The following is a 57,671-nucleotide window of genomic DNA, read 5'->3' on the forward strand; positions in this document are numbered from 1 at the left end:
TAGACCCCGACCGCTAACCCCGGAACCTGGCACCTTGGCACTAACCCCGCCCGTAAACCTAACGCCCTGCCACCCAAACCCAGCCCACCCAGAACCCCGAGTGCGAACGAAAATCCATGGCGCATCAGGTCGACCGGCGCGCCGACCGATGCGCCGCATGGCATTACTTCTTGACGACAACTGCGCCAGCAGCCGGCTTAGCACCGGCAACCGCCACCGGCGTCCCACCCGGCCCAATGGTCAACCCTTCGGCCTGCAAGCGCTCAACCGTCTTGCCACCCATGCCCTTGACGCGTTTGCTCAACTCGGCCGCGTCTTTAAACGGACCATGTGCCTCACGCTCGTCGAGAATGGCTTTCGCCTTGGCCGGCCCAATACCCTTGATGCCACGTAACGCATCGGAATTGGCGTTGTTGATATCCACGGCGGCGAACGCCGAACCAATCGATACAGCCAGCGTGAACGCCGCGAGAAGTTTCTTGATCATGTGAGTCTCCCTTGAAAACCGGTCCGCGATGATCGCTGACCGAGAGACCCAGTGTAAGAAAACGGCTGGTGCTTTTACAGCTGACCGAACAGCCAACGCACGTATCTGTTGACACCTTCCTGAACCGTCAGGAACGCTGCGTCATACCCAGCCTCGCGCAACTTCGACTGATCGGCCTGAGTGAAGCACTGGTACTTGCCGCGCAACGCGTCAGGGAACGGAATGTACTCAATCAAGCCACGCTGCACCAACTCCGACAGAGACAACGGCGCTTCGCCGTCAATTGCGCGCAACGAGTTCACCACCGTCGACGCAATGTCGTTGAACGGCTGCGCGCGCCCCGTCCCAAGGTTGAAAATACCCGACGTCTCCGGATGATCGAAGAAGTGCAGATTGACCTTCGTCACATCTTCAACGGACACGAAATCGCGCGTCTGCTCGCCCGCGCCATACCCGTTGTATTCGCCGAACAGCTTGACCTTGCCCTCGGCGCGGAACTGGTTGAAGTTATGGAACGCAACAGACGCCATGCGTCCCTTGTGATCCTCGCGCTGCCCGTACACGTTGAAATAGCGGAACCCAGCAATCTGGGTACGCGCTTTCGGCAAGATCTGGCGCACGATCTGATCGAAGAGGAATTTCGAATAGCCGTACACGTTCAACGGCTTTTCGACATCCCGACGTTCCACGAATTCGCTCGATCCGCCATACACCGCCGCCGACGATGCATACAGGAACTGCACGCCCTGCTCCAGGCACGTGTCCAGCACGTCACGGCTATAGCGGAAGTTGTTGTCCATCATGTAGCGGCCGTCGGTTTCCATCGTGTCCGAACACGCGCCTTCATGGAAAATCGCCCTGACCTTGCCGAAATCGCCACGCTTAAAGCGCGCGACGAATTCGGTCTTGTCGAGGTAATCGTCGACTTCGCAATCGACCAGGTTCTTGAACTTGTCGGCGCGCGTGAGGTTGTCGACGGCGATCACACGCTGTTCGCCACGCTCATTGAGCGCCTTCACGATGTTGCTGCCGATAAACCCGGCCGCGCCGGTAACAATAATTGTCATGGTGATGTCAGGGCGAAAAGTTCGTTGTAGTCAACGGTCGCCGTACCCAGCTTCCCGACGACAATTCCCGCCGCACGGTTGGCGTAAGCGATACAGTCGACCAGCGGCACACCCGCACCCAGCATAGTTGCAACGGTTGCAATGACCGTGTCGCCGGCACCCGAAACATCATACACTTCGCGCGCATCGGCCTGCGTGTGGACCACTTGGCCGGCGGTGAAAAGCGTCATGCCCTCCTCCGATCGCGTCAGCAGCAACGCACCGAGATCAAGCGATTCGCGCAGCGCCGTGACACGTGCAAGCAAATCTTCTTCCGAGCTCCAGCGCCCAATCACTTTGCGCAACTCCGCGCGGTTCGGCGTGATCAGCGTGGCGCCGCGATACCGATCCCAATCGTCGCCCTTCGGATCGACCAGCACCGGTTTGCCAGCCCGCTTCGCGTCCGCGATCATTTGCGTCACATGCGTCAGGCCGCCCTTCGCGTAATCCGACATCAGGATCACATCATGTTGCGGCAAGAGCGTCCCAAACCGGGCCAGGCATGCGCTCAGGACTTCGTGAGTCGGCGTATTTTCGAAGTCGACCCGCAACAGTTGTTGCTGCCGCGACAACACGCGAAGCTTGATGGTGGTGAGCAATTCGGGGTCGCGCTCGAGGAACGCAGTGACCCGGCTCTCGCCCAGCAATTCCACAATGCGTTCGCCCGGCTCATCATGCCCGACCACGCACAGCAGGCCCGCCTGCGCGCCCAGCGCGGCCGCATTGCGCGCCACGTTCGCCGCGCCGCCAAGCCGGTCTTCCTGGCGCTGCACATGCACGACGGGCACGGGCGCTTCCGGGGAGATGCGGTTCACATCGCCGAACCAGTAGCGGTCGAGCATCACGTCGCCAACCACCAGCACACGTGCCGCCGCAATGCGCGCACGCGGAACCGGTGGAACAGGAGCGTGTGCAGCGATTGCAGGCACCGCTGCGTCAGGCGACAGGGAGTTCGACATGGGGACGTCCTATTGCAAAATAGTCGATGCCGAGTTCCGCCATCGCTTCGGGTTCGTACAGGTTGCGGCCATCGAAAATGACCGGCATTTTGAGCTCGCTCTTCAAATGCGCGAAATCCGGGCTCTTGAATTCCTTCCACTCGGTCACGATCACGAGGGCGTCCGCGCCGGGCAATGCGTCCTTTTGTGAATCGACGAAATGCAGGCGTTCGAGTTGCTGCGGTTTATCGGCGAGATCGAGCGCAAATACGCGCCGGCTTTCATCCAACGCCACGGGGTCATAAGCGCGAACCGTCGCTCCGCGTTCGAGCAGCGCGCCAATCAGCCGGCGGCTCGACGCTTCGCGCATGTCGTCGGTATTCGGCTTGAACGCCAGGCCCCACACGGCAAACGTGCGGCCGCGCAAGTCTTCACCCATGCGCTTCGTGATCTTGCCGACAAGCACTTCCTTTTGCAGATCGTTCACTTCTTCCACGGCTTCCAGAATCCGCAACCGATGCCCGTTCTCACGCGCCGTCTGCGCCAACGCCTGCACGTCCTTCGGGAAACACGAACCGCCGTAGCCACAACCGGCATACAGGAAGTGGTACCCGATACGCGGGTCCGAGCCAATACCGCGACGCACCGCTTCGATATCCGCACCCACGGCATCGGCGAGATTCGACAAATCGTTCATGAACGAGATACGCGTGGCGAGCATGGCGTTCGCCGCGTACTTCGTGAATTCGGCCGAACGCACGTCCATATAGAGCGTGCGATCGTGGTTGCGGTTGAACGGCCCATAGAGGCGCTTGATCTTCTCGCGGGCGATCTGGCCGGCTTCGTCGTCATCTACGCCAAGTACGATGCGGTCGGGACGCATGAAGTCGTCAACAGCCGCCCCTTCCTTCAGGAACTCCGGATTCGATAGAACCGAAAAGCCGTTCTTCCCCGTCGGCTGAATTCCGCGCGCCTTCAGTTCCTGCTCGACTACGTTGCGCACGTGCTGGGCTGTGCCGACCGGGACCGTCGATTTATCGACGATCACCTTGAAGCCGTTTGCATAACGCCCGATGTTGCGCGCGGCCTCGAGCACGTACTGCAAGTCGGCGGAACCATCCTCGTCCGGCGGCGTTCCCACCGCGATGAACTGGATCTCGCCGTGCTCGACGCTTTCCTGGATATTCGTGGAAAAACGGATGCGGCCGGCAGCACGCGTACGTTTCAGTATCTCGTGCAAACCCGGTTCGTGAATCGGCACGCCGCCGTTATTGAGGATGTCGATCTTGCGTGCATCGACGTCCAGGCACAGCACGTCGTTGCCAATTTCAGCGAGGCACGCGCCGGTCACTAGTCCGACGTAGCCCGTCCCGATGATGGATATTTTCATAAGCGTTCCGGAGAGACCGGTAATTGTCGAAGGATCAGGCTAAAACAGCCGCGGAGTCCAATCGTGTCAAAGGTTGTGCGTCCTGAGCGAGCCGGGCCACGCGGGCCGCGGTCAGTCCGTGGATTGCGCAATCCGCGTTCAGACGGATGCGGTGATCGGCTCGACGCGGCGTGGCGCATAGGTTTCCCAGCCGCTACAGCCAGGACATTGCCAGTAAAAAAGACGCGCGCGGAAACCGCAATTCTGGCACGTGTAGCGCGGCAGGTTCTTGGTCCGCTGCTTCACGAGCGTGCGCATCAGTTCGAGTTCGCTGCGACGCGGTTCCTCGGCCGTAGCGACTTGCGCTTCCAGCAGCCGCGTCATGCCGGCGACATTCGGCGATGTCTGCATCTGGTGCCGCGCCAGCGCGTGGGCCGCGTCCATTCCGCGCAATTGCGCGACGTGCTTGAACGCCACGTCCAGCAGATCGTTCGACGGATAACGATTCACGTAGTCGACCAGCAAATCGACGCCTTCAGCCGTACGGCCGAGTTGTTCGTAAGCCTGGACCAGTTTCTCGGCCACCAGGGGCAGATAAGCCGCATTCTGCTCTTCCACGCGACGCCAGCACACGATGGCCGCTTCCAGATCGCCACCGGCGGCATCCACGTCGCCCACCAGAATGGTCGCGCGCACATTCTCGGGATTGGCCGCGAGCGCGAGCTTCAGTTCCGCGCGGGCGTCTGCCGGATTCTTGCGCTGCAGCGCTTCTTGCGCGAGCTCGCAATGGAACTGGGCGACTTCCTTTTCAAGGGTCGCCGCGCCCATTTCCTGGATCCGGCCGGCGGTTGCAATCGACTTGTTCCAGTCTTTCTCGATCTCGTAGATGGTCAGCAACGCCCGTTGCGCACCGAGCGCATATTCGCCCGCTTCGAGCGACCGGAACGTTTCCTCGGCGCGATCCAGCAGACCCGCCTTCAGGAAATCCTGGCCGAGTTCGAACAGCGCGTGATCGCGTTCGGCGACTGGCAGATCAGCACGGCTCAGCAGGTTTTGATGCACGCGAATGGCCCGGTCCGTCTCACCGCGGCGGCGAAACAGGTTACCGAGCGCAAAGTGCAATTCGATGGTTTCAGGATCGAGCTTCGCAACTTCGATAAAGGCGTCGATGGCCTTGTCGTGTTGTTCGTTCAGCAGGAAATTGAGGCCGCGAAAATACGAGCGCGGCAGATTCGCGTTTTCGGACAGCAGGGTTTTCAGGTCATAGCGTGATGCCATCCAGCCGAGAGCGAACGCGACCGGAATGACAAGCAGCCACCAGAAGTCTAGATCCATGCGAATTCTTGGAAAGGGTTAAGGACCAGTGCAGAGTGCCGGAAGCGGGCACCCGCCGCAGGGCCAGGCAACGCGCGACCCGTCAAATCAGCGGCGGCATAGGCGGTTCCATCGGTACGACGGGGGCATCGCGCGCCACGCGCAGTTCGCGTTTGAGCCGGGCATTTTCCATCCGCAGGCGAAACAACGACGGCAGCGACGAGAGCAGTCCAGCAACCAGGCCGACGACAAAAAACGCCAGGCCGATCAGGATCAGCGGCGCCTGCCAGAAGTAGCCGGCGAGAAAATTGAGCGTCGCGCTTTGCGTATTGGCCAAGGCCAGCACGAGCAGGAGCACGAAAACCAGTACACGGATCAGCCAAACAAAAAATTTCATAAGGGTCTCTTTGGCGGCAATAGCGGAACGACGCAGGACGCAACGCGGGCGGCGGGTACAACACCGATATCCACGAGGGACGCAAAGCGCGGGCCACGCTGTCCTTGATCATTGGCGTCCGGTATTGTAATTGAAGCGTATGAGGCAATGCGCAACGGCTTGGACGATAGGCCGATCAGCAGGACGTTTGCGGGGGTTTACTGTCTTATGATGACGCGAAAAGAGACAGTGACGAACGAGCGTGCAGAAAGGTAACGCCGTTGGCGTGCGTCCGGCCAGGGCATAAAAAAAGCACCCTCGCGGGTGCTTTTTTCGGTCATTTGCCTCTGGCTGACAGCGGCTCGATACGGGATGAACTCGGACGCCGCTTAAACATCGTCGTCTTCGTCACTATCCGGTCCGTTCAACTGTTTCAGCGGCTCGCCCGCGCGACCGTCTACCCGTTCGCGCAACTCCTTGCCGGGCTTGAAGTGTGGTACGAATTTCTCCGGTACCTCCACCTTCTCCCCCGACTTGGGATTGCGTCCAACGCGTGATGGACGACGATTGAGGCCGAAACTGCCGAAGCCGCGAATTTCGATGCGATGGCCATTGGCCAAAGCGTCCGACATCGCATCGAGCATCGTCTTCACCGCGAAATCCGCATCTTTAAGAACAAGTTGCGGAAATCGCAGCGCCAGTTGGGCGACCAATTCCGATTTGGTCATGCTGCAGCAATACCTTGCGGCTTAGCCGTTCTGGCCGTCGAGCTTGGCTTTCAACAGCGCGCCAAGGTTCGTCGTGCCGGTTGCAGCCGTGCTCGAGTCAGCCGAAGCCAGACCACGGATTGCTTCCTGCTGTTCAGCCGAATCCTTGGCCTTGATCGACAGGTTGATGCCACGCGATTTGCGATCGATGTTGATGATCATTGCGTTGACCTTGTCGCCTTCCTTCAGCACGTTGCGAGCATCTTCCACGCGGTCCTGAGCGATTTCCGACGCGCGCAGATAACCTTCCACGTCCGCCGTCAACGTCACGACTGCACCCTTCGCGTCAACCGACTTGACCACGCCGTCAACCGTCGCGCCCTTGTCGTTCATTGCCACGAAGTTGCTGAACGGATCGCCTTCGAGTTGCTTGATACCCAGCGAAATGCGTTCCTTCTCGACATCGATGCCCAGAACGATAGCCTGGACTTCGTCGCCCTTCTTGTACTTGCGAACAGCTTCTTCGCCCGTTTCGCTCCACGACAGGTCCGAGAGGTGAACCAGACCGTCGATGCCGCCCGGCAGACCGATGAACACGCCGAAGTCAGTGATCGACTTGATGGCGCCTTCCAGCTTGTCGCCCTTCTTGAAGTTGCGGCTGAAGTCGTCCCACGGGTTCGGCTTGCACTGCTTCATGCCGAGGCTGATACGGCGGCGGTCTTCGTCGATTTCGAGAACCATGACTTCGACTTCGTCGCCGAGTTGCACAACCTTCGACGGTGCAACGTTCTTGTTCGTCCAGTCCATTTCCGACACGTGAACCAGGCCTTCGATGCCCGATTCCACTTCCACGAATGCGCCGTAGTCGGTGATGTTGGTAACCTTACCGAACAGGCGCGTGCCTGACGGGTAACGGCGGGAAATGCCTTCCCACGGATCGTCGCCGAGTTGCTTGATACCCAGCGAAACGCGGTTCTTCTCTTGGTCGAACTTGAGGATCTTTGCAGTCACTTCCTGGCCAACCGACAGCACTTCGCTCGGGTGACGCACACGACGCCATGCGATGTCCGTGATGTGCAGCAGGCCGTCGATACCGCCGAGGTCCACGAATGCGCCGTAGTCCGTGATGTTCTTGACCACGCCTTCCACGATCGCGCCTTCCTTCAGCGTTTCGAGCAGCTTTGCGCGCTCTTCACCTTGGGTAGCTTCGATCACAGCGCGGCGCGACAACACGACGTTGTTACGCTTGCGGTCAAGCTTGATCACGCGGAATTCGAGGGTCTTGCCTTCGTACGGGGTCGTGTCCTTGACCGGACGCGTGTCAACCAGCGAACCCGGCAGGAACGCGCGGATGCCGTTGACCATCACGGTCATGCCGCCCTTGACCTTGCCCGTGATAGTGCCGGTCACGAGTTCGTTGTTGTCCAGCGCTTTTTCCAGCGACAGCCACGAAGCCAGACGCTTCGCCTTGTCGCGCGACAGGATTGTGTCGCCATAACCATTTTCCAGGGCGTCGATAGCCACGGAAACAAAGTCGCCCGCCTGCACTTCTACCTCGCCCGCGTCGTTCAGGAATTCTTCGAGCGGGATGTAGGCTTCGGACTTGAGACCAGCGTTGACGACCACGAAATTGTGGTCGACGCGCACGACTTCGGCGGAAATAACTTCACCCGCACGCATGTCCTGCTTGGTCAACGACTCTTCGAACAGAGCCGCAAAAGATTCGGTAATCGGGGTAGATGTTTGCAGGTCGGACATAAAAATCTATAGTTGCGCAGCTGCTTCGCGATGCCTGCCCGAACTGTTCGGACCGATGGCAAAAAAGGCGAACGCCACACGGGGTTGAGGGGTTAAAACACGCTCCATGTTTCTCATGGAGCTCCAAAGCAAAGCCTTCGACATGTCGGCTTTTTCCAACAATTGCAACGAACTACACGTGAATCGCATTAAACCAACCGATGATCTGATCGACCGCCTGGTCGATGGATAGCCCGGAGGTGTCCAGCGTCTTCGCGTCCACTGCAGGCTTGAGCGGCGCGGCTACACGATTGCTGTCCCGTGCGTCCCGCTCGCGCAAATCTCGCAGCAAGTCTTCCATATTAGCAGAAAAGCCTTTTTGTATCAATTGCTTATGCCGCCGCGCGGCCCGCGCTTCAACGCTGGCCGTGAGAAACACCTTGAGCGTTGCATCGGGAAAAATGACGGTGCCCATGTCGCGGCCGTCGGCCACCAGCCCCGGAAGCTTGCGGAACGCCCGCTGGCGCGCAATCAGCGCTGTCCTAACCTGGCCGTGGACGGCAATCGCTGACGCGCGGTTGCCGATTTCCTCGGCACGAATTTCCGTCGATACATCCACGCCGTCGAGCTGCGCACAACCTTCCCGAAACGTGATGTGGAGTTCCGCGACGAGTTCAGCGAGCGCGTCGCCGTCCTCGGGATCGATGTTGTAGCGCGCGCTCGCAAGCGCGGTGAGCCGGTACAGCGCGCCGCTATCGAGTAAATGGAAGCCTAGCGTGGCTGCGACCAGCGCGGCGACCGTGCCTTTGCCCGAAGCCGTCGGGCCGTCGATGGTGATAACCGGAGTCTGGTGAAACGGACGAATGTGTTTCATCGGAGACGTCCGGATCGGCGGGCGGCTGCGCGCGGGGTCGGGGCTTGCACCGCTGTGTTTATATTAGTCATGGTCATCAGGCCTTCGCGAGCTTGGCGAATTGCTCGAAGTAATCCGGGAAGGTCTTGCCGACGCATTTCGGGTCATTGATGCACACCGGCACGCCTCCAAGGCTCACGAGCGAAAAACACATGGCCATGCGGTGGTCATCGTAGGTATCGATAGCGGCATTCGGCGTCAACGCGGCCGGCGGCGTGACGACCAGGTAATCCGTGCCCTCCTCGACCGTCGCGCCGACCTTGCGCAACTCGGTCGCCATCGCGGCAATCCGGTCCGTTTCCTTCACGCGCCAGCTCGCGATGTTACGCAGCGTGGTCGTGCCGGTGGCGAACAGCGCGGCGACGGCAATGGTCATGGCGGCATCGGGGATCAGGTTGAAATCCATGTCGATGGCCATCAGCTTGCCGTCGTCGGATTCCACGCCGCGCACTTCGATCCAGTCGTCGCCCAGCATCACGTTCGCGCCCATGCGGATCAGCGCATCGGCGAAATTCACGTCGCCCTGAATGCTCGAGCGGCCCACGCCTTCCACGCGCAGTGGACCACCGCCCAGCGCGCCGGCCGCGAGGAAATACGACGCCGACGACGCATCGCCTTCCACTGCAATGGTTCCCGGCGACGCGTAGCGCGCGCCAGCCAGCAGCGTAAAACTCTTCCAGCCGTCGCGTTCGACGGTCAGGCCGAAACGCTCCATCAGCTTGATCGTGATATCGATATACGGCTTCGAAATCAGCTCACCGTCCACTTCCACGACAATCGGACCGCGCGTGTTCTGCGCCAACGGCAAGCTCATCAGCAACGCGGTCAGGAACTGGCTGGAGACGTCGCCACGCACGCGGATCGGTTGATCGACGGCAATGTCGGCCGGATGAATCCGCAGCGGCGGAAAACCATCGTTCGCTTCGTAATCGATCTTCGCGCCAATCTGACGCAAGCCATTGACGAGATCGCCGATCGGCCGTTCGTGCATGCGCGGCACGCCATGCACGCGATATTCACCGCCGTTCAACGCTAACGCGGCGGTGAGCGGACGCACCGCGGTGCCCGCGTTGCCAAGAAAAAGCTCCGCCGATTTCACCGGAAAACGGCCGCCGGTGCCTTTCACGACACAGCGTTCGCCATCGTTTTGCACCTCGACGCCCAATGTATTGAGCGCCGCGAGCATCACGCGGGTGTCATCGGAATCGAGCAGGTTCGTGATCACCGTTTCGCCCTCAGCCAGCGCGGCGAGCAGCAGGACGCGGTTTGAAATGCTCTTCGATCCGGGCAGCCGGACCGTGCCGGACGCACGCGAAAAAGGTCCGAGATCGAGGTGTTCCATGGTTAAGTCCAGTTAGTCAGGTCCAGCTAGCTATTGTGCGGATTATTGTGCGGAATCGTCGGCGGCTTTGATCGCGCCGCCATGTTGCCAAACGGTCCGCGCCGTGCGCGAGCGTTCGAAGGCAGCTTCGAGCGCGGCGCCGTCGGAGGTGTCGATAGCCTGGCGAAAACGCGCCAGCACGTTGGTATAAGCATCGATTTCGCTCAGCAGCGCTGCCCGGTTCGCGATGCATATGTCGCGCCACATTTCCGGACTCGATGCCGCGATCCGAGTGAAATCGCGGAACCCGCCGGCAGCGAACGAAAACTTCAGCGCCGCATCCGGCGCTTGCAGAATCATCTCGACCAGCGCGAACGACAACACGTGCGGCAAATGGCTCACCGACGCGAGCACGCTGTCGTGCTGCTCGGCCGCCATTCGATGCACGATTGCGCCGGTCGCGAGCCACATATCGGCAACGCGCTCCACGACTTCTGGCGAGTTCTCCGGCAACGGACACAGCACGACATTACGGTCAACGTAGAGATCAGGGATGGCGGCATCGGGACCACTTGATTCCCGGCCGGCGATCGGATGGCCCGGCACAAATTGCGCAACGCGCTCGCCCAACGCTGCACGCGCGGCCGTGACAACGTCATTCTTTGTGCTGCCGGCATCGGTCACGATGGTGCTGGCGTCCAGAAACGGGGCAATCCGCCGCAGCAGCGGCTCGGTTTGCGCAACCGGCGCGGCGACCAGCACGAAGTCGGCGCCACGCAGTGCGAGTTCGAGCGCGCGGTCGTCGTCGAGAAACACGGCCGAATCGATTACGCCAAGTTCCCGCGCACGCTCGACGGTCTTGATCGAGCGCCCGACGCCCACGACTTCACCCGTCGCGCCAGCCCGTTCGCGCAAAGCGCGCGCGAGTGAGCCGCCGATCAGGCCGACACCAAAAATGACGATTTTATTGAAAGCGAACGCGGCCACGAGACATCGATGAAAACGCGCCTTTCGGCGCGAGGGTGAACAATCGAAACAATCCGTGCATTTCTAGAAAATAGAAACGCATGGCCGAAACAGAAACAATCAGGCAGTTGCCGCCAACGACTTTTCGAGCGCCGCGATAAACGCGTCGTTCTCTTCCGGCAAACCGATCGTGACACGCAGCCACGGTAACAAACCGTAGTTGGCGACTGGCCGCACGATCACGCCTTGTTTGAGCAACGAGAGATTCACACGCTGCCCGGCGGCGTCGTCATTACCTACGCGCACCATCACGAAGTTGCCGTCGGACGGGACATATTCCAGGCCGAGTTTGTCGAAGGCTTCCGTCAGCCGGCGATACCCCGCCGCGTTGATCTCGGCGCTCTTCGCCAGGAACGCGGTGTCCTTCAACGCGGCAATCGCGGCGGCTTGCGCCAGCGAGTTCACGTTGAACGGCTGGCGCAGGCGATTCAGCAGATCGGTTTGCTCCGGTTGCGCAATGGCGAAACCCACGCGCAGTCCAGCCAGCCCGAACGCCTTTGAAAACGTCCGCGACACGAGCAGATTCGGATAACGACGCACCCATTCGATGGAATCGTAGCGCTTGCCCTTCGGCAGGTATTCCGTGTACGCCTCGTCCAGCACGATCGCCACGTGACGCGGCACGCGTGCAATGAACGCCTCAAGCGTCCTACCGTCGATAAACGTACCCGTCGGATTGTTCGGATTCGCAACGAACACGAGACGCGTGTCGTCGGCAATGGCAGCGAGCATCGCCTCAAGGTCGTGACCGTACTTCACGGCCGGCACGACGATCGCACGCGCGCCCAGACCCTGCGTGGCAAGTGCATAGACCGCGAACGAGTATTGCGCGTAGACAATCGACTGCCCCTTCTCGACGAACGCATGCGCGGCGATTTCGAGGATGTCATTGCTGCCATTGCCGAGCGTGATCCATTCCGGCGGCACGCCGTAACGTTCGCTCAACGCGGCCTTCAGATCGAAACCGTTCGCGTCCGGGTAACGGCCGAGTTCCTGCATGGCTTGCGCCATCGCTAGCTTGGCCGACTCGGGCATGCCGAGCGGATTTTCATTCGACGCGAGCTTCACGATGTCCGCTTCGTTCAGTCCGAATTCACGCGCCACTTCCGAGATCGGCTTGCCGGCAATATAAGGCGCGATCGCGCGCACGTAGGAAGGGCCGAATTGCGATGTCATGTTTTCTCCAGCGGTTTTAAAGGGCTCAACTCAACGAGCGCGCGGGTACGAGCCGAGGATCTTGAAGAACTCGGCCTTTTCGCCCAGTTCCTTGAGCGCGGCGGCGACCGCTGCGTCCTCGCGATGTCCTTCCACGTCGATATAAAAGTAGTATTCCCACGTGCCGACGCGCGCTGGACGCGACTCGAAACGGGTCATCGATACCCCGTGACGTGCCAGTGGTTCCAGCAATTTCAGCAACGCGCCGGGCTCGTTCGCCACCGACACGATCAATGACGTCTGGTCATACCCGCTTACGCCTGTACGCTCCTTGCCAATCATCACGAAGCGCGTGCGGTTGTGCGGGTCGTCCTGGATCAGCGCGCTGACCACGCCGAGTCCGTAATGCGTGGCCGCGCGGTCCCCCGCAATAGCCGCGATACTCGGGTCACCCACCGCCAGCCGCGCCGCTTCCGCATTACTCGATACCGCCTGGCGCGCGAGCGTGGGCACATTCGCCGTCAGCCAGTGCTGGCATTGCGCGAGCGCTTGCGGATGCGCGAACACGCGCGTCACGCCATTGAGCGTGCCGGACGCCGTCAACAGGTTGTGGTGAATCGGCAAGGCCAATTCGCCGCTGATCACGAGCGACGTTTGCAGCAACAGATCGAGCGTGCGCGAAACCGCGCCTTCCGCTGAATTCTCAACCGGCACCACGCCAAATTCGGCCGCGCCGGCTTCGACCGAGCGAAACACTTCGTCGATGGAAGGGCACGGCAGACCTTCGATGGAATGTCCGAAATACTCGACCATCGCCTGCTCGCTGTAGGTCCCGACCGGGCCGAGATAAGCCGCGCGCAGCGTCTTTTCGAGCGCACGGCTCGCGGCCATGATCTCGCGCCAGATCGAGCTGATGTGATCGTCGGCGAGTGGCCCTTCACTCATTTCCTGGAGCCGCGCGATCACCTGCATCTCGCGCTCGGGGCGAAACACCGGCGCGTTGAAATGCTTCTTCACCTCGCCCACTTCGAGCGCGACGGCGGCGCGCTGGTTCAGGAGCGCGATGAGCTGCGCGTCGAGCGCGTCGATGCGTTCGCGCAGCGGTATGAGTCGTGAATTAAGGTCGTCGTCCATGCGTTGTATGAGATGAGTCGATCCGGCTTGGCGGGGCAAGCATCGGATGGGAGGCCAGACCTGATTTCAGGCGCTGGCCTGCTCGAATTCCTTCATATACTCGACGAGCGTCTTCACCGCTTCGAGCGGCACCGCGTTATAGATGGACGCGCGCATGCCGCCGACCGACTTGTGGCCTTTCAGCTGCAGCAGGCCGCGCGCTTTTGCGCCGGCCAAGAATGCTTCGTTACGGGATTCGTCGGCGAGAAAGAACGGTACGTTCATCCTCGAGCGCGACTGACGCTCGACTTTGTTCAGATAGAAACTGCTGGCGTCGATAGTGTCGTACAGCAGCGTCGATTTTTCGATGCTGCGTGCTTCCATAGCTTCCAGGCCGCCCTGCTTTTTCAGCCATTTGAACACCAGGCCGGCAATGTAGATGGCGTAGGTGGGCGGCGTGTTGTACATGGAATTGTTCTCGGCGACGGTCTTCCATTCGAACGCCGACGGGCAGATGGCCAGCGCGCGGTCGAGCAGATCCTCGCGCACGATCACGACCGTCACGCCCGCCATGCCGATATTCTTCTGCGCGCCGCCGAACAGCACGCCGTATTTCGCGATGTCCATCGGGCGGGACAGAATGTGCGACGACGCGTCGGCGACGAGCGGCACCGAACCCAGATCAGGAATCTCAAAGGTCTCGACGCCGTCGATTGTCTCGTTCGTGCAGATATGGACGTAGGCCGGATCGTCGGAAAGATGCCATTCGGCGATCTTCGGCACATGGGTGAAACCCTGCTCCGTCTTGCCATTGGCAGCAATGTGCGGCGTGCCGTACTTCTGCGCTTCCTTGAACGATTTCTGCGACCACGAACCGGTCACGACAAAATCCGCGGTTTTCCGCGCGCCCAGCATGTTCAGCGGAACGATCGCGTTCTCACCTATGCCGCCGCCCTGCAGGAACAGGATCCTGTGCGATGCGGGCACTTTCAGCAGGTCGCGGAGATCGGTCAGCGCAGCTTCATGGATCGACATGAACTCAGCGCCGCGATGGCTCATTTCCATCACGCTCATGCCGCTACCGTGCCAATCGAGCATTTCGTCGGCAGCTTGACGGAGTACTTCTTCAGGCATTGCTGCAGGACCAGCGGAGAAATTGAAGACGCGCATCTGATAAACACCCCGAAAAACCGGACGCAATAAAGAGAACGCCAGCGAGGGAAACGCCAGCGAGAAACAGCTGAATAACGTCTAAACCCCGCCACGAAAAACAAATGGCTGTTTGCGTCTGAACGCAAACAGCCATTATCGCACCGTCCCATAAACCCGCCAAACTACAGCCGCCCGGGCGGCAGCGGGTTTTGGCAGCCTGGCTTACTTGGCCGGCTTGACAGCAGCCACTTCCTTGTCCGCTTGCGTGCGGGTGGCCTTGATCGATTGCGGCATGTACTTCTGCATCAGACCGTTCACCACGTCACGACCAACCTGGTCCTGAACCTGGATGAACTTGCGACCCGTCGGGCTCTTGTAGAACGACGTCAGGTCTTTGATTTCAGCTGTCGTGTAGTACTTCGCGTATGCGTCGTACTGTGCCTGCATGGCGTCCTGACGGAACGAGTCGGTCGCGAAGACCTGACCTGCCGAATCAACCAGCTTCGGTACCGTGTCCTTCTGGAGCTGAGGAACAGCGGCTTGCTTCTGCTTGTCGTTCAGCGTCTTGTTTTCGCTCAAAGCGTCGGACAGGATGGCCGGAACCAGTTGCTTCGACTGCATTTGTGCGCTGTTACCAATGGCGCCGACGAGCTTTTGCGCGTCGATTGCGTCCAGCAGGTCCTTGATCGCAGCTTGCTTCGCCGGATCCGGTGCCGCTGTGGCTGCGTCTGCAGCCGGCGTCGTCGCTTGGCTCTGGAGCGATTGAGCCGATGCGAAAGCCGGTACCAAAGCAGCCAGCAACATCCATTGTTTAAACTGTTTTTGCATCATTACTCCCTTAAAAAATTTTGCTTTCATCGCGGCGCGACTCGGCATTTGCTCAAGTCGCGCAGCTTATCCATTCAAGCTTTCAGAAACAGAACAGGCAGAACAGGCGCTGGTTGCGAACATTCGGTCAGGACGTGCCGTCCTCATCGCCTTCCGGCGTGTCGTCCGGCGTATCGCCAACGTCAGCGTCATCCGCTGCATCGGTCGAATCATCAGCCGCAACGCTGGCCGATGGTTCGCCGGCCTCGCCTGCATCACCTTCCAGATCGGCGTCGAGTTCGACTGCCACTTCCGCCTCGGCGATATGCTGCAAGCCGGACAGCTTCGTGCCGTCGTCAAGACTGATGAGTGTAACACCTTGGGTTGCACGGCCCATTTCACGGATCTCCGACACCCGCGTGCGAATCAGCACACCGGTATTGGTGATCAGCATGATCTCGCTTTCCGGCTCGACGAGCGTTGCGGCGACCACCTTGCCGTTACGTTCCGACGTCTGGATAGCGATCATTCCCTTCGTGCCGCGGCCGTGACGGGTGTATTCGTCGATTGGCGTACGCTTGCCGAAACCGTTCTCGGTCGCAGTCAGTACCGACTGGTTTTCACCGCCGGCGACGAGCAACGCGATGACCTGCTGACCTTCTTCCAGTTGCATGCCGCGCACGCCACGGGCTTCTCGGCCCATGGCACGGACGTCGTTTTCGTCGAAACGCACCGCCTTGCCCGAATCCGAGAACAGCATCACGTCATGCTGACCGTCCGTAATGGCCGCACCGATCAGGAAATCGCCGTCGTCAAGACCGACCGCGATGATGCCCTTGCGCAGCGGCCGGCTGAATGCCTCCAGCGGCGTCTTCTTGACCGTACCCAGCGAGGTCGCCATGAAGACGTATTTATCGGCGGAAAATTCCTTGATCGGCAGCACGACGTTGATCTTCTCGCCGTCCTGCAACGGGAACATGTTCACGATCGGCCGGCCACGCGAATTCCGCGAACCCTGCGGCACTTCGTAGACCTTGATCCAGTAAACACGGCCACGGTTCGAGAAACACAGCATGTGATCGTGCGTATTCGCGATGAAGAGCGTGTCGATCCAGTCGTCTTCCTTCATCTGCGTGGCCTGCTTGCCGCGGCCGCCACGCTTTTGCGCCCGATATTCGGACAACGGCTGCGACTTGACGTAGCCGGTGTGCGACATGGTCACGACCATTTCCTGCGGCGTGATCAGGTCTTCGGTATTCAGTTCGGTCGCGTTCAGTTCGATGCGCGAACGGCGGTCATCGCCGAATTCAGCACGAATGGACGTCAATTCCTCGACGATGATCGCGCGAATCCGTTCCGGGCGAGCCAGGATGTCGAGCAAATCAGCGATTTGCGCCATCACTTCCTTGTACTCGCCGACAATCTTGTCCTGCTCGAGCCCGGTCAGGCGTTGCAGGCGCATTTGCAGAATTTCCTGCGCCTGAACGTCGGAAAGCTTGTACATCCCGTCGGCCTGCATGCCGTACGCCGGATTCAAGCCTTCCGGCCGATACGCCTGACGCCCGCCCGATTCCTCGGTTTCCGCGCGCGACAGCATTTCGCGCACGATTTCCGAGTCCCAGGCGTTGTTCATCAAGTCCTGCTTCGCGATCGGCGGAGTCGGCGCGGCCTTGATGATGCGGATGAATTCGTCGATATTCGCCAGCGCGACCGCCAGGCCTTCCAGCACGTGGCCACGATCCCGCGCCTTGCGCAGCTCGTATACAGTGCGCCGCGTCAGCACTTCCCGCCGATGCGACAGGAAACACTCCAGCATCTGCTTCAGGTTCAGCAGGCGCGGCTGGCCGTCGACCAGCGCGACCATGTTGATGCCGAACGTGTCCTGGAGCTGCGTCATCTTGTACAGATTGTTCAGCACCACTTCCGGCACTTCGCCGCGCTTCAGCTCGACCACCACGCGCATGCCGCTCTTGTCAGATTCGTCGCGGATGTCCGAGATGCCTTCGATCTTCTTCTCGTTCACCAGCTCCGCAATGCGCTCAAGCAGCGTGCGCTTGTTCACCTGATACGGGATTTCGTCGACGATGATCGCCATGCGCTGGCCGCGGTCGATCTCTTCGAAGTGCGTGGTCGCGCGCATCACGACGCGTCCGCGACCCGTTCGATAACCGTCCCTCACACCCGAGACGCCATAAATCACGCCGTACGTCGGGAAATCCGGTGCCGGAACGATTTCCATCAGTTCGTCGATGGTCGTGTCGGGGTTATTCAGCAGATGCATGCAGGCGTCGACAATTTCGCGCAGGTTATGCGGCGGAATGTTCGTTGCCATGCCCACGGCAATGCCGGCAGACCCATTGATCAGCAGATTGGGAATTCGAGCCGGCAGGACCAGCGGCTCGCTTTCGCTGCCGTCGTAGTTCGGGCCGAAGTCGACCGTTTCCTTGTCGATATCAGCCAGCAACTCGTGGCCGATCTTCGCCATGCGGATTTCGGTGTATCGCATGGCGGCGGCGTTGTCGCCGTCGACCGAACCGAAATTGCCTTGCCCGTCGACCAGCATGTAGCGAAGCGAAAACGGCTGCGCCATCCGCACGATGGTGTCGTAGACCGACTGGTCACCATGCGGGTGATATTTACCGATGACGTCGCCCACAATACGCGCCGACTTCTTGTAAGCGCGATTCCAGTCGTTGTTCAATTCGTGCATGGAATACAGCGCGCGGCGGTGGACTGGCTTGAGGCCGTCGCGGACATCGGGGAGCGCTCGCCCCACGATCACGCTCATCGCGTAATCGAGATATGAGCGGCGCATTTCCTCCTCAAGGGAGATTGGCAGGGTCTCTTTGGCGAATTGATCCATTTATCCGTGTCTTGAACTGTGCGGCGCCGGCGCGGAATAAAAGCCTCTTTTGCGGCGTTTTACCCGGATTCACCGTCGTTTAGCATCGGCATTGCGAACGCAACGCATCACGCGATTCTAACATGCGCGACATCCGCTCCCGGAGCACATGCGTATACATAGAGTCGGAACAGCGCGGATTGGGAAATTCAGGGACACAACAGCGTGGCGAGAGACGGAGCGGGACAGCACAGGCCAGCGCTGGCCGATAACCAGCATGGCATCAGCATGAAAGCGCATGAAGCGGGCCCACGAAGCAAACGGTAGCGAAAGCTTACAAATTGCCGCACGCAACAAAGTGAAAACGTCAGACTAACCCGCTATCATTCGGCCTCACGGGTTTTGACGCCGCCAATTACCGCGCGAAAAACCGTCGAAAAAAATGTATTGATGTTTTGGGAAAAAGTTCCGGGGTGGCACGCATTGTGCGCATGTTCGGCACGTATCAAACCCTGCGATTCCCATGCCCCGTCTTGTTGCGCATGCACCACATAAGGTTGCGGGCGTTGGGGGGCCGGGGATATTTTTATCGTTGCAAGGGAACGATATGGCAAAATGCGAACGCACAAAGTTAGACACTGCTCGAAGTCTACACACAGCGTTTTGTTCCGCGGTAATGTTATACTTCGAGCAATGTATGACTTGTCTTCGTCAACAAGGCTCGCAGTAAACCTGCGGTAATCTCAATTTCGAGAGGAGAAATATGAATAAACTTTCAAAGCTCGCGTTCATTGCAGCTACCGCAGTTATGGCTGCATCGGCTATGGCGCAATCGGTCCCGGCTTCGCGTCAGGCAGTGGACGACAACTGGGTGAACGGCACGGGCGAGTGGGTGTGGATGAACGGCACGAACGAGCTTTGCTGGCGTAACGCGTTCTGGACCCCGGCAACGGCCAACGCAAAGTGCGATGGCGCGCTGGTAGCGACAGCACCGACGCCGCCGGCTCCGGTCGCTCCTGTTGCTCCGGTCATCCAGAGCCAGAAGATTACGTACCAAGCTGACGCTCTGTTCGACTTCGACAAGGCTATCCTGAAGCCGGCTGGTAAGGAAAAGCTTGACGATCTCGCATCGAAGATTGGCGACCTGAACCTGGAAGTTGTGGTCGCAACGGGTTACACGGACCGTATCGGTTCGGACAAGTACAACGATCGCCTGTCCCTGCGTCGTGCACAAGCTGTCAAGGCATACTTGGTCAGCAAGGGCATCGAAGCCAACCGTATCTATACGGAAGGCAAGGGCAAGCGTAACCCGGTTACCACGGGTTGCAACCAGAAGAACCGCAAGCAACTTATCGCCTGCCTCGCACCGGATCGTCGCGTGGAAGTCGAAGTTGTTGGAACCTCGCGTCAGCCGCAGTAATACGCGACAGATTGGCGCAGGATCAAAGCCCCGCTTCGGCGGGGCTTTTTTTATGTGCGGCGCATCTAGCTGCACTCTTGCTGCACGCCCGGCGCGTCCCTCTGCTCGACCGGCTTGGGCTCGTGACGCGTTTCACCGGCTCTCGCCACCGCCTATATACTTGGTGCTTGACCGTTTCTGACCTTATGTTTCAAGGCTATCCGCACATGATCAACGCCGATCCCCACGAGCTTCAAAAATTCAGCGAGCTGGCTCATCGCTGGTGGGACCCGAATGCGGAGTTCAAGCCATTGCACGAACTCAATCCTGTGCGACTCGACTGGATTGACGCGCTTGCGCATCTGCCGGGCAAGCGCGCGCTGGATATCGGTTGCGGCGGCGGCATCCTGTCTGAATCAATGGCCGTGCGCGGCGCGAAGGTAAAAGGCGTGGATCTTTCATCAAGCGCGCTGGGCGTGGCCGACCTGCATAGCCTGGAGAGCGGCGTTGAGGTCGAATACGAAGAGATCGCGGCCGAGACGCTGGCGGCGCGGGAGCCCGCCAGTTATGACGTGGTGACCTGCATGGAGATGCTCGAGCACGTGCCGGATCCGGCCGGGATCGTGCAGGCTTGCGCAACGCTTGTCAAACCTGGCGGCTGGGTGTTTTTCTCCACGCTCAACCGCAATGCCAAGGCGTATTTGCTCGCGGTGATCGGCGCGGAATACATTGCCCGGATGCTGCCGCGTGGCACGCACGATTACGCGCGCTTCATCAAGCCGTCAGAACTTGCGCAATACGTGCGTTCCGCGCAACTTGATATCGTAGAGATCAAGGGGATTACCTACCGGCCGATCAGCAAGCGCTTCAGTCTCTCCGACGACTCCAGCATCAACTATCTGATGGCTTGCCGTCGCGTGGCCTGACGGGAACAGACATGAACGATCGCCCAAGTGATGCCGATCCCACGCCTCCGAGCGTCATCGAACCTGTACGGACTTTCATGAGCGACGACCCGACGCCCCTGCCCCAGCATCAAATCGACAAGACCCGGCTGAAGCTCTGCCAGGCGGTCTTGTTCGATCTCGACGGTACCATCGCCGACACCGCGCCCGATCTCGTCGCCGCAGTCAACAAGATGCGACACGACCGTGGGTTGGAAATGCGGCCGCTTGAGACCCTGAGGCCATTGGCATCGGCGGGTGCGCGCGGTTTGCTGGCCGGCGCGTTCGAGATCGAGCCGGAGCATCCCGATTACGCGTCCATGCGCGAGGAGTTTCTCGCCAACTATGAGGCGGATTTGTGCATCGAGACGACGCTGTTTCCGGGTATCGACGAATTGCTCGATCAACTCGATGCACGCGGCGTGCGCTGGGGCATTGTGACCAACAAAGCGACGCGGCTCGCCGAACCGCTGGTGGCGCTGCTGGGACTGGCTGAGCGCGCGGCCTGTCTTGTTTGCGGCGATACCACCCCGCATTCGAAGCCTCATCCGGCGCCGTTGCTGCATGCTGCGGAATTGATGGAAGAGAAGCCTGAGCGTGTGGTGTATGTGGGCGACGACCTGCGCGACGTCCAGGCCGGTTTCGCGGCCGGCATGGTCACCGTGGCGGCCGCCTACGGGTACTGCGGGACGGACTTGCCGCCCACCCGGTGGCATGCGGATCACGTGGTGGAAACGACAATTGAATTGCAACATCTGCTACGCGATGTGCAATAACGCGCATCAATGTACCGTGACGGCTGTGGCTTCCCGGACCGGTTCTGCGGTGAAAACGCGGACGAAACTGTGAGATAATGAGCAATGCTTCGGGGGCGACCTGGTTTCGACAGGGGTTGCGAAGCGGCTAGGGCATACCGAGGACCCGTCACCTCGTAAATCAATGGGAAAAACGTAACTGCAAACGACGAAACGTTCGCACTGGCAGCCTAAGGGCCGCCTGCCTCTCCCTAGTTTACTGACGGACTAGAGTCGCAAGACCGGTAGCAATACCGCGAGAGGTCATATACGTCAGATAAGCCTTGGTGGCGTCATGACATCCGGGTCGAAAATTTAGTGAATCGCCGAAGCGAAGCGTGTTCGTCCGCGTCGCCAGGTTAAATCAAATGATAGAACTAAGTATGTAGAACTGGTCGTAGAGCGCTACTGGACGCGGGTTCGATTCCCGCCGCCTCCACCAATAACGCATCCGGACTTGTACCGGATTATTCGAAACCCCGTGTGCCGCAAGGCTCGGCGGGGTTTTTCTTTGCCTGACTCGTCTATAATCATCCGGCTTAATCCGGGGGTGTTTTGGGGTATCCCAAGGGGTGACTCGAGCTTGTACCCCGACCACAAAATATCGTACGTCTGAGCTATGGCACTCACAGACGCCGAAATTCGAAAGAGCGCTCCGCGCGAGAAACTTTACAAGCTGTCCGATGGCGGCGGTAGGCTTGTTGATCTTTCCGCTCTCTGGGCGTCGCTAGCAAACCTGATGCGCTCTTTGACTTCCCCGGTCCACGGAGCAGCGCCAATTTAGCTTTAGTCTCAGACCACGGACAATTCCCACAGTACTGGAAATTCAACAATTTTTTCTCAACGACTTGCTAATATATGGGTCGTCTTATAGGACTTTTTATGGAAAATCATAACGCCGCTTAAACTTAGGCACGGGGAACACGAAAGTGAGCGATTACCGGCTAGATCGACTAAATACGCGAGAGTTTGAACATCTTTCTCAAGCTTTATGCAAGAAATTTGTTGCTATTGGCGTAACTCCGTTCGGGGACGGGGCCGACGGCGGGCGCGAAGCGACGTTTGAGGGAAGAATGGACTACCCCTCGGCGTCGGATCCGTGGTCCGGTTATCTAGTAGTGCAATGTAAGTATCGGCAACGCTCTATAGGTGAGTCGTCTAGCGATACTGACTGGGCTGCAAAAGAGTTGGAGACCGAGTTATCAAAATATCTTCAACCGCCTTCGGACGACGCGCCCAAAGTCAGGAGTAAGCAACGGCGGTCACCTGTCTACTACATCTTCATAACCAACGCGGTCTTAACGGGTAACATCGAGACGGGGGGACACGATAGGTGCGCAGCGATCTTGGCCAAGTATGCCAGTCGACTTGGAATACAAGGGTCCGCGGTCTGGGGTTTCGACGAACTTCGCGTCTTTCTCGATTCGGCTGCCGAAATCAGACAAGCGTATCTGGGATTCATCTTGCCTGACGACGTTCTCCATAGGGCGTTACAGACTTTGTCAATTCAAACTCCAGATTTCGACCGCATCTTGGCTGGCTATCTGCAAAAAGAATTACAGAGCGATTATGCGGCAAAACTCGAATCCGCCGGTCAGCACGATGAGCGACGCACGGTTCCCCTGTCTCGAGTTTTCATCGATCTACCCTTTACTTCAAATAAAGACAAATCACTTACTGCATCTGACAACCATTCCACATTAGCGCGGGCGCTCATAGACCTCGGGAATACTGTCCTCCGAAGTGTTGAAGCGCCGAAGGCGCGAGCCGCGACATTTGGAAGAGTCGCGATAGTGGGCGGCCCGGGTCAAGGAAAAAGCACCATCGGCCAATACCTCTGCCAATTGTACCGGGCGGCGCTTCTCGAGAACTTAGAAGTGCTTGACCCGCAATGCATTCAGATATTAGACGAAATTAGAGATACCTCAGACGCTAAGGCCGGTTTGATGCCCCTATCGTTGCGCTTCCCATTCAGAATCGTCTTGAACCGATTCGCAAGTGACTTAGCCAAAAACGAAAATCTGACGATTGCTGAGTATGTTCGGTTACGAATCGAGAGCTTGGTGGTTTGGGCGTCGTTCCACTCGCAGCATTGAAACAATGGCTATCGGGATATCCTTGGATTTTTATATTCGACGGCTTAGATGAGGTTCCATCGAGCAGTAATCGCGCGCAAGTTCTGGAAGCGATTCAGCATTTCTTGGTTGATCTTACTGTAGAAAAAGCGGACGTTGTTGTGATTGCGACGACGCGCCCACAGGGATATTCGGATGAATTCGCAAAATCGCATTTCTCTCATCTCTATTTAACTCCTTTGTCGGAAAGTCAGGCGCTCACCTATGGATCATCCCTTCTAGAATTTCGCGCTAACGGCGATGCCGAAAAATTTGATACTACGCGACGTCGCCTGACAACCGCTGCACATACTGAAGCCACAATGCGGCTTATGTCTAGCCCGCTACAAGTAACAATAATGGCTACGTTGGTCGAACGCTTAGGCGAACCACCTAAACAGCGGTATCGCCTGTTTGAAGAATACTACCGCACGATTTACACACGAGAAACGAATCGTGAGGGCCCTCTCTCCGATTTGTTACGCGACCGGAAGACCGACATCGACACAATACACTACCGAACCGGTCTGTTATTGCAAGCTGAGTCCGAGTTGGCAGGAAAAACAGCAGCCCAACTCACTTTACGCCGTTTTTTAGACTTGGTCCGGCAGCGCCTGACGGAGCAGGGTTTGGACGGTAGCGAAAGTGAAATTCTAATCGACGAAATCAAAACTTCCGCGTTGGACCGGTTGATCTTTCTGGTTAGTCCACACGACGAAGAAGTGGGGTTTGAGATCCGTTCTTTGCAGGAGTTTATGGCCGCGGAGGCCATGGCGCGAGGAACGACGGAGCACCGACGTCTCCGCATAGAGGAAATCGCTCCAATTACTAATTGGCGAAATGTCTTTCTTTTTCTTTTCGGAAAATTATGCGACGAAGACAGCGTCGAGCTGCTGGATAAAATAACTTTGTTGTGTGACGAATTGAACGATCTTGAATTAAACCCCGAACATGCTTCAGTGAAATGGGGGTCGCGCTTGGCCCTAGACATTTTATCGGACGGTGCGACACGACCAGCGCCGAAGCGTGAGCGCAAACTGCTGCGCACAGCGCTCGAATTGTTGGATCAGTCTTTCTTAACGGGATCTCATGAATTTTCGTCGGTGTATCACGAGAAGCTAGAGGATTTGTATCGAGCGAAGATAGATCCGATTTTAGAAACTGACTTTCATAAAAACAAATCATTGGCAGCGTGGGGAGTGTTGAATTCTCTCGCCAACAGAGGCGTCGAATGGGCGCGCGCATCTTATCAGGAGTTGTGGCAAAAACTGCCCAATCATCGCGCAAAATATGCGGTGTGCGGCGATTTGTCCATTTTCAACGCTTGGCATTTGCCAAGGGCAATTGAGCTAATTCCTCAACTGACACCGTGGGAGGCGTTTTCTCTGGCGCAAAGCGAGGGTGAGGCTGCAGATGTTAATGTCATGGAATTATGGCCTCGTTGGTTATTTGGCTTTAACCATATTGCTATCAGGCACTTCGCATACGACAGCGGCGATGATCTGACAGGGATCGCGGTCTCTTTCGAATGTGATGGCCAGTTAGCGATAGGCTCAATCGAGCACCGTCTACTCGGCATGCCACTAGACGTCGACGCAGCGATCGCTTTTCTGGATATGCCATCTCCCGGCGACCAATGGGACACTATTTTCGCAGCGATCAGGTTCGCGCTATCGCCAACTAGAGAAACACTTGCCTCGGCTCTTCGGGTGATCGGCGCCCCTAATAAGCACAAGTTTCATTGGCGCAGAAACTGGATTAGTGCGATCGCACCCTGGCCGCTGATCAGCTTAATGGACGGCCGTTTCGATACGGCGATCGCTAATTCGCTCGCTGCTCTCGCAGAGAATGGCCATTTTGGGGACTTTGAAGACTGGAACGAAGCGGAGAGGCTTGCCCAACGTGAAGTAGTCAGTTACAGCCTTAACGGACCTGGGCCAGTACACGGTTACGACAAAGACTCTTTGAGCCGCGGATTACCGCTGGCCGGCAGCACTGGATTGGAGACAGACCGAGAAAAAACTGATTTGCAATTCTGGGGAAATCTCATAGAAAAGCAGCGAGGATCTGCAAACGAGGCATTGGTTCTGCGCTGGTTTGCCTCGCGGCTGTCGAGGTTTATTGCGCAGAACGCCGAACATAACATCGAAATTGCTAAGCTGCCCACGGCCACGGTTCTCTCTTACATTCAATGTCTTAAAGCACAATCGGCCGCTGTGGATAGTTCAACTCTCAATGTGCTCCTTGCGCGATTGAGTCAACCAGATGCCATTGCGGAGATTTTGGACGAAATCTGTTTGGGCGCCGGCTTGTCTTGCCTTCCTCACGGCCAGCAAACTTCACTCGGCGATACGATTCGAGAAGCAGTCATCCGAGAACGCCTTTCAGAGCGAGCGATCCAATGGGCGAATTGGTGCACCAGAAACGGAATATTGATTGGATTGTCGCAAGCACATCTGGAAATGTCCCCTGCAGCCGGGATTTTGACTCCTTATCAGACGGCTTTGCTTCGGCTAGGGGCAACCGATCTCACCGAGTCTGAATGCAGATGCATATTAGAGGGTCTAGCTCACTCTCAGTATTCCGCAACGACATCTAGCCACGTCGAGGCATTGTCAGCCGCGATAGAGCGTTTAACCAGTGGTGCTCGAGATGCTGTTCGAAAAGTAGCCTTGTCATCGTTCGTCGAAGACTCCGACCTAGGGGAAAACGAGGGCTTAGACGGGGTCTATTCGTATTCCTTGTACGAAGCCTTAGACGAACGACGTTCTGCGCTTCAAACGTCCCCAGAAAAGTGGGCTGAGCTCGGCTTCCTTCCCGCGCCAAAAGACTGACCTGAGAGACAATCCTGTATTTGGAAATCATTTTGAACTCATCGTTTGCGCCTTGCATGGTGAATGACGGTGCCGTGTCTTCAAGTCACATCAGCAAAAATGAGGGGGTATCTCCGGGGGTATATTCTCGCTATGCATATGGCTTCTAGCTCTAGAAAAAGGCTGACGAGACGTTTGTTGTTCCCGCCGCCTCCACCAAATAGCCCTCTGTAACACTAAAGTTTGAACAAAACCCCCACGCAGCTTGAGCTGCGCGGGGGTTTTTTGTTTGTTGGCGACGGTCGGGTGCTGCCGTTGACTGGCCCCACGTGCGAATACGGCACATCCGTAGCCGCATTCGAGCGCGCCTTGCCACGCCCGCCGCAGATCCAGACCGCGCGGCGCCCCACAGCAAAAACGCGCCGCCGAAAATCCGGCGACGCGTTGCACATCGAATCGATCCGATTCAACTAGATCAACTCAGCCCTACCCGTGGGTTGAGCACGTCCCAGGCAATTGCGAGATAACGGTCCGCCGTGCTCTGCAACGTCAGTCCGTTGAGCGGCCGCGTGGTTCTCGGTTGCGACAAGGCATCGAGCAACGCGCGGCCGTAGGCATCGGCGTCGCTGGTATTGAGTAGTTCAACGCCCGGAAAATCATCGGCGAACGCGAACGAGGGAATCGCATTGCCCACGACAGGAATTCCCGACGCCAGCGCCTCCAGGAACCCGATGCTGTGCGCCTCGAAACTCGAAGGCATAGCGAACGCGTGCGACCCGCGCAAAATCTCCGCGACATTCGATTGCGGACCAATCACCTTCACACGATCGTTCAACGCCAGGTCATCCACGAGTTTCAGGATGGCCGCGTGATACTCAAGGTTTTCAATCACGCCGCACAGCAGCAACCGCACATCGGGCTCGGCAGCAGCAACGCGCGCAAATGCCTGCACAGTCTGCAACTGATTCTTCTCGGGAATATACCGGCCGATCTGGACAATTTGCCTGAAACCGGTCGATGGCAATGGCTCGCTCGCTTGCTCGAAACGCGAAATATCAACGCCGTTCGGCACCACGATCATGGAGGGATGCGAACCAACTTCCTTGACGTAATCGTCGATATTCTTCTGCGACACGCCGATCACCGCTTTCGCCCGTCCCGACAGCAACCGTTCGGCAAGTAGCAGCGCGTTGTTCGCGAAGTCGTTGGCGCCGGAATGCATGACCCAGACGATCGGCACCCGCGTCGGCAATGCGCGCACATACAAGGCCGGAATAGTGGCGTGCGCAAAAATGATGTCGGGTTTGAACCGTCGAATGGCACGATGCAGGAACAGCAGTCGCCCTGCTTTGCCAAGCGAGTGCTCCGGGAAAAAACATACGACATTGTTAGCACGCAATTCAGCGCTGATGTGCTGGAAATCGTTGTGCTCAGGCATCAGTGAAGTAATGCAAACGTCGTGACCGCCCCGCTGATGCCCAATGGCCACACCCTTGGCAAGCACCTCTGCACCAGATAAGCGGGGTGCAAGAATGACCTGAAGAATTCTCATTTTGTTGTCTTCCCCTCGGCGATCCGAATGTCCCATTGCGGCCATGCCGTCATGCGGATAAGTGCTTATCCGCATCCCCTCGCCCACGCTTCTCTGGCGCGGACGTCGGCCGGCTCGCTTGATTGTTTTTAATGAATTATGAAATGCGTCTGTCATCGAACTCCGCTCAATGCACGCACCATTAAGATACCCGAGCGCATTCAGCGCACGCCGCCATCAGGTAGCATTAATCGGTCGGTAATGAGCGGTAACAAACGTTGCGCCGGGGAACTCGTTTAAAAGACGCCGGCGTGGCTGAAGATCGAGGCAAAAAGGCAGGGTTAACGCTGTTTGGCAGAACTAAGCCGTAGAAATAACCCGTAGAACAGGCCCTATTATGAGACGGCCATGTCGGGCTGCAGCGGTGTGGCGGTTTAAGCCAATGGCACACAGCAAGCCAGCGGCTTCGATACCAGCCGCCGCGTGCGAGCCTGGACTTCGTTGTCAGCAGTCTTGCAGGCTTATTGGTCCTGCGGACATTGCAGGTTACAACCGTTCGGGTCCCCCAGGTCACCGCGCTTGCGCTTCGCCGACACGCTGTTCTGATACTTGTCCGACGGAGCGGAAGCAGCAAACGGGAGCTGCGGGTGTTGTTTCAGGCGAAACTGATCCTGCAGGATGCCACCGGGAACACCGGGGGAATTCTGGGCAAACGCGACGGGCACAAAGGCAACGGCGCTAACAACAAACGCGATCAACGCGGCAAGGCTCAAAAGCAATTTCATGGCAGCAGTAACGGTGAGTAAAACGGTCGACGGTTAAACGTTTGGCCAGAGGCATCTCCGGCGTGGTGAACGGTGATAAAACGTCCTGCGCAACACCACCGGCATTCCCCGCTAACCATCAGGTTAACGTAATTCTAAACGTAAGGCTCCGGATCAGCCGGACAGGCCGGGTCTAAATGGTTACCGCGCGTTTCCGGTCGCTCCGTTGAGCGCCGCCTCGAGCTCAAGCAGTTGCCCGCAAAAAGCCGGGTCGTAGCCCTCCAGATGCGCCACGCTGTCCCGGAACACATCGCTGCGCAGTACCGCCAGCAGGCCGCTGAGCCCCGCATCGTTGAGTTTGTCGCGATCGCACGCGAACAAGTAGTCCTCGTCGATCACCGGAATGAAGTCCAGCGCAAACTGCTGCGCGGCCGGCTGTACGCCGAAGCCAAGATCCGCCATGCCGCTCGCGACAAATGCAGCGATAGCTGAATGCGTCAGTTCGGCGGTGGCATAGCCGTTAATGCTCGCGGGGTCGACGCCTATCTGGCGCAGCGCCAGATCCAGCAACATGCGCGTACCCGATCCGGGCTGGCGGTTGACGAAACGGATGTCGTCGCGAGCGAGATCGTGCAAGCCGCGTATGCCTTTGGGATTCCCTTTGGGCAGAAACAGGCCCTGCGTGCGCCGCGTCAGATGGATCAGCCGATGCCGCCCCGCGTCGAGCCAGGGCCGGTAGATCTCGGCGCAACTCGCGCGGAATTCGCCGATCGGCAAGTGGAAACCTGCCAGCTCGCACTCGCCGCGTGCGAGCGCGGTGACGGCTTCAGCGCTCTCGCGGTATTTGATGTCGGCGGGAATTTGCTTCGTGGCCAGCGCGTCCACCAGCGCCGCAACGGCGTACCCGTGCGAGGCGTGAATCCGTATCTCGCCAACGGCGCGCGAGAGCCGCCTGTTCAGTTCGCCGGCCACTTCGCTGGCCAACGCCTGAAGTGGTCCATCGAGCCGCTCGTTCGACAAACGCTGCGCCCGCAGCACTGCTTCGCCGAGCTCCGACAGCACCGACCCGCGTCCACGCGACTTCGTAATCAGCGCACCACCCAACCGCGTCTCTATGTCGCGCAAAAGGCCCCACGCGTGCCGATAGGACAAACCCTTAGCCGACGCGGCTTGCGCGATGCTTCCCGTTTGCGAAACCAGCAGCAGCAGCGGCACGGCCGCGCTGAGACTGGCTTCGCGGCCCGCAGCGTCACGCAGGATGAGCTCCGTACGACATTCGACATCGATCATATGTAGTCCCAGTTCCTATTGCCATCGACCGATTAGCCTCGTATCTTGCATATCACGGGCTCGGTGCAGCAAATTATAAGACCGATATATGCATTTATAAAACATATACCGAGTAATGGAGACTCCCCACATGGTCCAGATGCCTCACAACCACCAGAATCAGCCGGCCGGTACGCCCGATGAGCGCGTCGCGCGCCATCTGAAAAAGGGTGCGTCCCTGCTCGCCGTGCTGCACGCCATTCAGGACGAAGCCGGTTACATTCCCGCCGATGTCATCGCCCCGCTCGCTCAGGCCATGTCGCTGTCGCGCGCGGAAGTGCACGGCGTGATCACCTATTACCACCATTTCCGCTCCGAGCCGCCTGCGCGCGTGACCGTGCAGTTGTGTCGTGCCGAGGCCTGCCGGAGCATGGGAACGGAAGCGCTGGCGGCGCATATCGAAGGGCATACGGGGTGCAAGTTCGATTCCGGTCATCAAGTCGATACCGAGCTCGAGACCGTGTATTGCCTTGGGCAATGCGCGTTGTCGCCGGCGATGACGATCAACGGCGAGCTGTACGCCCGCGTCACCCCGCAGAAGTTCGAACGGCTGTATGAAGCGGCGCGCGTTCATTCGAGCGCGGAGGACCTGGTATGACGCGCATCTACGTCCCTTGCGATTCGTCGGCACTCGCGCTCGGCGCTGATCGCGTCGCGCTGGCAGTGGCGGCTGAAGCTCACAAACGCGGGATTGAAGTTGAAGTCGTGCGCAACGGTTCGCGCGGCATGCTGTGGCTCGAACCGCTGGTCGAAGTGGAGACGGCTGAAGGCCGTATCGGTTATTCGAATGTGGATGAAGACGATGTCGCCGCGCTCTTCGATGCCGATCTGGCAAACGGCGGCGCGCATGAAAAGCGCGTCGGCGTAGTCGACACCTTGCCGTGGCTTGCCAAGCAGCAACGCCTGACCTTCGCGCGCATCGGCATCACGGACCCGCTTTCCACCGATGACTACGTGAAGCATGGCGGCCTCGAAGGTTTGCGCAAAGCGCTTGAAACCGATGGCGACGCCGCCTGCGAAGCGCTGCTTGAATCGGGCCTGCGAGGACGCGGCGGTGCAGCGTTCCCGGCCGGTATCAAATGGCGCACGGTGCGGGCTGCATTGGCGCCGCAGAAGTACATCGTCTGCAATGCCGATGAAGGCGATTCCGGCACGTTCTCGGACCGGCTGGTCATGGAAAGCGATCCGTACATGTTGATCGAGGGGATGATCATCGCGGGGATCGTGACCCGGGCAACGAAGGGTTATATCTATGTGCGCAGCGAATATCCGCACGCGATTGCGACGCTGAACCGCGCCATCGATAAAGCTCGCGATGCAGGCTGGCTTGGCGCGAGCGTGCTCGGCAGCGACAAGGCATTCGAACTGGAAGTGGCCAAAGGCGCCGGTTCGTATGTCTGCGGCGAAGAAACGGCGTTGCTGGAATCGCTGGAAGGCAAACGCGGCGTGGTCCGCGCGAAGCCGCCGGTGCCTGCTTTGGTCGGCTTGTTTGGGCAGCCGACAGTGATCAATAACGTCATCACCCTGGCGACGGTGCCCATCATCTTCGCCAAAGGCGCCGCGTTTTATCGCGACTTCGGCATGGGTCGTTCGCGCGGCACGCTGCCGTTCCAGATTGCTGGCAACGTGAAGCAAGGCGGCCTCGTGGAGCTGGCGTTCGGCGTGACCCTGCGTGAACTGATATATGAATATGGCGGCGGCACGGCCAGCGGCCGGCCGGCGCGCGCCGCGCAAGTCGGTGGTCCGCTCGGAACGTATCTGCCCGAAAGCCAGTGGGATATTCCCATGGACTACGAAGCATATGCAGCCGTCGGTGCGGTGGTCGGGCATGGCGGTATCGTAATTCATGACGATACCTCGAATCTCGCCGATCTCGCCCAGTACGCCATGCACTTTTGCGCCGTCGAATCGTGCGGCAAATGCACACCGTGCCGCATAGGTTCCACGCGCGGCGTTGAAGTCATCGCGAAGATCCGTGCAGGAGACACCTCGCCGAAACAGGTCACGCTGCTGCGCGATCTCTGCGACACCATGGTTTCTGGCTCACTCTGCGCGATGGGCGGCATGACGCCGTATCCGGTGCTGTCGGCACTCGACCATTTCCCTGAAGACTTCGGTCTTTCCAAAAAGCCGTCGCAGAAAGCGGCTTAAAAGAAGGAACACAACCATGTCCAACTCATCCTGCGGTTCCGGCAATTGCGCGTGCAAGACGAAACTGCGCGATCCCTTCGACGATACAGACTACGGCACGCCGCTGCGCCATGCGGATATCGACGTGACGCTCGATATCGATGGTACTTCGGTGACCGTACCAGCGGGAACGTCGGTGATGCGCGCGGCGATCGAAGCCGGCGTCAACGTTCCTAAACTCTGCGCAACGGATTCGCTTGAGCCGTTCGGTTCGTGCCGTCTGTGCCTGGTTGAAATTGAAGGCAAGCGCGGTTATCCAGCGTCGTGCACGACGCCTGTGGAAGCCGGGATGAAAGTGCGGACACAGACGAACAAGCTGCAGTCGCTGCGCAAGAACGTGATGGAGTTGTATATCTCCGATCACCCGCTCGACTGCCTCACCTGCCCCGCCAACGGCGACTGCGAGTTGCAGGACATGGCGGGCGTAGTCGGCTTGCGTGAAGTTCGCTACGGCTATGAAGGCGCGAATCACCTGAAGGACAAGAAGGACGAATCGAATCCGTATTTCACGTACGACGCGTCGAAATGCATTGTCTGCAATCGATGCGTGCGCGCGTGTGAGGAAACGCAAGGGACGTTCGCGCTGACCATCGCGGGACGGGGTTTCGAATCGCGCGTGGCCGCGAGTGAAAACCAGCCGTTCATGGAATCGGAATGCGTGTCGTGCGGCGCGTGCGTGGCGGCTTGCCCCACCGCGACGCTGCAGGAAAAAACCGTGATCATGCTCGGCCAGCCCGAGCATTCGGTCGTGACGACGTGCGCGTATTGCGGCGTCGGTTGTTCGTTGAAAGCCGAGATGAAGGGCAGCGAAGTCGTGCGCATGGTGCCGAACAAGAACGGCCAGGCCAACGATGGTCACGCGTGCGTGAAAGGCCGCTTTGCATGGGGCTACGCTACGCACAAGGATCGCATCACCAAGCCGATGATCCGCGCGAAGATCACCGATCCGTGGCGCGAAGTAAGCTGGGAAGAAGCGCTCTCGTACGCGGCCAGCGAATTCCGTCGCATCCAGGACAAACATGGCGTGGATTCGATTGGCGGGATTACATCGTCGAGATGTACGAACGAGGAAACCTACCTCGTGCAGAAACTCGTGCGCGCGGCGTTCGGCAACAACAATGTCGATACCTGTGCCCGTGTTTGTCACTCGCCGACCGGTTATGGCCTGAAGACGACGCTGGGTGAATCGGCGGGAACGCAGACCTTTGCGTCCGTCGAGAAAGCCGACGTGATCGTCGTGATCGGTGCGAATCCGACCGATGGCCACCCGGTGTTTGCATCGCGGCTCAAGCGCCGGGTGCGTGAGGGCGCGCAACTGATCGTGGTGGACCCGCGTCGTATCGATATCGTGAATACGCCGCACGTGAAGGCGTCGCATCATCTGGCATTGCGGCCGGGCACGAACGTCGCCATGGTCAACGCGCTCGCGCACACGATTGTGACCGAGGGCCTGGTGAAGGAAGATTTCGTCGCCGAGCGCTGCGAACCGCGTGCGTTCCAGCAATGGCGTGACTTCGTGACGCTCGAAGAGAACTCGCCGGAAGCCATGGAAGCCATCACCGGCGTCCCGGCTCAATCCGTGCGCGAAGCCGCGCGGATCTATGCGAATGCCGGTAACGGTGCGATCTACTACGGCCTGGGCGTGACGGAACATGCACAAGGCTCGACGACGGTCATGGGTATCGCGAACCTCGCGATGGCAACCGGCAACGTCGGCCGTGAAGGCGTAGGCGTGAATCCGTTGCGCGGTCAGAACAACGTGCAGGGTTCCTGCGACATGGGTTCGTTCCCGCATGAGTTGCCGGGTTATCGCCATATCAGCGACGCGGCAGTGCGCGCGTTGTTCGAAGAAGCGTGGAGCGTCAAGCTGCAATCGGAACCGGGTCTGCGGATTCCGAACATGTTCGATGCCGCCGTTCACGGCAGCTTCCTGGGCCTTTACTGCCAGGGCGAAGACATTGTTCAATCCGATCCAAATACGCAGCATGTAGCGAAGGCGTTGTCGTCGATGGAATGCATCGTCGTGCAGGATATCTTCCTAAACGAGACGGCCAAATACGCACACGTGTTCCTGCCGGGTTCATCGTTCCTCGAGAAAGACGGCACGTTCACCAACGCTGAACGCCGCATCTCGCGCGTGCGCAAGGTCATGCCGCCGCTGCCCGGACTGGCTGATTGGGAAGTCACGATCAAACTCGCCCGCGCGCTCGGTTATGAAATGAACTACACGCATCCGTCGCAAATCATGGACGAAATCGCGCGCCTCACGCCCACGTTCACGGGCGTGTCGTACAAGCGTCTCGATGAACTCGGCAGCATTCAGTGGCCGTGCAACGAGCGTGCGCCGAACGGCACGCCGACGATGCACATCGACGAATTCGTGCGCGGCAAGGGCCGCTTCGTCATCACGAAATTCATCGCGACGCCGGAGAAGGTCACGCGCAAATTCCCGTTGCTGCTCACCACGGGCCGCATCTTGTCGCAGTACAACGTGGGCGCGCAGACGCGGCGCACGGAGAACTCGCGCTGGCATGACGAGGATCGGCTGGAGATTCATCCGCATGACGCCGAGGACCGCGGCATCAAGGCCGACGATTGGGTGGGGATTGAATCGCGTGCCGGGCAGACCGTGCTCCGCGCAAAGGTCACCGAGCGGATGCAGCCGGGCGTGGTGTACACGACGTTCCACTTCCCGGAGTCCGGCGCAAATGTGATCACCACCGACTCTTCAGATTGGGCCACGAATTGTCCCGAGTACAAGGTGACGGCGGTGCAGGTCATGCCGGTGGAACAGCCGTCGCAATGGCAGAAGGATTATTCGCGCTTCAATACGCAGCAGTTGGAATTTCTCGAGTTGCGTGATTCGACGGTGGCGGCGGTGACGTCGTCGGGGAAATGAGCATGGATGGGAACAAATCATGGATGTGAACAGCCTGGTCGAGATGGCGAACCAGATCGGTGAATTCTTCGATTCGATGCCGGATCGTGCGGAAGCGGTCGACGGCGTAGCCGATCACATTCACCGGTTCTGGGCGCCAAGGATGCGGATTGCGCTGCTCAACGGACTGGACAATCCGGAGGTTGCTTCCGAACTCAAACCGATTGTGCTGGAAGCGCTGACGAAACATCGGGTGGCGCTGACGCCGGCGGGGGCGGAAAATCTGGCGAGTTGATCGAGGTAGAATCACGCGATTTCCGGACTCATAGGATTGAAAAACGTGAATCAAAAAGTTGAAAGCGTAACGGCGCACGATGAACGCGACCGCTTGACCCACGAAGCGTTGGCGAGCTTGCACGCCGGGTTTCGCGTTCCGCAAGCCGAGGTACGGAAGTGGGCCGAGAGCTTGAACACGGTCGAGCCTCTCCCGCTGCCAAAATCCAGCTAACTCTCCCCTCGCGGCTGCGTCGAACCAAACCAGGTTTCGCAATGCCGCAGCAGCGCCTGCGTATCCGACGGCGCTCGCCCTCTCGCCGCAATATACCCATCCGGGCGCACCAGATAAAAGCACGGCCGTGTGCGCCCGTACGCATCGGTCAGCGAGTTCGCGCTATCGCTTTCGTTATCGGTGATACGCCACACACGCACCGTATTCGGCAACACTTCTTCCACCAATACCGCCAGCTCGTCCAGATCCTTATCGCGGATAGCATGCGCGACGGTGAGCGTCGCCGGCGCCAGCGCGATGTCATCTTCCTGCAACGGGTTCACCAGCAAGAACAACGAGAAGCACGCGGGATCGTGGAGATCGAAGAGACACCCCACGCCCGGCGCCCGGCCAAGCGGGCCATCGATGACATGCACCCACGCGTCCGGCGCGCGCTCACCCGCACGCGGACCGCCATCGAGCAAGCGATCCAGCGTGAGCGGACTGCGCCGGTATTGAATCGACAACTCGCTGACCGTGCGTCGAGCGGCATCGCGCAACGGACCAATCGCCGATAAAGCCGGCATCACGTGATCGCGAATCAGCTTCATCGGACCATGCTCCGCAGCGGCCATTTGCGTCATGAAACTGGATTGCCGCAGCACTTCGCGCTCGATCGGATGACGCTCGTCGTGGTACGTATCCAGCAAGCGATCCGGCGCGACCCCCGCCAGCATCCGCGCAATCTTCCAGCCGAGGTTAAATGCCTCCTGAATGCCCGTGTTCATCCCCTGCGCGCCGGCCGGACTATGGACATGCGCAGCATCGCCGGCAAGAAAAATGCGGCCCGAACGCAGCCGGTCAGCCATGCGACTATTCAGATGAAAATACGACGACCATTGAAGGTTCGTCGCCGTCACACGATGATGAATACGCCGTTCGATAATCGCTTTGCATTCGTCAAGCGTCGGCGCCGCGCTTTTATCCGGACTGTCCGCCCCGTTATCGGACGCCACGCCGGACGCTACGCCGGGTACCGCGGCGGACGTCGCACGCTTGTCCGCGATCAGGCGCGTGCGGCCACCGCCCATCGGAAACAAGGTCGCGATTCCTTCGCCGGACGCGAAGATATGGAATTCGTCGTCGGGCCATTCGGTGTCGGCATGAAGATCGGCGAGCAGGAAGGTTTGCTCGAAAGTCTTGCCCGTGAACTCGATGTCCAGACCGTGGCGCACCGTGCTATGTGCGCCGTCAGCGCCGATCAGGTAGGACGGGCGAATCGATTCTTCAGCGCCGTTTGGATGCCGCACGGCCGCGTCCAGCCCCGCCGATCCTTGCCGGAAACGCATCAATTCCACGCCGCGTTCAATGTGCACGCCGAACGACGCGAGGTGCTCCGTCATCAGGCGTTCGGTGACGGATTGATCGAGGAACAACAGATATGGATAGCGCGTTTGCAACGGATCGAAGTCGAGCCGCAAAAGGCGCTGGCCGTTCGAATACAGATTCGCGACACGCGCCCGATGACCGAGTTCGAGAAACGGTTCGACCAGCCGATGCTGCTCGAAGAGCTCAAGCGTGCGTGCCTGAATGCCGATGGCGCGTGACCACGGCGAGGGTTCAGGGGCTTTGTCGATGAGACGCACCGGAATGCCGGCACGCGACAAGCTCATCGCGGCGGCGAGGCCCGTTGGACCGGCGCCGGCGATCAGAACCGGCGGCACGTCGAGGACTTTGTGTCGATTCGGCGTCTGCGCGAGCATGCGCTTCTCCCTCAAACTTCACAGTGCCAAGTGTACGCCGGTCGCCTCGCGCGAACGACCGCTCACTCAATGCGCGTGCGCCTGAGGCTTAGGATGTTCTGGCGAACGTTCGTGCAGCGCGCAATGGTGCTCCGTCGTGCCTCTTTCCACTTGCAGCGTGGCGTGGTTCATCGCGTGATCGCGGCGCAAGGTCGCCACGATGCCGTCCACGAAACTATCGCCGGGATGGCCTTCCGGCATCACCAGATGCGCGGTCATTGCGTTCTCCGTGGTGGACAGCGCCCACGCGTGGAGATCGTGGACGTCGGTGACGCCCGGCACACCCGCCAGATATCGTTCGATACCCGGCTTGTCCACGCCGGGCGGGACTGCGCCCATTGCGAGACGCATGGCGTCGCGGCCAAGGCCCCAGGTGCCCACCACGATCACCGCGACCACGATAATGCTCATCACCGGATCGATCCAGCTCACGCCCGTGAACAGGATCACGAGGCCGCTGATGGCAACCGCGGCGGAAATGCCGGCGTCGGCCGCCATGTGCAGGAAAGCGCCGCGCACGTTCAGGTCCCCCTTGCTGCCGCGCATGAAGAGCCATGCCGAGAAACCGTTCACGACCATGCCAAGCGTTGCAACAATAAACACGTCGAAGCCCGCGACGGGCGCCGGATTGAGCAGGCGCTGCACGGCTTCGAGCACGATCGCGCCGCACGCGAAGAGCAGCAGCGCGGCGTTGGCGAGCGAAGCGAGTATCGACGAACTGCCCAGTCCGAACGTGTAGCGCTCCGACGGTTTGCGCGTGCCCAGCCAGACGGCGCCCCAGGCGAGCAGCAGGCCGAGGACATCGGAGAGATTGTGGCCGGCGTCGGCCAGCAACGCGGTGGAATGAGCGATAAAACCGTACACCGCTTGCACCACCACAATCAGCATGTTCAGCCCGACTGCGATCGCAAATGTGCGGCCCTGTCCCGCTTGCGGCGCGTGATGGTGATGGTGGCCGCCAGCGCCGTGGTGATGGGCGTGACTCGGCTCATGATCGTGGTCGTGGTCGTGGTCGTGGTCGTGGTCGTGGTCGTAAGCATCCGCATGCTCGTGCTGGTGTTTCTCTTGAGGTTGCATTTATTCGTTATCCGGTCGGAAGTCGGCTTGCGGCTCGGCAACGTGCTCGAGCAATTCGGCCAACATGGCGCTGATGTGGTTATCGGCGGCGAGATAGAAAACCTGCTTGCCTTCACGCTCGGCGCGTACGATCCGCGCCGCCCGCAACAAACGCAGGTGATGGCTGACGAGAGAAGCCGACAATCCCAGCGATTCCGCTATTGCCCCCACCGCGCAGCGCCGGTCCACGCACGTCAGGACAATGCGCAGCCGGGTGGGATCGCCCAGCAGGCGGAACAGGTCGGCGAGCGGAACCACGCGCTCATCGGTTGCTACAAAGGGAGAGGACAAAATAGATCAGCCAACAGTTGAACAGGTGTTCATATGTTACAGAAATGAATCCGGGTGCGTCAACGCAAAATTCGTGATCGGCGGCGAACGTGTGTAAAAATGCGGCGTTTGCATTCGATTTTCCTCAATGGATACAGTTTTTGCGCGTGGCTTCGCGGCGCATCGCGATGGCCGCCTCACCGAAGCGGAACGCGACTATCAAGCCGCGCTTGCCGCAGAGCCCTCCCACGTCGACGCACTTCATCTGCTCGGCGTGCTGCGCCATCAACAGGGCCAGCACGCGGAAGCAGCCGAACTGGTGCGTCGCGCGGTGGACCTGCGCCCGGCTGACGCCGGTCTGCAGCTCAATCTTGGCAACGCGCTGAAGGCGCTGGGCCGGATTGACGACGCCATCGAGCGATTCCGCAACGCGCTGCATCTGGAACCCGGTTTTTCGCTTGCGCAGTACAACCTTGGCAATGCGTACTCAGCGGCAGGTCGTCACGAAGACGCCGCCGATGCCTTCGAAAAAGCGCTGCGACTGCAACCGTTGGACGCCGCGACCTGGAATAACTTCGGCAATGCGCTGCTTGGCATGCGTCGTTACGAAGAAGGCGCGAAGGCATTTCGCCGCGCGCTGCAGATCCGTCCCGGCCACGCGGGCGCGCACAACAATCTCGGCATGGCGCTCAATTCGCTGGGGGACACCCACGGCGCAATCGAGCAATTCCGGGCCGCCATGGCGGTCGAGCCGAACTATGTCGCGGCGCATTTCAACCTGGGCAATCTCCTCGATGCCGCCGGCCGCCCTCACGAAGCCGTGCCGGTACTCCAGAAAGTACTGCGTATGCAGCCGCAATTCGCGCCGGCGCACTTTGGCCTGGGTCACGCGCTCGCGGCTATCGGCTCGCACGAAGCGGCGTTGCCGCAATTCGAGCGTGCAGTCGGGCTCGATCCCAAGTATGGCGTTGCGTGGCTTGGCCTCGGCAACGCCCATTTGGCGCTCGGTGCGCACAGACCTGCGTTGCGTGCGTTCGATCAAGCCTTGCGGCTCGATCCCGGACTCGCCGCGGCAAATCTGAACCGGGCGCTGACGTTGCTGGCATTGGGTGATTACACGCGCGGCCTGCCCGCCTACGAATGGCGCCTGCGCACACCGGGCAGCATTACGCCGCCGTCGCTGCCGAAGTGGAATGGCGAGCCGCTGCCGCGCCAGACGCTCCAGATTCGCGCGGAACAAGGTTTCGGCGATACCTTGCAGTTCGTTCGTTTCGTACCCTTCGCGGCGAAGCTCGTCGGACAGATCGTGCTTGAAGTACAGCCGGAACTCGTCGCGTTGCTTGAGCCGGCGGCGCACGCGGCGGGCGTCTTGCTCAAGAGCACGGCCAGTGGTTCGGGCAATGCAACTACGCCCCCCGATGCAGACGTTTTCTCGCCATTGCTGAGCTTGCCCCTGGCGCTGGGGGTATCGAACGCCGACAAGGTGCCCGCGCGCACGCCGTATCTCGTGGTGCCGGCGGCGTACAGGAAGAAGTGGCGCGGCTCGCTCGGCGGTCAGTCGAAACGCAAGCTGGGCATTGCATGGTCCGGGCGGATTCAGCCGGGCGAAACCCGTTCGGCGTCGCTTGGCATGCTCGAACCGTTGTTCAGGCTGGAAGGCATCGACTGGATCGTCTTGCAGCCCACGTTGACCGACGAAGAGCGCTCGTTGCTGGACACTCATCCGCGCACCCGCTTCATCCAGCGACTGGAAGGCAAGCTCGAAGATTTCGCGGATACGGCCGCGATCGTGGATCGGCTGGACGGCGTGGTATCCGTCGATACCGCCGTCGCTCACCTGACCGGCGCGTTAGGAAAGCCGTTATGGCTGATGCTGCCGTTCGCGGCGGACTGGCGCTGGGGTATCGATACCGCGTCGACTCCGTGGTACCCGAAAGCACGTTTGTTCCGGCAACCGAAACCCGGTGCATGGGACGATGTAGTCGCACGCGTGGCTGGCGAAATAGGCGCGTCGTAAAACAGCATGCTCGTTGAGCACACAAACAAAAACCCCCTCGTCATGGCGAGGGGGTTTTTGGTTTCAGCGCCGGCGAATCTCACGCCGGCATCACGCCGTCTTGTATTGACTGCGCGCTTCCGTGGATCGATACAGCACGAGCGTCGCGATCAGCCCGCAGACCGCGGCAACGGCCATCCACGCGCCCGGCGCCGCCTTGTTGCCGGTTGCGTGAATCAGGTACGTGGAGATAGCGGGCGTAAATCCGCCGATAGTCGTCGCAAGGCTATACGCCAGCGAAAAACCCGTCGTGCGCACTTCGACCGGCATGACCTCGGTGAGCGCCACGACCATCGCGCCGTTATAGCTGCCGTACAAGAATGAGAGCCACATCTCCACGCCGAGCAAGCGCAGGAACGATGGATCGGCGACCAGCCACTGCACCGCCGGATACGACGTGAGAATGGTCAGGACCGTGAAGAACAGCAGCACCGGGCGGCGTCCGATGCGGTCGGAAATCGCCCCGGAAAGTGGCAGCCACACGAGATTCGACAAGCCGATGAACACCGTCACCACCAGCGCATCGATGGAGGAAAGCTTGAGCACTTCCTTGCCGAAGGTCGGCGTGTAGGCGGTGATCATGTAGAACGACACCGTGGTCATGATGACCATGCCCATGCCGGCAAGCACGATGCCCCAATTCGAGAGCATGGACTTCATGATCTCGCCCATGTCCGGACGATGCTTGCGCGCGAGGAACTCTTCAGTTTCCTGCAACGAACGGCGAATGATGAACAGGAACGGCACGATCAGGCAGCCGATGATAAACGGCACGCGCCATCCCCACGAAGTCATCTGGTCAGGCGGCAAGATCCGGCTCATGGTCACGCCGATCAACGCGGCAAACACCACGGCCACTTGCTGGCTACCCGACTGCCATGAGCAGTAGAAGCCCTTGTTGCCCTTGGTCGCGATTTCGGAGAGATACACCGACACACCGCCGAGTTCCACGCCGGCCGAGAAGCCTTGCAGCAAACGTCCGAGCAACACGATGATCGGCGCCAGCACGCCAATGGTCGCATACCCCGGAATCACGGCCACCAGCAAGGTGCCGGCTGCCATCATGGCCAGCGTGAGGATCAGGCCCTTGCGCCGGCCGTGATGATCGATATACGCGCCGAGCACGATGGCGCCGATCGGCCGCATCAGGAAGCCCGCGCCGAACACGGACAGCGCCAGCATCAGCGACGCAAATTCGTTACCGCTCGGGAAGTAGGTTTTAGCGATGGCCGAGGCGTAGTAGCCGTAGACCATGAAGTCATACATTTCGAGGAAATTGCCGCTGACGACGCGGAACACCGATTTCGCCTTCGACTCGTTCGCGGGCGTTGCATGTGAGGGGCTGGACATGACTATCTCAAAAAACAGTGGCCAGATTCCGCAGCTGATGCGTCGTGAATCGACCGGATGTTGACGACCCGGTAGCACTGCACCGGATGCCTGTGTAAGCTTCGCCGTGCTCAAACCAGCGAAAAATGCTCAAAACGATGCGAAAGCGCGCTCGACAACCGTAAATAAGGGTTAACCATAGCAACGCCGAAACCCTGCACGACGCCAATGTTACAGCGGGAAAGTGAAATCCGCCTATTCGGAACATCGCGCATGTGTATGGAAAAACACCTTAAAATTACATTACACATGCCTATCTATTCGCCTACATTTTCCGATCCATCATGGCCCTTCGTGCTGCGGCCGGCCACGTCCGCCGATGCACAACTGATCGCCAGGATGCACGCGCAAAGTTGGGCGTCGGCGTATCGCGGAATCCTGCCGGACGATTTTCTCGATCGCGAGATGTCGGCTGAACGAGAAACGCACTGGCACACACGATTCGAAGAACTGGCTGAAGGTGCGGGTGAGGTATTGCTCGCGATACAAGATGATCGGCCGGCCGGTTTCGTTTGCCTGCTTGCACCCGATGAAAACGGCAGCGTGCTCGTGGACAATCTGCACGCGCTACCGGCAGCCAAAGGCAGCGGGTTGGGCACCGCCATGTTGAGCGTCGCCGCGCAATGGGCACGCGATCGTGGCGCGCTCAGCATGCATTTGTTTGTACTCGAACCGAACGTTGCAGCTATTGGTTTCTATGAGTCTCGCGGATGGCGACTGGCTGGCCGCGAAGACGACACAATGGGCGGCATTAATATCGTCGCGCTGCGTTACGTCCTGCCGATCGGCTGATGCCTCGTCGTCTTTCTTTGCCTTCGCGGATTGGCCGTTGTAATCTGGTTCAACGCCTGTGTGCTGGCTGCAAAAGCACGTATCCGAAGCATCCTGCGTCGTGCGCTGAAACGTCCGTTGCGTCCGTGTCGAATCAGCGAATTTTTTTCACTCCGAACACCCCTTATTCAAGGAACTAAGAAGGTTCTGAGCGACGCCCAAGCTGGCGCTGGGTATCATCGAGGGCTGTTCTGTGGCGGGTCCGGGCAAGGTGAATTATTCGACACCTTTGCAGCAACAACCGGGCGACGTCCACACGGCTGCCCCGCTTGGTCGTTCGTTGAGCAGTCCTGACGCCCGCTTTCGGAAATGAGAAAAAGATGAATGCTCCTATGGTCGTTGTACAAGGCGATCTGCTTCTGCCGACGCTGTTCCCGCTTGCCACTATGCCCAACGCCGTTTATGGCGAAGAGTGGACGTTAACCGGCACGCGTCCGGTCTTGACTGAATACGAAATACCGTTTTACGCGGCTCGTTTTCTCACGGCATATGTCAGTGCGCTTTCTCTTCGCAACGACCGGTTCCCGTATACGCCTTGCAGCCTCTGGGGCAAGTTCAAACGCATCGACGAAGTCAATCACGCCGAGCAAGGCGCTGGGGTTCCCCCGGCTCCCGTCAACGCAGCACCCCAAGCCGCCGAGCCGGCGCCCTTCGCGTTCGAGCCGTTCACCGCGCCCGACGACCGGCATGTGAAAACACCGGCGGCTAATCACGATCATCGCAAGCAGCTTGCTGGTGGAGCGATTGCGCTGGCATGCGCTGCGTTTATTGCGTGGGCGTTGTTTGGTACGAAAATCGGCCATCAGGATACCGAAACGCAGAAACCCGAGGTTGTGCTGAGCGCTATCCCGGCGATCAAGCCGACATCCGACTCTGATTCTGAAACGATTCATGCATCCGGTGCGTCGAGCGCAACGGTGGTGGTTGCTTCGCCTTCGACTGGCGCTTCGACTTCGGATGGCGCTTCGATGGTGGCTTCAGCGGCAGCCAGGACAGTTGCTTCGGCTGAAGCTTCTGCCACTCACTCCGCTGCCGCTGCCTCCGTGATTGCCGCTTTGCCTGCGGTACAAAAAACTGTCAATCTCAGCAGCGCTATCGGCAACAGCAAGCCGTCGGCGAGCCCAGCCACACGCATGAATGTCATGGCTGGTGATGGCCGCACCGCCGCACCCAACGCCGTGTCGGAACGCGCAACCAAAGCGCAAACAGTTGCGCAACCTCTGGAACGCCGTGGTTCGAAAGCCAAGTTGAAAACCAAGGCGAAGGGCAAGCGGGATGCACATCGGTACGAAGTGGTTTATCGGCGTCATGGCCATGAGTATCGTGGGACACCGGTTTATCGCAGCACCGGGCATGAAGCTCCCCTCACGTCGCCGGGCCACCGCGTGCTCACGCGCAATGACACGGCAAGCTCATCGCTCAGCGTTACCGATATGTACAACATGCTCGCGCACTCCGCCGTACTCGATGACAACAGCGGCGCGGCCCGCCAGCCCGTTCGTGTTGCGCCCCGAGAAGCGGCGGCGTCGCCTTCACGGCGCTCCAGCGGCAGTGATTCACCCAACTGGAATTCCGACTTGAGCCAGCGTCGCGTCACTGACACGCCCTCGCAATTTTCCAAGTGACCGGCAGCCAGAACAGCGGCATCGTGCAGCGCGATTTCAACCCGCGCGCTGCACAATGTGTCGATAGTCAGTCGCCGAAACTTACTTAATTTTGAAGCCTCGTCCTATGAAGTACGTCTCTCTCTCCACCCTTCTGAACGCGATGTTCGTTGCTGCGATCGCGCTCGGCTCATCCGTCGCGACGGCTTATCAGCCAGTCGGCACGTTGCTCTCGGCAACCGGCGTCGCCGATCCCATCCGGCAACCGACCGCTAACGGTTCCATGGATGATTTTCAGGATGGCGCCGACGCCGCGTCGAATGCTCAGACGCCGGGAAACGTGTCGGAACTCATGCAGATGGTCCAGGCCCATAAGGTGACTGAATTACGCGTCACGTATAACGGCAGCTATGGCGCGGCGCTGTTTTTCTATCCCCAAGACATCGTGTATTACGTCGCGCTGTTCCAGGACAAGAATTTCTGGCGCGTCGTGAAATCGCAGGACGATGCACATGCCGAAACGGTCTACGCGCAATTCGCCCGCAAGAGCTATGCGCTCGCCGAGGGTGAAATCAAACGCACACAATTGCAGGCGCAAAAGGCGTTGCTCGAACGCGTCATTGCGGTGTCGAATGATCGGGCGCAGCGCCTGACTGCCGATCTTTCCATTGCGCGCGCGCAGGAAAGCGAAGTGTCGCAACGTCAGCAACAGATGCAGGTGGAATCGGCGGCGTTGCTGAACGAGAAATCCGCCGCCGAGCGCAAGTTGCTCATGTTGCAGCGGCAGGTTCAGCAACTTCAGGATCAGAGCGAAGCAGGACTCGTTCAGTAACGCTCAAGCTCGCACTGGCGTTTGATTCGGCCGACCAAGTGGCAACAAAAAAGCCGTTCCAACTTTCATGTTGGAACGGCTTTTTTGTCATCGCGCTACACGGGTTCGCTACGCGGCGTTCAACCCACGTATGCTAGAAACGCGTTTCGCGTGCCACGCGCAGGAAAGTATCGAGTAAAGGCGTGCAATCGAGCAACTCGTCGCCGCCCGCGCGATGGAACTCCGGATGCCATTGCACGCCCATCACGAACGGTGCACGCCGATAACGCACCGCTTCAATAATGCCGTCGTGCGCTGACACAGCCTCGATGTTCAGGTCACGGCCGATCGTCTTCACCGCCTGATGGTGGATCGAGTTGACGAGCGCTTCGCGGTGGCCCGGAAACATGTTGACGAGCGTGGAGCCATCGGGGAAACGAATCGGGTGGCGATGCTGATCGTATTGCTCGTTCACATGCACACCGGCCGTGGGGACATCGGTTGCAATGTCCTGATAGAGCGTGCCGCCGAACGCAACGTTGATCAGTTGACATCCGCGGCACACACCAAGCACGGGCTTGCCCGCCTCGATGAATTCATGCAACAGCTCCAGCTCGTACATGTCCCGCACGCGGTCGCCGGGCCATTCGTGACGCGTGGCCGCTTCCGTATAGGATTGCGGCGAAACGTCAGCGCCACCTTGCAGCAGCAGGCCGTCCAGTTGTTTCGCATAGTCGCGCAACCGGATGTTGCTCGGATGCAGCATGCCCTGATGGCCGACCGTCGGAATCATGAAGACGAGCACGTCACGCGACATCACCCAATGCGCAATCGATTCCTCCAGATACTGCAGCGTCTTGCCGCGCAGTCCTTTGGCACCCGGCTCAGGATGAAAAATCCGCGCCGACACGCCTATTCTCAATGTCCTCTGCGTGATCCGCTGGCCGGCACGGTCGAAGATCTGACGCGCACGCGCCTTGATTACACGGCCGAACACGGACCAGGCGGAGTCACTGTTACGCAGATAAGCAGGTGGCGCCTTCGCATCCGGTGAGTCGGGTGGAGTGGGCGGCGCACGGAATGTGCCGAAATCCGGCGCGGCCGAAAATTCCGGCGGCAGGCTGGAAGCTGGCTTCGGCGTGGCACTTTCTGTCGCGGTCGCGGCTTCGGCCGCTTGCGCCTCGGTGGCATTTTCAAGCTCCGCCGCGAGACTGGCTTCCGCTTGCGTCGCGGTTTCGACCTCCGCTGCAAGGCTCGCCTTTGCATCGAGCGTTTTGTTCGCAGCGGATGTGGACGATGCGGATGCCGACGATGCGGCTTCACGTGCCGCCGTTTCCTGCTGCGCCATCGCTCTGGCCGCCGATGCACGCGCTTCAGCTGCGTCATCGCGTTGCGCCTTAGCGGTATCGGCAGGTTCTACCGTCGACGCGCTTGCAGGTGCGTCCGTCGACGCCCGTTCGGCCGCCGTGGCGTTCGGGCCTGGCTGCGCAGCGGCACCAGGGACATCAGGACTCTTTGTGGATGATACGGACGGAACGGCCGGCGTATGACTGCCCGGGACGGAACCCGAAGAATCGGCTGCGGGAGAACCTGTGCCGGGCGTGCCCGGCGTTATTGACCCGTTTGAGTCGTTTGACTTGTTTTCGCTCATTCCGATATAGGCGCCAGGCGCTGTGAGAATGGTCAGAGTTTAATTATCCGCCTCTGGTCCGGGGGCGGCAAACCATCGAACAATTGCTCACATTATCGGGGGAAACAATGGGTTCATGCTCAAGGATGATCTCTCGGCTCTTCGAATGTTTCGCGCAGCGCGATCTGCATGGTTGCGTGGATCTTGACGCACCAGCGCCACAACACCGTGAGCAACAACGCCGCACAGACCAGCACCGCGATCATCAAGCCGAACGGCGGCAGGATGCCGCCCGAGAGCACTGCCACCAGCAGGAAAACACCGAACATCGCGAGAATCGGAATCAAGCCGGAAATGGCCGATCGCAACGCCCGAGTGAAACGTCCGGCCTTCGCGGGCTGCACGCTCACTTCGGCGAGCATCAGTGCGAGAGACCCCAGTTTGCGATACACCGCCACCAGGAACGGCATGGACACCAGCAACGCTGCGCTCCAAAGCGCGACACGCTGAGCGTCGTTGGTGGGCAACCAGCGCGACAGATATTCAGTGGCAAACGGCGCCGCGTAGGACGCTGTGAGGAAGATGGCGGCCACCAGCGCTAGATTCACCGCGATCTGCACCACGATCCGGCGCGTCATGCTGAACAGCGTCGGGCCGCCGGTATCCGGTGAAAGGCTCGCGAGCCATTGCGAATACAGGCCGAAGGTATTCGCAACGGGCACGGGCATCGAGCGGGCGATGCGGCGCGTGATTGGATCAGCGGCCTTGATCAGATACGGCGTGAACAGCGTGGTCAACGCGGAAACCGCGACGGCGATCGGGTACAAGAAGCCGCTGGTCACTTTCAGCGACAACCCCAGTGACGCGATGATGAACGAGAACTCGCCGATCTGCGCGACGCTCATGCCTACGCGCATCGACGTGCGCCCGTCCCTGCCGGCGAGGAAAGTGCCGAGCCCGCACGACACGATCTTGCCGAACACGACCGCGACCGTGATCACGGCGATCGGCCACCAGTAGTCAACCAGCACCGCCGGGTTCAGCATCAGGCCGATGGTCACGAAGAAGATGGCGGAGAACATATCGCGAACCGGCGCGATCAGGTGTTCGATGCGCTGCAGGTTGCGCGATTCAGCCATGATCGCGCCGATCAGGAACGCCCCAAGCGCGATGCTGTAGTCGAGCTGCACGACCAGCAGGCAGAAGCCGAAACAAAAGCCGAGCACAGTGACGAGCAGCATTTCGTCGCTCTTGGCCTTTGCCACATAGTCGAGCGCGCGCGGCACGATCAGGATGCCGACCACCATCGAAACAGTCATGAACAGCAGCAACTTGCCCAGCGTGACAAACGCCACGCCCGCCGAGACGGAACCCGTCTGTGCAATGCCCGAGAGCAGCACAAGCATGGCTATGGCCAGAATGTCCTCGACGATCAAAATGCCGAAGATCAGTTGCGCGAATGGCTCGCCCTTCATGCCGAGTTCGGAGAGCGCCTTGATGATGATCGTTGTGGATGAGATAGCAAGCATGGCGCCGAGGAACAGCGAATCCATAGCGTTCCAGCCGAACCACTGCCCGATCTCATAGCCGATCCAGATCATCAGCACGATCTCGGACGCCGCTGCCACGAAAGCCGTCGCGCCGACCTTGAATAGTTTCTTCAGGCTGAATTCAAGCCCGAGCGAAAACATCAGGAAAACCACGCCGAGTTCGCCGAGCGTCTGAATGGTGGCTTCGTCGTGGATAAGCTGGAACGGCGGAGTGTACGGCCCGATAATCACGCCCGCCACGATGTACCCCAGCACGACCGGCTGCTTCAGACGGTGAAATAACACCGTGACGATGCCCGCAATCGCCATGATTACCGCTAGATCTTGAATGAAGCCGATCGCGTGATGCATCCGCAAATCCTTACAAAAAGCACACAGGGACGCAGATAGTACCGCAATGGTTTTTTACATTGGTGACGGAAACGGTCAGACGAGGGGCAAAATGGGACACGCCACCGGACATGGCCGATGTCAGCGCTACTACGTGGTCGCCGGGCAACGCGCCAAGGACACATTCCAGCCTGACACGGGATCAGGCCGGTTTCGGGCAAACGGCCTCAGACAGCCGCTTCGTCTTCTTCGCCCGTGCGAATGCGGATGACGCGTTCCACATCGGTCACGAAGATCTTGCCGTCGCCGATCTTGCCGGTACGGGCCGCACCAATGATTGCGTCGATAACCTGATCCGTCTGTGAGTCGGCCACCACCACTTCGATCTTCACCTTCGGCAGGAAATCGACCACGTATTCCGCCCCGCGATACAGCTCCGTGTGGCCCTTCTGCCGCCCGAAGCCCTTGACCTCGGTGACTGTCAGACCAGTGAGCCCGGCGCCGGCGAGCGCTTCACGGACTTCGTCGAGCTTGAACGGTTTGATGACTGCGGTAATGCGTTTCATGGCGCGCCTCTTGAAAAATTGTACGGATAAGCGAGAAAACGGATTGAGGAATCGATGTATTGATTCTAGCCGCGTTTTCACGGTTAACCGCAGAGATCTCGCGCCATAGCATCGGGATCACGCCGTTATCGGCGCATTTACGCGCAGATATGGTGCAAACGCCTCAATCGACCGGAATATTCTTCAAATCGTTCATCCAGACGACCGATTCCGAATCGCTCGGCGCGCGCCAGTCGCCCCGCGGCGACAACGAACCGCCGGTCCCTACTTTCGGTGCATTCGGAACGCAAGACCGCTTGAATTGGCTGGTCCGGAAAAACCGGTCGAGGAAAATGCCCAGGTTGTGCTTGATGGCCGGCAACGCGTACTCGTTTCGCGCGACATGCGCACCTTCCGGCCAGTCGCCCGCGTCGCGATCCTTCCATGCGGTGTACGCCAGGAACGCCACTTTCGTTGGCGCAAAACCAAAGCGCAACGTGTAATACAGGTTGAAATCCTGCAACTCGTACGGTCCGATGACGCTCTCCGTCTTTTGCTCTGGATTGCCGTTTGATTTACCGGGAACGAGTTCCGGGCTGATGTCGGTATTCAGGATGTTGATCAGGACGTCCGAACCCGAGTTGCCAATCTGCCCGGTTTCCGCGACCCACCGGACCAGATGCGTGATCAGCGTTTTCGGGACGCTGGCGTTGACGTTGTAGTGCGACATGTGATCGCCCACGCCGTACGTGCACCAGCCAAGCGCGAGTTCGCTCAGGTCGCCCGTGCCGACCACGATTGCGCCTTTGAAGTTCGCGAGCCGGAACAGATGATTCGTGCGCTCGCCTGCTTGCACGTTCTCGAACGTGATGTCGTATTCCTCTTTGCCCGCTGCATACGGATGGCCAAGATCCTTCAGCATCTGCTCGCAGCTTGGCCGGATGTCGATCTCGCTCGCCGAACACCCTACGATCTCCATCAGTTGCCGCGCCTGCAGGAGCGTCCGGTCGCTCGTGGCGAATCCGGGCATGGTCACGCCGAGAATATTCGTGCGCGGCAGCTTCAGCCGGTCCATGGCCTTGGCGCAGACAAGCAACGCGTGGGTAGAATCCAGGCCACCCGAAATGCCGATCACGACCTTCGATATGCCGCTCGCCGAGAGCCGTTGCACCAGCGCCTGCACCTGGATGTTGTAGACCTCGTTGCAGCGTTCGTCGCGGCGCTTCGGATCGGATGGAACGTAGGGGAAACGCTCCACGGCGCGGTCCAGCGGCAATGCGCGGTTGATCGGCAGGTCAAGATTGAAGCGCACCGTTTCGAATTTCGATACTTCGTCGGCATGTCGGCGCACCGACTGGCCGAATGTGGTCTGGCGCATGCGTTCACGCGACAGCCGCTCAAGGTCGACATCGGCGAAAACAAGATGGGAGGTGTCCAGGAAGCGCTCGGACTCGGCGAGCAGTTCGCCGTTTTCGTAGATCACCGCCTGCCCGTCCCAGGCCAGGTCGGTCGTGGACTCTCCTCTTCCCGCCGATGTATACAAATACGCCGAAAGGCACCGGGCGGACTGCTGGCCGACCAGTTGATGCCGGTAACTCGACTTGCCGACCACCACGTTCGACGCCGACAGGTTCACCAGCACCGTTGCGCCCGCAAGTGCTGCGAACGACGAAGGCGGCACCGGCACCCAGACGTCCTCGCAGATTTCCACGTGAAAGCGGAACAGCGGCATGTTGGCGATTTCAAACAGCAGCGCCGATCCGAACGGCACTTCGGTACCCAGCAACGTGACGCGATCCGTCGACGCGTTCTCGGCCGCGCTGAACTGGCGCGCTTCGTAGAACTCGCCGTAATTCGGCAGATAACTCTTCGGCACGACGCCCTGGACCTGGCCGCCCGCGACCACGACGGCGCAGTTGAAGAGCGTATGGTCGACGCGCAGCGGCATGCCCACGATCATTGCAATGGAGAGGCTCTTCGATGCCGCCACGACGGACGCAAGCGCCTCTTCGCAGGCATCGAGCAAGGCCCGCTGGTGGAACAGGTCGTCACAGGTATAAGCCGGTAGCCCAAGCTCCGGGAACGCGACCAGCACCGCACCGTTCGCCGCCGCCTGCTTCGCCAGGTCGATGGTTTCAGCGGCGTTGAACGCAGGATCCGCAACCCGGCAACGGGGCACGCCTACCGCCACGCGAGCGAAATCATGGCTATAGAGATTGAAGAATCGGTTTTTCATCTTGAGCTTGTCCATACGATGCCCCGCATTCGGGGATCCTGTTCCGGCGCATAACGGGTTAAGGGCGGGTTAAGAGTTACCGCTGTGAAAGCGAAAGCATTTCGACATGATGATAAGTCGAGTTGCAGTTTCCGGGCATCTATTGGATCAAGCGTTAGCCATCCGGTCAGGTTTCGAGCGCGTCGGACGCTCGGCCTTATGCCTTCTTCCTGAAGGGCGTATGGGCTTCCAGCTCCTGGATATGCTGGTCCATCGCCGCCGTTTCTTCATCGAGGAACTCACTGATCGCGTGGGCAAATCGCGGGTCCGCGACCCAATGCGCGGACCACGTGGGAGTGGGCAACATGCCGCGCGACATCTTGTGCACGCCCTGTGCGCCGCCTTCGAAACGGGCAAGGCGGTTCTCGATGCAATATTGGATTCCCTGCATGTAGCAGGTTTCGAAGTGCAGTCCCGAGACGAATTCTTTCGTGCCCCAGTAGCGGCCGAACATCACGTCGCCGCCGATCATGTTCAGCGCGCACGCGAGCCGCTGGCCGTCCGCTTCGGCGATCACGAGCAAGATGCTCTCGGGCGCGGCCGCGTGGATCTGGTCGAAAAATTCGCGCGACAGATACGGTGGATTCCAGTGCTCGCGATAGGTATTTTCATAACACGCGTAGAAGAAATCGAGCGCTTCCCGGTCAATTTCCGCGCCGCGCAGCCACGTGTAGGTGACGCCGGCATCGACTACGCGCCGGCGATCCTGCTTCACCTTCTTGCGCTTGTCGTGGCTCATGGTCGCGAGAAACGCGTCGAAGCTGTCGTAGCCGCCGGGTGCATTCTCCCAGTGGAACTGCACGCCTTCGCGCAGCATGTAGCCGGCTTCGGTCAGCGCTTCGAGATCCTGCTCTTGCGGAAACAGCACGTGCAGGGAAGAGAGTTCCAACTGCTTGGTCAACTCGATCGCGCCGCGCGCGAGCATTACGCGCTCCTCGTGCGTGGCGGCGATCAGGCGCGGCCCGGTCACCGGCGAAAACGGCACCGCCGATAATCCCTTCGGATAGTACTTAAGGCCATTTCGCTCGAAGGCGTCGGCCCAGGCGTGATCGAAGACGTACTCGCCTCGCGAATGTTTCTTGAGGTAGAGCGGCATGGCGCCGGTCAGCTTGCCGTCACGCTTGAGCAGCAGGAAATGCGGGCGCCAGCCGGTGCGCGCAACCGCACAGCCCGTGTCCTGCAACGCCGATAGGAATTCGTGCCGGACGAAGGGGTTATCGCCGGCGAGACGGTTCCATTCGTCCGGGGTAACGGAATCGAGCGAATCGACCACATGTATTTCGACCTTGCGGTTCAACAGGCTTACCTCGCTTCGGGCTTGTTCTGGCGTGTTCGGGCTAACTGCCGGGCGCTTGGTGCAGCGCGGAACAGTTATTCTCGCCGAAGTCGCGGGTTTTTGTTCGGGAGGGGTTTGAGGCAGGGGCTTGAGGGATAATGCGCGGCATTGCGGTTTTCGCCTTTTCCCAACGATTTCTCATGCCTTGGTTCCTGTACCTTATCGAATGCGCCGACGGAAGTCTCTATACCGGGATTGCTACCGATGTCGAAGCGCGGTTCGCGAAACATGTCAGCGGCGATGGCGCGAGATATACCCGATCGCGCAAGCCGGTTGCCGTGCGAGCGTCGTTTGAATTGAGTGGACGCGCTGAGGCATCGCGGGCGGAATATTGGGTGAAGCGGCTGACGGCGGCGCGGAAATGGAAGTTGGTGGCGGGCGAATTGACGCTCGTGGAAATCATGCCGCCAGTCGAGATTGAAGCGGACGCCAGCGCGGACGAAACAAACGAACGCGCTGACGTCGAGGCAGGTTGAAGAAAGCATTGGCGCCGCGCCAAATCGTTTAAATCGGTCGGCGCGGCGTTGTGTCTATGCTTTTAAAGCAACGCCAGCCAGGAAATGCCGCTACCTGACCCTAAAGACTCTGCTCCCAAAAGCGGCCTTTTCCCGCTGATGTAAGTCGAGGACGACGTACCCAGAAGTGTCGAGTTGCTGCCGAGAGCGAATGCACCTAACCCTCCGGTTGCGCTTTCACTTTGTACGCCAATTACCGCCCAGGTCAGCCCGCCATCCTTTGTGCCATACACGGAGCCGAACGTATCGAGTGCGTATCCGGATGTTGGCGTGTTGAATACAAGATCCCTGATCAACGAGCTCTTCGGAACGGCCACTGCGCTCCATGTCGCGCCGCCATCGGTCGTCTTCAGCACAGGATAAGGCGCGCTGCTCCACAGCGAACCCGAGGCGTATCCGGTCTTGGCATCGACGAAAAATACGCTTGCGTATGAATTCATCTCAACGGCCGGCATTTTTGAGACCGTCCAGGTTGTGCCGCCATCGGTCGTCCTCGAAATCTGCAACTTCGAACTATTCCTGGCGGCGCCGATGATCCAGCCGTTTTGTGCATCGATAAATTGCATGCGCTCAGCGCTGAGAGCCGCGTCCGCCTGAAAGTGCCATGTCTTCCCGCCATCGGTCGTATTGATGACGCTGCCCGTGTCGTCGACAATCCAGCCGTGTTGACCCACGAACTGAACCGCCCTCTTGCAGCGGCTTTCCAATCCGCCGCCCACACTAACGTTTTCCCACGAACTGCCTGCGTTGGACGAATGCATGACGGCGGCATAATTGAAATCGATCCGCCATCCGCCCTCAACTGCAGACGACTTTTGCTGCGGACAGCCGACAACCCAGATGTTTTTATCGTCAGCGAATCCAATGTCCAGGAAACCATTGCCGCCATTCACGGAGTCGTCTTTTGGTAGCGTCAGTTCTTGCCACGACCGTCCGTTATCCGTAGATCGCACGACTTGCGGGTGAGTGATGGGCAAAGCCCATGCAGTTCCATTCGATGCAACGCGAATGCGGCCAACGGGTTGTGCGGTGTAAGACGCTTTCCAGACGGCATAGCCGGTAGACGTAGACGGGTCAGAGGGCCTGACAACGAAACTCGACGAATCCAGCGTGATCGGGAAATCGTGGCTGGTCTGGCCGCCATATTCGTCCGTCACAACGACGGTGATCAAGTGGGTGCCGCCGGTTGAAAACCCGTAGCTCAGCATGCTGCTCGACGTAGCTTGTCCGTAAGCCACACCATCGATCAACCATTTGTAAGTAAGGGAATCGCCTTGCGGATCAGTTGCGTTGACCGCGACATCGACGGTCCTCAACGAATCGACTTGCCCGAGGTTGACAGAATTCGATCTCGCTCCAATCACATCCAGGCCAGTCGAGATTCGCCGAGTAGACACGACACCACTCACCACCGGCGGCTGATTCGCCACAATATCCACAGTGCGCGTTTCAAAGCTCTTCTGACCGTTCTTATCCGACGCCGTCACCTTGACGGTGAACTGGCCCACCTTCGAATACGTGTGCGACGCCGATGCTCCGTTCGACATAGGCGTGGCATCGCCGAACTCCCAGAGGTAAGTTGTCCCGCTCGGAAAAGTGCCGCTGACCACAAAATCGACCTTGGTCCCCGGGCGCAACGCGTTCGTAGGCGTAATGCCAACGTCTGCAATCTTGATTACTGCGGCACTGGGCGGTTGAACGCCGTTGTTCTGAATCTGAGAGGCCGGACTAGCCTGAGCAGCCGTCGAATCCCCGCCGCCACCTCCGCCGCACCCCGTGAGCACGAGCGCGCAAACTGCTGCGCTGATTCCACCCCTGAGTCGCCTGTTCATTCTTTAAACCTTGTTCATAAGGTGGCGACCTTCCTCCAGTGTTCGATCTTCTCCTGATCGATTCAACGTCATGCTTTCGATGAAACCGGCAGTCGACGCGAGAAGGTCGCCCCTGTTTGTTGATCTGGAGGCGAGAAGACGAAACCTTACGCGGACATTTCAGTTATTAACGGAATTATTGCAAGTTACGCAACGGTTATAGGGAAATCGTACTTTTCTGATTGCTTTGCTTGGACTTTCCAGATGCGGCGGTTTTTGCCCGGTGGCTCTGCAGCGATATGGACCACTGCAACGCCAATTTTTTCGGCATAAAAAAACCGCCCGGTCCTGCCTCATGGCAAGACCGGGCGGTCTTCTACAACTCAACAACAATCAGTCGCTAACTTTACTTCTTGAAGTTAGCCACGCCGTCCGTGATTTCCTTGTGGGCCGCGTCCACGCCCTGCCAGCCTTCGACCTTCACCCACTTGCCCTTTTCCAGCGCCTTGTAATGTTCGAAGAAATGCTTGATCTGGTCCTTCAGATACTCGGGCACGTCATCCACCGTCTTCATGTGCGCCGTCATCGGACAGATCTTGTCGTGAGCGACCGCGACCAGCTTCGCGTCGACACCCGATTCATCCGTCATCTGCAGCATGCCCAATGCGCGTGCCCGAACCACGGAGCCAGCCAGCAGCGGAAATGGCGTGATCACCAGGACATCGACGGGATCGCCGTCGCCGGAAAGCGTCTGCGGAATGAAACCGTAGTTCGCCGGGTAACGCATGCCCGTTCCAATGAAACGGTCGACCACGAGCAGGCCCATGTCCTTGTCCGCTTCGTACTTCACCGGATCGCTTTGCGCCGGGATCTCGATGATCACATTGAAATCCTGCGGAAGATCCTTGCCTGCGGGTACGTTGTTAAAGCTCATATGCACTCTCTTCAAAGTGGAAATTCGGTGTCGGAGATAAACGCATTCGATACACGCAAATGTCGCGTTTTGCTGCATTGCGGCAATACGCGTGGAGCGCGAATGTCCTGACTGCAACGCTGCATCAAGGCGTTACGTTCGCCCATGAAACAGCGCAATTACGTCATTATAGCCAATCGAGGTGCGCGTCCCGGCGTCAGCGGTACGCGAGGAAATCGGCGCAAAATAGGCTGTCAGCAATGTGATCGGTGACGTAAATGAACGTAAATGAAGGCAGATGAACCCACATGAAGCACCGCGCAATCGAATGAAGCCATAGTACGTCCCCCCAAAACAGCCACGGAGAGAGGAGTCAGGCATGGAAGAGGCAAAGCATTTCATCGGCAACCAGTGGGTAACGGCGGCAAGCCACGAGACCATTCCTGTCATCGATCCCTCCGACGGCCAGGTCTTCGCGCAACTCGCGCGCGGCAACGCAGTCGATATCGACCGCGCCGTCCAGGCAGCGCGCCACGCTTACGAAGGCTCCTGGGGCCACGCAAGCGCCGCCGATCGCGGACGCGTGCTTTACAGGCTATCGATGATCATCGCCGCCCATCAGGACGAACTGGCGCATCTCGAAGCACAAGACACCGGCAAACCCCTGAAGCAGGCCCATGCGGACGCGGCCGGCATCGCCCGGTATTTCGAGTTCTACGCAGGCGCCGCCGACAAGCTCCACGGCGAGACACTGCCCTATCAAACCGGCTACACCGTCCTCACGATCCGCGAACCGCACGGCGTGACCGGGCATATCGTGCCGTGGAACTACCCGCTGCAGATCTTCGGGCGCAGCGTCGCCGCGGCGCTCGCGGCCGGCAACGCGTGCGTGGTCAAGCCGGCCGAAGACGCGTGTTTATCGATACTGCGCATAGCCGAACTCGCCGCCGAAGCGGGCTTGCCGGAAGGCGCGCTGAACATCGTCACGGGCTATGGATACGAGGCCGGCGCGGCGCTTGCGAGACATCCAGGCATCGATCACATCTCGTTCACGGGATCGCCGGCAACGGGCGCGGCGGTGGTCAAGATGGCCGCCGATAACCACGTCCCCGTCACGCTCGAACTGGGCGGCAAGTCGCCGCAGATCGTTTTCGCCGATGCCGACTTCGACGCCGCCCTGCCCATGCTCGTTTCGGCGATCGTGCAGAACGCGGGACAGACGTGCTCGGCGGGCAGTCGCGTGCTGATCGAGCGATCGGCGTATGAGCCGCTGCTCGAGCG

The 57,671-nt window shown here is 59.4% G+C and carries 45 protein-coding genes and 1 other RNA gene (1 of these 46 running past the window's edge); 16 read left to right on the forward strand and 30 right to left on the reverse strand.

The window, feature by feature from the left end; all coding sequences use genetic code 11:
- Positions 1-163 precede the first annotated feature (163 nt).
- The 16 genes from HB376_RS35145 to gyrA all read right to left on the reverse strand — a co-directional run bounded on the left by HB376_RS35145 (position 164) and on the right by gyrA (position 18,384).
- A complete protein-coding gene (locus HB376_RS35145; protein WP_213768309.1) occupies positions 164-487 on the reverse strand; it encodes a helix-hairpin-helix domain-containing protein in 324 nt (107 codons plus the stop codon).
- A gap of 74 nt (positions 488-561) precedes the next feature.
- On the reverse strand, positions 562-1,554 hold the full coding sequence (gene rfaD, locus HB376_RS35150; RefSeq protein ID WP_213768310.1) for an ADP-glyceromanno-heptose 6-epimerase: 993 nt from the start codon (positions 1,552-1,554) through the stop codon (positions 562-564).
- Entirely contained in the window at positions 1,551-2,552 is a 1,002-nt protein-coding gene (rfaE1, locus tag HB376_RS35155) for a D-glycero-beta-D-manno-heptose-7-phosphate kinase (protein ID WP_255631745.1), read from the reverse strand. The genes rfaD and rfaE1 overlap by 4 nt, the downstream gene beginning before the upstream one ends.
- On the reverse strand, positions 2,530-3,921 hold the full coding sequence (locus HB376_RS35160; protein ID WP_213768311.1) for a UDP-glucose/GDP-mannose dehydrogenase family protein: 1,392 nt from the start codon (positions 3,919-3,921) through the stop codon (positions 2,530-2,532). The genes rfaE1 and HB376_RS35160 overlap by 23 nt, the downstream gene beginning before the upstream one ends.
- A gap of 138 nt (positions 3,922-4,059) precedes the next feature.
- Positions 4,060-5,235 carry a lipopolysaccharide assembly protein LapB gene (gene lapB / locus HB376_RS35165; RefSeq protein WP_213768312.1) on the reverse strand — a complete coding sequence of 392 codons (1,176 nt, stop codon included), beginning with the start codon at positions 5,233-5,235 and terminating at the stop codon, positions 4,060-4,062.
- Between the two features lie 82 nt (positions 5,236-5,317).
- Positions 5,318-5,611, reverse strand: coding sequence for a LapA family protein (locus HB376_RS35170; RefSeq protein ID WP_213768313.1), 294 nt, complete (start codon positions 5,609-5,611; stop codon positions 5,318-5,320).
- 368 nt (positions 5,612-5,979) lie between these two features.
- Positions 5,980-6,318, reverse strand: coding sequence for an integration host factor subunit beta (locus HB376_RS35175; RefSeq protein WP_213768314.1), 339 nt, complete (start codon positions 6,316-6,318; stop codon positions 5,980-5,982).
- A gap of 21 nt (positions 6,319-6,339) precedes the next feature.
- Positions 6,340-8,055 carry a 30S ribosomal protein S1 gene (rpsA, locus tag HB376_RS35180; RefSeq protein WP_031361047.1) on the reverse strand — a complete coding sequence of 572 codons (1,716 nt, stop codon included), beginning with the start codon at positions 8,053-8,055 and terminating at the stop codon, positions 6,340-6,342.
- Between the two features lie 172 nt (positions 8,056-8,227).
- Positions 8,228-8,908, reverse strand: coding sequence for a (d)CMP kinase (gene cmk, locus HB376_RS35185; RefSeq protein WP_213768315.1), 681 nt, complete (start codon positions 8,906-8,908; stop codon positions 8,228-8,230).
- Positions 8,909-8,984: 76 nt separating this feature from the next.
- Positions 8,985-10,289, reverse strand: a complete 1,305-nt coding sequence (gene aroA, locus HB376_RS41435) for a 3-phosphoshikimate 1-carboxyvinyltransferase (RefSeq protein ID WP_255631746.1) — start codon at positions 10,287-10,289, stop codon at positions 8,985-8,987.
- 42 nt (positions 10,290-10,331) lie between these two features.
- Positions 10,332-11,255: a prephenate dehydrogenase/arogenate dehydrogenase family protein gene (locus HB376_RS41440; protein ID WP_346730648.1), complete on the reverse strand. Its 924-nt coding sequence runs from the start codon at positions 11,253-11,255 to the stop codon at positions 10,332-10,334.
- 99 nt (positions 11,256-11,354) lie between these two features.
- The gene (gene hisC / locus HB376_RS35195) at positions 11,355-12,470 is read right to left on the reverse strand and encodes a histidinol-phosphate transaminase (RefSeq protein ID WP_213768316.1); all 1,116 of its coding nucleotides are present in this window, start codon (positions 12,468-12,470) and stop codon (positions 11,355-11,357) included.
- A 30-nt stretch (positions 12,471-12,500) separates the two neighbouring features.
- Entirely contained in the window at positions 12,501-13,583 is a 1,083-nt protein-coding gene (gene pheA, locus HB376_RS35200) for a prephenate dehydratase (RefSeq protein WP_213768317.1), read from the reverse strand.
- Positions 13,584-13,649: 66 nt separating this feature from the next.
- Positions 13,650-14,732: a 3-phosphoserine/phosphohydroxythreonine transaminase gene (serC, locus tag HB376_RS35205; RefSeq protein ID WP_213768318.1), complete on the reverse strand. Its 1,083-nt coding sequence runs from the start codon at positions 14,730-14,732 to the stop codon at positions 13,650-13,652.
- Between the two features lie 204 nt (positions 14,733-14,936).
- Complete coding sequence (locus HB376_RS35210; protein WP_213768319.1) at positions 14,937-15,542, reverse strand: DUF2059 domain-containing protein; 606 nt, start codon at positions 15,540-15,542, stop codon at positions 14,937-14,939.
- 127 nt (positions 15,543-15,669) lie between these two features.
- Positions 15,670-18,384: a DNA gyrase subunit A gene (gene gyrA, locus HB376_RS35215; RefSeq protein ID WP_213768320.1), complete on the reverse strand. Its 2,715-nt coding sequence runs from the start codon at positions 18,382-18,384 to the stop codon at positions 15,670-15,672.
- A gap of 742 nt (positions 18,385-19,126) precedes the next feature.
- On the opposite strand from gyrA, the gene ompA reads away from it, so the two are divergent.
- From ompA to HB376_RS35245, 6 genes are all read left to right on the forward strand, one after another.
- Complete coding sequence (gene ompA, locus HB376_RS35220; protein WP_213768321.1) at positions 19,127-19,783, forward strand: outer membrane protein OmpA; 657 nt, start codon at positions 19,127-19,129, stop codon at positions 19,781-19,783.
- Between the two features lie 206 nt (positions 19,784-19,989).
- A complete protein-coding gene (ubiG, locus tag HB376_RS35225) occupies positions 19,990-20,688 on the forward strand; it encodes a bifunctional 2-polyprenyl-6-hydroxyphenol methylase/3-demethylubiquinol 3-O-methyltransferase UbiG (RefSeq protein ID WP_213768322.1) in 699 nt (232 codons plus the stop codon).
- A gap of 77 nt (positions 20,689-20,765) precedes the next feature.
- Complete coding sequence (gph, locus tag HB376_RS35230; RefSeq protein ID WP_213768349.1) at positions 20,766-21,482, forward strand: phosphoglycolate phosphatase; 717 nt, start codon at positions 20,766-20,768, stop codon at positions 21,480-21,482.
- A 91-nt stretch (positions 21,483-21,573) separates the two neighbouring features.
- Positions 21,574-21,942: a transfer-messenger RNA gene (ssrA, locus tag HB376_RS35235) on the forward strand.
- A 904-nt stretch (positions 21,943-22,846) separates the two neighbouring features.
- Complete coding sequence (locus HB376_RS35240) at positions 22,847-23,596, forward strand: hypothetical protein (protein ID WP_213768323.1); 750 nt, start codon at positions 22,847-22,849, stop codon at positions 23,594-23,596.
- A complete protein-coding gene (locus HB376_RS35245; protein ID WP_213768324.1) occupies positions 23,569-26,448 on the forward strand; it encodes a hypothetical protein in 2,880 nt (959 codons plus the stop codon). The genes HB376_RS35240 and HB376_RS35245 overlap by 28 nt, the downstream gene beginning before the upstream one ends.
- A gap of 454 nt (positions 26,449-26,902) precedes the next feature.
- Here the strand turns inward: HB376_RS35245 and HB376_RS35250 are convergent, their stop codons facing one another.
- From HB376_RS35250 to HB376_RS35260, 3 genes are all read right to left on the reverse strand, one after another.
- Positions 26,903-27,979: a glycosyltransferase family 4 protein gene (locus HB376_RS35250; RefSeq protein ID WP_213768325.1), complete on the reverse strand. Its 1,077-nt coding sequence runs from the start codon at positions 27,977-27,979 to the stop codon at positions 26,903-26,905.
- Between the two features lie 500 nt (positions 27,980-28,479).
- Entirely contained in the window at positions 28,480-28,743 is a 264-nt protein-coding gene (locus tag HB376_RS35255; RefSeq protein WP_213768326.1) for a hypothetical protein, read from the reverse strand.
- 180 nt (positions 28,744-28,923) lie between these two features.
- Positions 28,924-30,012 (reverse strand): substrate-binding domain-containing protein, encoded by a 1,089-nt coding sequence (locus HB376_RS35260; protein WP_213768327.1) that lies wholly within the window; start codon positions 30,010-30,012, stop codon positions 28,924-28,926.
- 139 nt (positions 30,013-30,151) lie between these two features.
- On the opposite strand from HB376_RS35260, the gene HB376_RS35265 reads away from it, so the two are divergent.
- The 4 genes from HB376_RS35265 to HB376_RS35280 are packed head-to-tail and all read left to right on the forward strand — an operon-like array spanning position 30,152 to position 35,414.
- On the forward strand, positions 30,152-30,649 hold the full coding sequence (locus HB376_RS35265; RefSeq protein WP_213768350.1) for an NAD(P)H-dependent oxidoreductase subunit E: 498 nt from the start codon (positions 30,152-30,154) through the stop codon (positions 30,647-30,649).
- Positions 30,646-32,202 (forward strand): formate dehydrogenase beta subunit, encoded by a 1,557-nt coding sequence (locus HB376_RS35270; RefSeq protein WP_213768328.1) that lies wholly within the window; start codon positions 30,646-30,648, stop codon positions 32,200-32,202. The genes HB376_RS35265 and HB376_RS35270 overlap by 4 nt, the downstream gene beginning before the upstream one ends.
- 16 nt (positions 32,203-32,218) lie before the next feature.
- Positions 32,219-35,140, forward strand: a complete 2,922-nt coding sequence (gene fdhF, locus HB376_RS35275) for a formate dehydrogenase subunit alpha (RefSeq protein WP_213768329.1) — start codon at positions 32,219-32,221, stop codon at positions 35,138-35,140.
- Positions 35,141-35,159: 19 nt separating this feature from the next.
- Positions 35,160-35,414, forward strand: a complete 255-nt coding sequence (locus tag HB376_RS35280; protein WP_213768330.1) for a formate dehydrogenase subunit delta — start codon at positions 35,160-35,162, stop codon at positions 35,412-35,414.
- A gap of 209 nt (positions 35,415-35,623) precedes the next feature.
- On the opposite strand, the gene HB376_RS35285 is transcribed toward HB376_RS35280, so the two are convergent.
- The 3 genes from HB376_RS35285 to HB376_RS35295 form a co-directional block, all read right to left on the reverse strand.
- A complete protein-coding gene (locus HB376_RS35285) occupies positions 35,624-37,369 on the reverse strand; it encodes an FAD-dependent monooxygenase (RefSeq protein WP_213768331.1) in 1,746 nt (581 codons plus the stop codon).
- A 66-nt stretch (positions 37,370-37,435) separates the two neighbouring features.
- On the reverse strand, positions 37,436-38,485 hold the full coding sequence (locus HB376_RS35290; protein WP_213768332.1) for a cation diffusion facilitator family transporter: 1,050 nt from the start codon (positions 38,483-38,485) through the stop codon (positions 37,436-37,438).
- The gene (locus HB376_RS35295) at positions 38,486-38,815 is read right to left on the reverse strand and encodes a metalloregulator ArsR/SmtB family transcription factor (protein ID WP_089163376.1); all 330 of its coding nucleotides are present in this window, start codon (positions 38,813-38,815) and stop codon (positions 38,486-38,488) included.
- A 127-nt stretch (positions 38,816-38,942) separates the two neighbouring features.
- Here HB376_RS35295 and HB376_RS35300 point away from each other — a divergent pair, with 127 nt between their 5' ends.
- A complete protein-coding gene (locus tag HB376_RS35300) occupies positions 38,943-40,811 on the forward strand; it encodes a tetratricopeptide repeat protein (protein WP_213768333.1) in 1,869 nt (622 codons plus the stop codon).
- A 90-nt stretch (positions 40,812-40,901) separates the two neighbouring features.
- Here HB376_RS35300 and HB376_RS35305 read toward each other — a convergent pair whose 3' ends face one another.
- On the reverse strand, positions 40,902-42,200 hold the full coding sequence (locus HB376_RS35305; protein WP_213768334.1) for an MFS transporter: 1,299 nt from the start codon (positions 42,198-42,200) through the stop codon (positions 40,902-40,904).
- Positions 42,201-42,458: 258 nt separating this feature from the next.
- On the opposite strand from HB376_RS35305, the gene HB376_RS35310 reads away from it, so the two are divergent.
- The 3 genes from HB376_RS35310 (at position 42,459) to HB376_RS35320 (ending at position 45,506) form a co-directional block, all read left to right on the forward strand.
- The gene (locus tag HB376_RS35310; RefSeq protein ID WP_255631747.1) at positions 42,459-43,031 is read left to right on the forward strand and encodes a GNAT family N-acetyltransferase; all 573 of its coding nucleotides are present in this window, start codon (positions 42,459-42,461) and stop codon (positions 43,029-43,031) included.
- A gap of 359 nt (positions 43,032-43,390) precedes the next feature.
- A complete protein-coding gene (locus tag HB376_RS35315) occupies positions 43,391-44,695 on the forward strand; it encodes a hypothetical protein (RefSeq protein WP_213768335.1) in 1,305 nt (434 codons plus the stop codon).
- A 106-nt stretch (positions 44,696-44,801) separates the two neighbouring features.
- A complete protein-coding gene (locus HB376_RS35320) occupies positions 44,802-45,506 on the forward strand; it encodes a DUF2968 domain-containing protein (RefSeq protein ID WP_213768336.1) in 705 nt (234 codons plus the stop codon).
- Positions 45,507-45,639: 133 nt separating this feature from the next.
- Here the strand turns inward: HB376_RS35320 and HB376_RS35325 are convergent, their stop codons facing one another.
- The 5 genes from HB376_RS35325 to HB376_RS35345 all read right to left on the reverse strand — a co-directional run bounded on the left by HB376_RS35325 (position 45,640) and on the right by HB376_RS35345 (position 53,112).
- Positions 45,640-47,136 carry a type 1 glutamine amidotransferase gene (locus HB376_RS35325; protein ID WP_213768337.1) on the reverse strand — a complete coding sequence of 499 codons (1,497 nt, stop codon included), beginning with the start codon at positions 47,134-47,136 and terminating at the stop codon, positions 45,640-45,642.
- Between the two features lie 119 nt (positions 47,137-47,255).
- Positions 47,256-49,016: a cation:proton antiporter gene (locus HB376_RS35330; protein WP_213768338.1), complete on the reverse strand. Its 1,761-nt coding sequence runs from the start codon at positions 49,014-49,016 to the stop codon at positions 47,256-47,258.
- Between the two features lie 206 nt (positions 49,017-49,222).
- Positions 49,223-49,561, reverse strand: a complete 339-nt coding sequence (locus HB376_RS35335; RefSeq protein ID WP_031361078.1) for a P-II family nitrogen regulator — start codon at positions 49,559-49,561, stop codon at positions 49,223-49,225.
- Between the two features lie 163 nt (positions 49,562-49,724).
- Complete coding sequence (locus HB376_RS35340) at positions 49,725-51,776, reverse strand: NAD(+) synthase (RefSeq protein ID WP_213768339.1); 2,052 nt, start codon at positions 51,774-51,776, stop codon at positions 49,725-49,727.
- 196 nt (positions 51,777-51,972) lie between these two features.
- Positions 51,973-53,112 carry a GNAT family N-acetyltransferase gene (locus HB376_RS35345; RefSeq protein WP_213768340.1) on the reverse strand — a complete coding sequence of 380 codons (1,140 nt, stop codon included), beginning with the start codon at positions 53,110-53,112 and terminating at the stop codon, positions 51,973-51,975.
- 179 nt (positions 53,113-53,291) lie between these two features.
- Between HB376_RS35345 and HB376_RS35350 the strand changes: the two genes are divergently transcribed.
- Entirely contained in the window at positions 53,292-53,627 is a 336-nt protein-coding gene (locus tag HB376_RS35350) for a GIY-YIG nuclease family protein (protein WP_213768341.1), read from the forward strand.
- Positions 53,628-53,689: 62 nt separating this feature from the next.
- Here the strand turns inward: HB376_RS35350 and HB376_RS35355 are convergent, their stop codons facing one another.
- On the reverse strand, positions 53,690-55,498 hold the full coding sequence (locus HB376_RS35355) for a PKD domain-containing protein (RefSeq protein WP_213768342.1): 1,809 nt from the start codon (positions 55,496-55,498) through the stop codon (positions 53,690-53,692).
- A gap of 385 nt (positions 55,499-55,883) precedes the next feature.
- Complete coding sequence (gene ppa / locus HB376_RS35360; RefSeq protein WP_213768343.1) at positions 55,884-56,411, reverse strand: inorganic diphosphatase; 528 nt, start codon at positions 56,409-56,411, stop codon at positions 55,884-55,886.
- A 358-nt stretch (positions 56,412-56,769) separates the two neighbouring features.
- Here ppa and HB376_RS35365 point away from each other — a divergent pair, with 358 nt between their 5' ends.
- A protein-coding gene (locus HB376_RS35365; RefSeq protein ID WP_213768344.1) for an aldehyde dehydrogenase family protein crosses the window boundary here: on the forward strand, positions 56,770-57,671 show its 5' portion. The gene runs 538 nt beyond the window's last position; only the first 902 of its 1,440 coding nucleotides appear in the window; it begins with the start codon at positions 56,770-56,772; its stop codon lies beyond the right edge, outside the window.

The organism is Caballeronia sp. dw_19 (assembly GCF_018449515.1).
Classification (GTDB): domain Bacteria; phylum Pseudomonadota; class Gammaproteobacteria; order Burkholderiales; family Burkholderiaceae; genus Caballeronia.

Excerpts from the sequence above, each read along its gene's own strand:
- rfaE1 (WP_255631745.1), bottom strand. The coding sequence starts at position 2,552 with ATGTCGAACTCCCTGTCGCCTGACGCAGCGGTGCCTGCAATCGCTGCA.
- HB376_RS35350 (WP_213768341.1), top strand. The coding sequence starts at position 53,292 with ATGCCTTGGTTCCTGTACCTTATCGAATGCGCCGACGGAAGTCTCTAT.
- HB376_RS35325 (WP_213768337.1), bottom strand. The coding sequence starts at position 47,136 with ATGAGCGAAAACAAGTCAAACGACTCAAACGGGTCAATAACGCCGGGC.
- aroA (WP_255631746.1), bottom strand. The coding sequence starts at position 10,289 with ATGGAACACCTCGATCTCGGACCTTTTTCGCGTGCGTCCGGCACGGTC.
- serC (WP_213768318.1), bottom strand. The coding sequence starts at position 14,732 with ATGCGCGTCTTCAATTTCTCCGCTGGTCCTGCAGCAATGCCTGAAGAA.
- HB376_RS35260 (WP_213768327.1), bottom strand. The coding sequence starts at position 30,012 with ATGATCGATGTCGAATGTCGTACGGAGCTCATCCTGCGTGACGCTGCG.
- hisC (WP_213768316.1), bottom strand. The coding sequence starts at position 12,470 with ATGACATCGCAATTCGGCCCTTCCTACGTGCGCGCGATCGCGCCTTAT.
- HB376_RS35355 (WP_213768342.1), bottom strand. The coding sequence starts at position 55,498 with ATGAACAGGCGACTCAGGGGTGGAATCAGCGCAGCAGTTTGCGCGCTC.
- HB376_RS35320 (WP_213768336.1), top strand. The coding sequence starts at position 44,802 with ATGAAGTACGTCTCTCTCTCCACCCTTCTGAACGCGATGTTCGTTGCT.
- HB376_RS35255 (WP_213768326.1), bottom strand. The coding sequence starts at position 28,743 with ATGAAATTGCTTTTGAGCCTTGCCGCGTTGATCGCGTTTGTTGTTAGC.
- ppa (WP_213768343.1), bottom strand. The coding sequence starts at position 56,411 with ATGAGCTTTAACAACGTACCCGCAGGCAAGGATCTTCCGCAGGATTTC.
- gph (WP_213768349.1), top strand. The coding sequence starts at position 20,766 with ATGAGCGACGACCCGACGCCCCTGCCCCAGCATCAAATCGACAAGACC.
- ompA (WP_213768321.1), top strand. The coding sequence starts at position 19,127 with ATGAATAAACTTTCAAAGCTCGCGTTCATTGCAGCTACCGCAGTTATG.
- HB376_RS35330 (WP_213768338.1), bottom strand. The coding sequence starts at position 49,016 with ATGCATCACGCGATCGGCTTCATTCAAGATCTAGCGGTAATCATGGCG.
- HB376_RS35270 (WP_213768328.1), top strand. The coding sequence starts at position 30,646 with ATGACGCGCATCTACGTCCCTTGCGATTCGTCGGCACTCGCGCTCGGC.
- HB376_RS35335 (WP_031361078.1), bottom strand. The coding sequence starts at position 49,561 with ATGAAACGCATTACCGCAGTCATCAAACCGTTCAAGCTCGACGAAGTC.
- HB376_RS35285 (WP_213768331.1), bottom strand. The coding sequence starts at position 37,369 with ATGCTCGCGCAGACGCCGAATCGACACAAAGTCCTCGACGTGCCGCCG.
- rfaD (WP_213768310.1), bottom strand. The coding sequence starts at position 1,554 with ATGACAATTATTGTTACCGGCGCGGCCGGGTTTATCGGCAGCAACATC.
- HB376_RS35305 (WP_213768334.1), bottom strand. The coding sequence starts at position 42,200 with ATGTCCAGCCCCTCACATGCAACGCCCGCGAACGAGTCGAAGGCGAAA.
- gyrA (WP_213768320.1), bottom strand. The coding sequence starts at position 18,384 with ATGGATCAATTCGCCAAAGAGACCCTGCCAATCTCCCTTGAGGAGGAA.
- pheA (WP_213768317.1), bottom strand. The coding sequence starts at position 13,583 with ATGGACGACGACCTTAATTCACGACTCATACCGCTGCGCGAACGCATC.
- HB376_RS35290 (WP_213768332.1), bottom strand. The coding sequence starts at position 38,485 with ATGCAACCTCAAGAGAAACACCAGCACGAGCATGCGGATGCTTACGAC.
- HB376_RS35300 (WP_213768333.1), top strand. The coding sequence starts at position 38,943 with ATGGATACAGTTTTTGCGCGTGGCTTCGCGGCGCATCGCGATGGCCGC.
- HB376_RS35210 (WP_213768319.1), bottom strand. The coding sequence starts at position 15,542 with ATGCAAAAACAGTTTAAACAATGGATGTTGCTGGCTGCTTTGGTACCG.
- HB376_RS35280 (WP_213768330.1), top strand. The coding sequence starts at position 35,160 with ATGGATGTGAACAGCCTGGTCGAGATGGCGAACCAGATCGGTGAATTC.
- HB376_RS35315 (WP_213768335.1), top strand. The coding sequence starts at position 43,391 with ATGAATGCTCCTATGGTCGTTGTACAAGGCGATCTGCTTCTGCCGACG.
- HB376_RS35340 (WP_213768339.1), bottom strand. The coding sequence starts at position 51,776 with ATGAAAAACCGATTCTTCAATCTCTATAGCCATGATTTCGCTCGCGTG.
- lapB (WP_213768312.1), bottom strand. The coding sequence starts at position 5,235 with ATGGATCTAGACTTCTGGTGGCTGCTTGTCATTCCGGTCGCGTTCGCT.
- HB376_RS35310 (WP_255631747.1), top strand. The coding sequence starts at position 42,459 with ATGGAAAAACACCTTAAAATTACATTACACATGCCTATCTATTCGCCT.
- ubiG (WP_213768322.1), top strand. The coding sequence starts at position 19,990 with ATGATCAACGCCGATCCCCACGAGCTTCAAAAATTCAGCGAGCTGGCT.
- HB376_RS35160 (WP_213768311.1), bottom strand. The coding sequence starts at position 3,921 with ATGAAAATATCCATCATCGGGACGGGCTACGTCGGACTAGTGACCGGC.
- HB376_RS35265 (WP_213768350.1), top strand. The coding sequence starts at position 30,152 with ATGCCTCACAACCACCAGAATCAGCCGGCCGGTACGCCCGATGAGCGC.
- HB376_RS35170 (WP_213768313.1), bottom strand. The coding sequence starts at position 5,611 with ATGAAATTTTTTGTTTGGCTGATCCGTGTACTGGTTTTCGTGCTCCTG.
- rpsA (WP_031361047.1), bottom strand. The coding sequence starts at position 8,055 with ATGTCCGACCTGCAAACATCTACCCCGATTACCGAATCTTTTGCGGCT.
- HB376_RS35145 (WP_213768309.1), bottom strand. The coding sequence starts at position 487 with ATGATCAAGAAACTTCTCGCGGCGTTCACGCTGGCTGTATCGATTGGT.
- fdhF (WP_213768329.1), top strand. The coding sequence starts at position 32,219 with ATGTCCAACTCATCCTGCGGTTCCGGCAATTGCGCGTGCAAGACGAAA.
- HB376_RS35175 (WP_213768314.1), bottom strand. The coding sequence starts at position 6,318 with ATGACCAAATCGGAATTGGTCGCCCAACTGGCGCTGCGATTTCCGCAA.
- HB376_RS35250 (WP_213768325.1), bottom strand. The coding sequence starts at position 27,979 with ATGAGAATTCTTCAGGTCATTCTTGCACCCCGCTTATCTGGTGCAGAG.
- cmk (WP_213768315.1), bottom strand. The coding sequence starts at position 8,908 with ATGAAACACATTCGTCCGTTTCACCAGACTCCGGTTATCACCATCGAC.